At 73.4% G+C, this 57,671-nt stretch carries 47 protein-coding genes and 2 pseudogenes (1 of these 49 running past the window's edge); 27 read left to right on the top strand and 22 right to left on the bottom strand.

Annotation, left to right across the window (positions count from 1 at the left end; genetic code table 11):
• The 4 genes in view from AB0D32_RS25985 to AB0D32_RS25970 are tightly spaced (at most 45 nt apart) and all read left to right on the top strand, a layout consistent with a single transcriptional unit that may run on beyond the window.
• Positions 1–429 carry the 3' portion of an ATP-grasp domain-containing protein gene (locus AB0D32_RS25985; protein ID WP_357095448.1) on the top strand. Its footprint begins 906 nt before the window's first position, so the window shows 429 of its 1,335 coding nt (coding positions 907–1,335); the start codon falls outside the window, past its left edge; the stop codon is at positions 427–429.
• On the top strand, positions 318–1,445 hold the full coding sequence (locus tag AB0D32_RS25980) for a radical SAM protein (RefSeq protein ID WP_357095445.1): 1,128 nt from the start codon (positions 318–320) through the stop codon (positions 1,443–1,445). The genes AB0D32_RS25985 and AB0D32_RS25980 overlap by 112 nt, the downstream gene beginning before the upstream one ends.
• Before the next feature lie 45 nt (positions 1,446–1,490).
• On the top strand, positions 1,491–2,516 hold the full coding sequence (locus AB0D32_RS25975) for an LLM class flavin-dependent oxidoreductase (protein ID WP_357095441.1): 1,026 nt from the start codon (positions 1,491–1,493) through the stop codon (positions 2,514–2,516).
• Positions 2,513–3,589: a GDSL-type esterase/lipase family protein gene (locus AB0D32_RS25970; protein ID WP_357095438.1), complete on the top strand. Its 1,077-nt coding sequence runs from the start codon at positions 2,513–2,515 to the stop codon at positions 3,587–3,589. The genes AB0D32_RS25975 and AB0D32_RS25970 overlap by 4 nt, the downstream gene beginning before the upstream one ends.
• Positions 3,590–3,731: 142 nt before the next feature.
• Here the strand turns inward: AB0D32_RS25970 and AB0D32_RS25965 are convergent.
• The 3 genes and pseudogenes from AB0D32_RS25965 to tyrS form a co-directional block, all read right to left on the bottom strand.
• Positions 3,732–4,778, bottom strand: a pseudogene (locus AB0D32_RS25965) (MFS transporter); the annotation flags it as partial.
• Complete coding sequence (locus AB0D32_RS25960; RefSeq protein ID WP_357095435.1) at positions 4,775–6,019, bottom strand: ATP-grasp domain-containing protein; 1,245 nt, start codon at positions 6,017–6,019, stop codon at positions 4,775–4,777. The gene AB0D32_RS25960 and the pseudogene AB0D32_RS25965, both read right to left, overlap by 4 nt.
• A gap of 194 nt (positions 6,020–6,213) precedes the next feature.
• Positions 6,214–7,377 carry a tyrosine--tRNA ligase gene (tyrS, locus tag AB0D32_RS25955; RefSeq protein ID WP_357095433.1) on the bottom strand — a complete coding sequence of 388 codons (1,164 nt, stop codon included), beginning with the start codon at positions 7,375–7,377 and terminating at the stop codon, positions 6,214–6,216.
• Positions 7,378–7,643: 266 nt separating this feature from the next.
• On the opposite strand from tyrS, the gene AB0D32_RS25950 reads away from it, so the two are divergent.
• The 4 genes from AB0D32_RS25950 to AB0D32_RS25935 all read left to right on the top strand — a co-directional run bounded on the left by AB0D32_RS25950 (position 7,644) and on the right by AB0D32_RS25935 (position 15,315).
• Complete coding sequence (locus AB0D32_RS25950; RefSeq protein ID WP_357095430.1) at positions 7,644–8,237, top strand: hypothetical protein; 594 nt, start codon at positions 7,644–7,646, stop codon at positions 8,235–8,237.
• Between the two features lie 314 nt (positions 8,238–8,551).
• Positions 8,552–11,674: a hypothetical protein gene (locus AB0D32_RS25945; RefSeq protein WP_357095427.1), complete on the top strand. Its 3,123-nt coding sequence runs from the start codon at positions 8,552–8,554 to the stop codon at positions 11,672–11,674.
• Positions 11,675–11,840: 166 nt separating this feature from the next.
• A complete protein-coding gene (locus AB0D32_RS25940; protein WP_357095424.1) occupies positions 11,841–14,708 on the top strand; it encodes a BTAD domain-containing putative transcriptional regulator in 2,868 nt (955 codons plus the stop codon).
• Positions 14,709–14,739: 31 nt separating this feature from the next.
• On the top strand, positions 14,740–15,315 hold the full coding sequence (locus AB0D32_RS25935) for a GNAT family protein (RefSeq protein WP_357095421.1): 576 nt from the start codon (positions 14,740–14,742) through the stop codon (positions 15,313–15,315).
• Here the strand turns inward: AB0D32_RS25935 and AB0D32_RS25930 are convergent.
• Both AB0D32_RS25930 and AB0D32_RS25925 read right to left on the bottom strand, forming a co-directional pair.
• On the bottom strand, positions 15,286–15,873 hold the full coding sequence (locus AB0D32_RS25930) for an ATP-dependent endonuclease (protein WP_357095417.1): 588 nt from the start codon (positions 15,871–15,873) through the stop codon (positions 15,286–15,288). The two genes, AB0D32_RS25935 and AB0D32_RS25930, sit on opposite strands and share 30 nt — an antisense overlap.
• A gap of 216 nt (positions 15,874–16,089) precedes the next feature.
• Positions 16,090–17,652 carry a cellulose binding domain-containing protein gene (locus AB0D32_RS25925; RefSeq protein WP_357095413.1) on the bottom strand — a complete coding sequence of 521 codons (1,563 nt, stop codon included), beginning with the start codon at positions 17,650–17,652 and terminating at the stop codon, positions 16,090–16,092.
• A gap of 175 nt (positions 17,653–17,827) precedes the next feature.
• Here AB0D32_RS25925 and AB0D32_RS25920 point away from each other — a divergent pair, with 175 nt between their 5' ends.
• Positions 17,828–18,253: a type II toxin-antitoxin system Phd/YefM family antitoxin gene (locus tag AB0D32_RS25920; protein ID WP_357095409.1), complete on the top strand. Its 426-nt coding sequence runs from the start codon at positions 17,828–17,830 to the stop codon at positions 18,251–18,253.
• Positions 18,254–18,315: 62 nt separating this feature from the next.
• Here the strand turns inward: AB0D32_RS25920 and AB0D32_RS25915 are convergent, their stop codons facing one another.
• The 4 genes from AB0D32_RS25915 to AB0D32_RS25900 are packed head-to-tail and all read right to left on the bottom strand — an operon-like array spanning position 18,316 to position 21,393.
• Positions 18,316–19,398: an ABC transporter ATP-binding protein gene (locus AB0D32_RS25915; protein WP_357095570.1), complete on the bottom strand. Its 1,083-nt coding sequence runs from the start codon at positions 19,396–19,398 to the stop codon at positions 18,316–18,318.
• Positions 19,380–20,195 carry an ABC transporter permease gene (locus AB0D32_RS25910; protein ID WP_357095404.1) on the bottom strand — a complete coding sequence of 272 codons (816 nt, stop codon included), beginning with the start codon at positions 20,193–20,195 and terminating at the stop codon, positions 19,380–19,382. The genes AB0D32_RS25915 and AB0D32_RS25910 overlap by 19 nt, the downstream gene beginning before the upstream one ends.
• Entirely contained in the window at positions 20,192–20,944 is a 753-nt protein-coding gene (modA, locus tag AB0D32_RS25905; protein ID WP_357095567.1) for a molybdate ABC transporter substrate-binding protein, read from the bottom strand. Before modA ends, AB0D32_RS25910 begins: the two co-directional genes overlap by 4 nt.
• Positions 20,945–20,967: 23 nt before the next feature.
• Positions 20,968–21,393 carry a helix-turn-helix domain-containing protein gene (locus tag AB0D32_RS25900; RefSeq protein WP_357095401.1) on the bottom strand — a complete coding sequence of 142 codons (426 nt, stop codon included), beginning with the start codon at positions 21,391–21,393 and terminating at the stop codon, positions 20,968–20,970.
• Positions 21,394–21,592: 199 nt separating this feature from the next.
• Between AB0D32_RS25900 and AB0D32_RS25895 the strand changes: the two genes are divergently transcribed.
• Complete coding sequence (locus AB0D32_RS25895) at positions 21,593–22,720, top strand: transporter substrate-binding domain-containing protein (protein ID WP_357095398.1); 1,128 nt, start codon at positions 21,593–21,595, stop codon at positions 22,718–22,720.
• Positions 22,627–23,742, top strand: coding sequence for a hypothetical protein (locus AB0D32_RS25890; protein ID WP_357095564.1), 1,116 nt, complete (start codon positions 22,627–22,629; stop codon positions 23,740–23,742). The genes AB0D32_RS25895 and AB0D32_RS25890 overlap by 94 nt, the downstream gene beginning before the upstream one ends.
• On the opposite strand, the gene smpB is transcribed toward AB0D32_RS25890, so the two are convergent.
• Both smpB and AB0D32_RS25880 read right to left on the bottom strand, forming a co-directional pair.
• Positions 23,725–24,225: an SsrA-binding protein SmpB gene (gene smpB, locus AB0D32_RS25885; RefSeq protein ID WP_091630509.1), complete on the bottom strand. Its 501-nt coding sequence runs from the start codon at positions 24,223–24,225 to the stop codon at positions 23,725–23,727. The two genes, AB0D32_RS25890 and smpB, sit on opposite strands and share 18 nt — an antisense overlap.
• Positions 24,222–25,166, bottom strand: coding sequence for a LysR substrate-binding domain-containing protein (locus AB0D32_RS25880; RefSeq protein WP_357095392.1), 945 nt, complete (start codon positions 25,164–25,166; stop codon positions 24,222–24,224). The genes smpB and AB0D32_RS25880 overlap by 4 nt, the downstream gene beginning before the upstream one ends.
• Positions 25,167–25,259: 93 nt before the next feature.
• On the opposite strand from AB0D32_RS25880, the gene AB0D32_RS25875 reads away from it, so the two are divergent.
• The 3 genes from AB0D32_RS25875 (at position 25,260) to AB0D32_RS25865 (ending at position 27,126) form a co-directional block, all read left to right on the top strand.
• Positions 25,260–26,081 carry an NAD(P)-dependent oxidoreductase gene (locus tag AB0D32_RS25875; protein WP_357095388.1) on the top strand — a complete coding sequence of 274 codons (822 nt, stop codon included), beginning with the start codon at positions 25,260–25,262 and terminating at the stop codon, positions 26,079–26,081.
• Positions 26,078–26,488 carry a RidA family protein gene (locus AB0D32_RS25870; RefSeq protein WP_357095384.1) on the top strand — a complete coding sequence of 137 codons (411 nt, stop codon included), beginning with the start codon at positions 26,078–26,080 and terminating at the stop codon, positions 26,486–26,488. Before AB0D32_RS25875 ends, AB0D32_RS25870 begins: the two co-directional genes overlap by 4 nt.
• A 98-nt stretch (positions 26,489–26,586) precedes the next feature.
• Complete coding sequence (locus tag AB0D32_RS25865) at positions 26,587–27,126, top strand: RNA 2'-phosphotransferase (RefSeq protein ID WP_357095381.1); 540 nt, start codon at positions 26,587–26,589, stop codon at positions 27,124–27,126.
• 10 nt (positions 27,127–27,136) lie between these two features.
• On the opposite strand, the gene AB0D32_RS25860 is transcribed toward AB0D32_RS25865, so the two are convergent.
• From AB0D32_RS25860 to AB0D32_RS25845, 4 genes are all read right to left on the bottom strand, one after another.
• Entirely contained in the window at positions 27,137–27,649 is a 513-nt protein-coding gene (locus AB0D32_RS25860) for an NUDIX domain-containing protein (RefSeq protein ID WP_357095378.1), read from the bottom strand.
• Between the two features lie 11 nt (positions 27,650–27,660).
• Positions 27,661–28,230 (bottom strand): NADAR family protein, encoded by a 570-nt coding sequence (locus tag AB0D32_RS25855; protein ID WP_357095375.1) that lies wholly within the window; start codon positions 28,228–28,230, stop codon positions 27,661–27,663.
• A gap of 128 nt (positions 28,231–28,358) precedes the next feature.
• A complete protein-coding gene (locus AB0D32_RS25850; RefSeq protein ID WP_357095372.1) occupies positions 28,359–29,000 on the bottom strand; it encodes an SRPBCC family protein in 642 nt (213 codons plus the stop codon).
• The gene (locus AB0D32_RS25845; RefSeq protein ID WP_357095369.1) at positions 28,997–29,377 is read right to left on the bottom strand and encodes a metalloregulator ArsR/SmtB family transcription factor; all 381 of its coding nucleotides are present in this window, start codon (positions 29,375–29,377) and stop codon (positions 28,997–28,999) included. Before AB0D32_RS25845 ends, AB0D32_RS25850 begins: the two co-directional genes overlap by 4 nt.
• Before the next feature lie 186 nt (positions 29,378–29,563).
• On the opposite strand from AB0D32_RS25845, the gene AB0D32_RS25840 reads away from it, so the two are divergent.
• The gene (locus tag AB0D32_RS25840) at positions 29,564–30,796 is read left to right on the top strand and encodes a TIR-like protein FxsC (RefSeq protein WP_357095366.1); all 1,233 of its coding nucleotides are present in this window, start codon (positions 29,564–29,566) and stop codon (positions 30,794–30,796) included.
• A 16-nt stretch (positions 30,797–30,812) separates the two neighbouring features.
• On the top strand, positions 30,813–34,721 hold the full coding sequence (gene fxsT, locus AB0D32_RS25835) for an FxSxx-COOH system tetratricopeptide repeat protein (RefSeq protein ID WP_357095362.1): 3,909 nt from the start codon (positions 30,813–30,815) through the stop codon (positions 34,719–34,721).
• Positions 34,722–34,761: 40 nt separating this feature from the next.
• Here the strand turns inward: fxsT and AB0D32_RS25830 are convergent, their stop codons facing one another.
• From AB0D32_RS25830 to fxsA, 3 genes are all read right to left on the bottom strand, one after another.
• Positions 34,762–36,540, bottom strand: a complete 1,779-nt coding sequence (locus tag AB0D32_RS25830; protein ID WP_357095357.1) for an HEXXH motif-containing putative peptide modification protein — start codon at positions 36,538–36,540, stop codon at positions 34,762–34,764.
• Positions 36,541–36,544: 4 nt separating this feature from the next.
• Positions 36,545–37,831 (bottom strand): FxsB family cyclophane-forming radical SAM/SPASM peptide maturase, encoded by a 1,287-nt coding sequence (locus tag AB0D32_RS25825; RefSeq protein ID WP_357095354.1) that lies wholly within the window; start codon positions 37,829–37,831, stop codon positions 36,545–36,547.
• A 199-nt stretch (positions 37,832–38,030) separates the two neighbouring features.
• Complete coding sequence (gene fxsA, locus AB0D32_RS25820) at positions 38,031–38,222, bottom strand: FxSxx-COOH cyclophane-containing RiPP peptide (protein ID WP_357095351.1); 192 nt, start codon at positions 38,220–38,222, stop codon at positions 38,031–38,033.
• A 453-nt stretch (positions 38,223–38,675) separates the two neighbouring features.
• Here fxsA and AB0D32_RS25815 point away from each other — a divergent pair, with 453 nt between their 5' ends.
• The 10 genes and pseudogenes from AB0D32_RS25815 (at position 38,676) to AB0D32_RS25770 (ending at position 50,064) form a co-directional block, all read left to right on the top strand.
• Positions 38,676–39,182: a hypothetical protein gene (locus AB0D32_RS25815; protein WP_357095347.1), complete on the top strand. Its 507-nt coding sequence runs from the start codon at positions 38,676–38,678 to the stop codon at positions 39,180–39,182.
• Positions 39,182–40,642: a hypothetical protein gene (locus AB0D32_RS25810; protein ID WP_357095344.1), complete on the top strand. Its 1,461-nt coding sequence runs from the start codon at positions 39,182–39,184 to the stop codon at positions 40,640–40,642. The genes AB0D32_RS25815 and AB0D32_RS25810 overlap by 1 nt, the downstream gene beginning before the upstream one ends.
• Positions 40,639–40,872: pseudogene (locus AB0D32_RS25805) on the top strand (VWA containing CoxE family protein); the annotation flags it as partial. The gene AB0D32_RS25810 and the pseudogene AB0D32_RS25805, both read left to right, overlap by 4 nt.
• Entirely contained in the window at positions 40,846–42,150 is a 1,305-nt protein-coding gene (locus AB0D32_RS25800) for a VWA domain-containing protein (protein WP_357095561.1), read from the top strand. The pseudogene AB0D32_RS25805 and the gene AB0D32_RS25800, both read left to right, overlap by 27 nt.
• A gap of 14 nt (positions 42,151–42,164) precedes the next feature.
• Complete coding sequence (locus tag AB0D32_RS25795; protein ID WP_357095341.1) at positions 42,165–43,277, top strand: AAA family ATPase; 1,113 nt, start codon at positions 42,165–42,167, stop codon at positions 43,275–43,277.
• Positions 43,274–46,117: a hypothetical protein gene (locus AB0D32_RS25790; RefSeq protein ID WP_357095337.1), complete on the top strand. Its 2,844-nt coding sequence runs from the start codon at positions 43,274–43,276 to the stop codon at positions 46,115–46,117. Before AB0D32_RS25795 ends, AB0D32_RS25790 begins: the two co-directional genes overlap by 4 nt.
• 264 nt (positions 46,118–46,381) lie before the next feature.
• Positions 46,382–46,732, top strand: coding sequence for a YciI family protein (locus tag AB0D32_RS25785; RefSeq protein ID WP_357095334.1), 351 nt, complete (start codon positions 46,382–46,384; stop codon positions 46,730–46,732).
• 2 nt (positions 46,733–46,734) lie between these two features.
• Positions 46,735–47,946 (top strand): sigma-70 family RNA polymerase sigma factor, encoded by a 1,212-nt coding sequence (locus AB0D32_RS25780; protein ID WP_357095331.1) that lies wholly within the window; start codon positions 46,735–46,737, stop codon positions 47,944–47,946.
• Between the two features lie 225 nt (positions 47,947–48,171).
• The gene (locus AB0D32_RS25775; RefSeq protein ID WP_357095328.1) at positions 48,172–49,296 is read left to right on the top strand and encodes a glutamate--cysteine ligase; all 1,125 of its coding nucleotides are present in this window, start codon (positions 48,172–48,174) and stop codon (positions 49,294–49,296) included.
• Positions 49,297–49,347: 51 nt separating this feature from the next.
• Positions 49,348–50,064: a DUF1028 domain-containing protein gene (locus AB0D32_RS25770; RefSeq protein ID WP_357095325.1), complete on the top strand. Its 717-nt coding sequence runs from the start codon at positions 49,348–49,350 to the stop codon at positions 50,062–50,064.
• A 36-nt stretch (positions 50,065–50,100) separates the two neighbouring features.
• Here AB0D32_RS25770 and AB0D32_RS25765 read toward each other — a convergent pair whose 3' ends face one another.
• Complete coding sequence (locus AB0D32_RS25765; RefSeq protein ID WP_357095322.1) at positions 50,101–51,885, bottom strand: N-acetylglutaminylglutamine amidotransferase; 1,785 nt, start codon at positions 51,883–51,885, stop codon at positions 50,101–50,103.
• A gap of 228 nt (positions 51,886–52,113) precedes the next feature.
• Positions 52,114–52,539 carry a MarR family winged helix-turn-helix transcriptional regulator gene (locus AB0D32_RS25760; protein ID WP_357095319.1) on the bottom strand — a complete coding sequence of 142 codons (426 nt, stop codon included), beginning with the start codon at positions 52,537–52,539 and terminating at the stop codon, positions 52,114–52,116.
• A 78-nt stretch (positions 52,540–52,617) separates the two neighbouring features.
• Here AB0D32_RS25760 and AB0D32_RS25755 point away from each other — a divergent pair, with 78 nt between their 5' ends.
• Entirely contained in the window at positions 52,618–54,411 is a 1,794-nt protein-coding gene (locus tag AB0D32_RS25755; RefSeq protein WP_357095316.1) for an ABC transporter ATP-binding protein, read from the top strand.
• A 216-nt stretch (positions 54,412–54,627) separates the two neighbouring features.
• On the opposite strand, the gene AB0D32_RS25750 is transcribed toward AB0D32_RS25755, so the two are convergent.
• Positions 54,628–57,333: a COR domain-containing protein gene (locus AB0D32_RS25750; protein WP_357095313.1), complete on the bottom strand. Its 2,706-nt coding sequence runs from the start codon at positions 57,331–57,333 to the stop codon at positions 54,628–54,630.
• Between the two features lie 162 nt (positions 57,334–57,495).
• The coding region (locus AB0D32_RS25745) for a helix-turn-helix domain-containing protein (protein WP_357095558.1) at positions 57,496–57,671 on the bottom strand (176 nt) is incomplete at its 5' end.

Genomic DNA, 57,671 nt, shown 5'->3' with positions numbered 1-57,671 from the left:
ATCGTGGCCGAGGTGGCACTCGGCCGGCGGCCCGACCTGACGGCGCGGGGCCTCGGCGCGGCTGCCGTCCGGTTCGTCTATCCGGACCTGCCGGGCGAACTCGAGGCTCTGGTGGTCGACGGGGAACGGTTGCCCCGCGAGGTGGTACGCCTCGACCCGTTGGCCGAGCCCGGGCAATGGTTGTTGCCGTCCGCGCAGGTCGGCGGCCGGGCCGCGTTGGTGGTCTGTGCGGGCGACGGCATCCCCGAGGTGGCGAAGGCGATAGACGAATCCCTGTCCGCGATAACCCTCGTCCTGCGGAAGCCGGGAGGAGAACCATGCCATTTGACACCTATGTCTGGAAGATTGCCAGTAGGTGCAACCTCAACTGCACCTACTGCTACGTCTACAACCTCGGCGACGAGTCCTGGCGACAACAGCCTCGGCTGATGAGCGAGGAGGTCGCCCGGACCGCGGCGGCCCGGATCCGCGACCACGCCGTACGGCACGGACTGGAACGCGTGGACATCAACTTCCACGGCGGCGAGCCGTTCCTCGGTGGCCGCCGACATCTGGAGCTGGTCCACTCCGCCATCACCGAGACCTTCGCCGGTAGCGGAGTCACGGTCAGCTCGGCGGCGCAGACGAACGCGTTGCTGTTCGAGCCGGCGATCGGCGACCTGCTGATCGAGCGCGGCATCGCCCTCTACGTCAGCCTCGACGGGCCGCCCGAGATCAACGACCGGCACCGCCTCGACCTGCGCGGGCAGCCGAGCGGCGCGCGGGTCGCGGAGAAGATCAAGGAGATCTCCGCGCCGCCGTACGACCGGATCTTCGCCGGCATCCTCTGCGTCGTGGACCCGACCTCCGATCCGCGTACGGTGGTGGACTATCTGGCCACCTTCCGTCCGCCGATGGTCGACTTCCTGCTGCCGCTGAACAACCACGACAACCCGCCCGTGCGCGGCATCGACGAGTACGCCGACTGGCTACGTGCCTGCTACGACCACGTGATGTCGCTGGCCGAGCCGATGCGGGTACGCATCTTCGACGACATCATGCTGGCACTGCTCGGGCACGGCGCCGGCGACTCCGACCGCCAGTACCTGGTCATGGAGACCGACGGCACGCTGGAGTTGGACGACACTCTCAAGACGGCCTTCGACGGCGCGTCCCGACTGGGTTACGACATCGCCCGGGACGACCTCGACGTGGTGGCGGCGGACCAGCGGCTGGTGCCGCTACGGGCCGAAATCGCCCAACTCGGTCCCACCTGCCGTGCCTGCGCCCTGGTCAAGATCTGTCGGGGCGGCCACGTCTCGCACCGGTACTCCGCGAGTCGCGGGCTCGACAATCCGAGCGTCTACTGCTCGGCGCTCCAGCGCCTGATCCTGCACATCCGATCCCGCCTGCTCGCCGAGGCGGCCGCCGCCGGCAGCGGGCCGGCCGGTCAGCCGGCCCGGTGACACCTACTCTCCATCACCACCGAACGCGACACTGGGAGGCCAGTTATGAGGCTGGGCATGGGTCTGGCGCTGATGAATCCCGGCAACCGCCCCGATCACGAGGCCTACCGGGACTCCCTGGCCCTGGCGGATCTGGCCGAGCCACTGGGCTTCCACTCGATCTGGACCGTGGAACACCACTTCACCGGGCACTCACCGGTGCCGAACCCGCTGCAGTTGCTGGCGTACGTCGCGGCCCGCACCACCCGGATCGAACTCGGGACGGCGGTCCTCGTCCTGCCCTGGCACGACCCGCTGCGGGTGGCGGAGGAGATCGCCGTCCTGGACGTCCTCTCCGGCGGCCGGACGACCATCGGATTCGGTCGTGGCCGAAGTGAGATCGAGTACGCGGGGTTCGGGGTGAATCCGCAGGAAGGACACGCCCGGCTGGCCGAGGGCATCGACTTCGTACGCCGCGCCCTCACCGAGGACCCGTTGCACTACGCCGGGAAGTTCTACCACTGCGCCGGGCTGTCCGTCCGGCCCCGGCCGCTGCACCAGCCCGAGCGCGGCTTCCACGGCGCCGCGCACAGCGCCGCGTCGGCGACCCTGGTCGGTGCCGCCGGACTCCGTCTGATCTTCTCACCGGAGACCGACGAGGGGTTCACCGACGGGGTGTTGCGGGCGCACCGGGATGCCGCGACGGCCGCCGGGCACCAGCCCGGACCGTCGAGCGCTCACCTCTACGTCTGCGTGGACACGGATCGGCGGCGGGCGTTCGATCGGGCCCGCCGGTACATGACGCCGATGGTCGAGTCACTCGCCCGCCACTACCAGGCCCGCCCCCACCAGATCCTGTCCCCGGCGGACCCGGACCCGGAGGAGACGACCGACGCCGTTTCGCAGTTCATGGCCAAGCACGTGGTCGGCACGCCACAGGAGTGTGTCGACAAGCTCGCCCGCCTGGGTGAGCGGTTCGACATCGGCCAGTTCATCGGCGAGTTCAGCTACGGCGGTATGCCGGTCGACGAGGCCAGGGAGAACGTGACCCTGTTCGCTGCCGAGGTGCTGCCGGCGCTGACGGACGCGTGACCGGCGGCGCGGTGCGGCGGGAGCCGCCGCCGTCGGCCGGCGGCGGGTGGCGCCGGCTGGCTCTGACCGACGACCGGCTGGAGGTTGCCGGCGCGGTCAGCACCCGGCACGGTCCGGGGGGCCTGCAACCGTGGCGGCTCCAGCACCGCGATCTCGACCTCCATCACCCGTCCCTGCTCGGGCCCGGGGCCTGCCCCGCCGGGGTACGGCTGCGGCTGCGCTCCGACACCACCCGGCTCCGGCTCCGGCTCGCCGCCAGCGAGTCGGTGCCCGGCCCGCATCCCCGCGTGGTTCCACTCTGCGACCTGGCGGTCGACGGCGAGCTTCGGACGACCCGCGTCATGCCGCCGAGCGGTGAGATCGAGTTCGGCGGCCTCGACGGGACCACCGCGGTCCTCGAAGTGTGGCTGCCGACCGCCCCGGCCCTGCGGATCATCTTGGTGGAGGTGGACCGGGGGGCGCGGGTCGAGCCACTTCCGCCGGATCGACAGCCGGGCTGGGCCGTCTACGGCAGCAGTCTCACGCACGGGGTCGGGCTGAGTCCGGCCCGGACATGGACGGCGCTGGCGGCCAGAGCCGCCGGGCGGCGGTCGTACTGTCTCGGCTACGACGGCGGCGCTCATCTCGACCCACAGGTGGCCGCCGCGATCGGGGAACTCCCGGTCGAGGTGATAACCCTGGAGATCGGCATCAACGTGCATCTGGCCGGCTCGTTCACCGGCCGGACGTTCGCTCCGGCGGTGCACGGCTTCCTCGACCGCATCCGGCTGCGCCAGCCGGCGGCTCTGGTCGTTGTCGTACCCCCGCTCCTGAGCCCGGCCCACGAGGCGACCCAGCCGGAACACGGGCTGTCGCTGGCCGAGATCCGTGCCCAGTTGGCACAGATCGTCGAGCTGCGCCGCCGCCGAGGTGACGCGGCGCTGCACCAGGTGGTTACAACTGACCTGCTGGACGACCCGGAACTGTTTCCGGACGGCCTGCATCTGTCCGCCGCAGGGCACCGGGAACTGGCTCGCCGTTATCTGGAGTGCGAGTCTCGGCTGGTCGACCGGCCGGGCCCGATCCCGGCGTGAGCCGGAACCAGCCGGAGGCCAGACCGGCGAGCAGCAGCAGGGCGGCCAGCCCGAGCCAGCCCGGGACACCAGCGGTCAGCACGATGCCGGTCAGGATGATCGGGCCGACCATCTCCTGGGTGGCCGTACCGAGCGAGAAGAGGGCCAGGTGGGAACTGCGGTGTTCCTCCGGCGCGCCGTCGTAGGCCAACTCCCACTCGCCGGTCGCGTGCCAGATCTCGCCGAGGGTCAGCAGCACGATGCCGGCCACCGCCAGGGCGACCGCCACCGGGGTCGGCACCTTCGTCACCACGGCCAGCAGCACACAGCAGGCGGCCAGTGCGGCTCCGGCGAGCCGTACCGAACGCACTCCCCGGCCGGCGGTCATGTTGGTCAGCGGCACCTGCAGCAGGATGGCCAGCACGGTGTTCAGCACGGTCAGCAGCGGCAGGGTCCACGTCGGCACCGCCGCCGAGGTCGCGAGCCAGACGGGTATGCCGACCGCCAGCAGGGTCATGTGGATGCTGAGGAAACCACAGATCCCTGCCAGTCCCATGTAGCGCACGTTCCGCGCCGCCCGGCGGATGCCGGCGGTGACCGAGGTCGACTTCGGCGCGGTGGCGCCGAAGGCCCCGATCCGAAGCAGCAACAGGGCGGCCACGACGAAGGTGAGGGCGTTGCCGAGGACCGCGGCCACCAGCGCGAACCGGCCCGGATCGATCAGCAGCGCGGCACCGATCCCGCCGCCGAGCGCGAAGCCGAGGTTGCGGACCGTGCGGATCACCGCCATCGCCTGTACGCGCTGCTCGGGGCTGCTGATCCCGGCGACCGCCGCCTGCGTGAGTGGGCCGGACGGGCCCTCCGCGAAGGCTGCGGCGGCCAGCACCAGGGTGAGGGCGAGCCAGCCGTCGACGAAGGCCAGCGTGACGAAACAGCCGGCGCGCCACGTGTAGAGCCCGATCAGGGCACCGCGCACACTCAACCGGTCGCCGAGCGCGCCGAGCGGGACACTGGCGAAGCGGACGATCCCGGCGATGGTGAAGCTGAGCCCGATCTGCTGTGGGCTCAGCTCGAGCACGCGGAGGAAGAGGATGACCGCGGTCGCCATGTAGAGGCCGGTGCCGACGGCGTCCAGGAGCGAGGCTGCGGTGAACAGCCTGACAGCGGGCTGGGTTGGCAGACCGGCACGTAACCGGGTCCGCAGGCTCACGTGCCGTCAACCTGTATCTGGATGCCCCGGGCCACCTCGTCGGCGAGGACGGCGGCCGCCGCGCCGTCGGCGCCACGGGCGATCACATAGCCGCACCGCTTGTTGGAGTCGGTGATGGGAGCGATCACGTCGCCGACGTCGACCGTCATCGCGACGCGGAGCACGCCCGGCTGCTCGCGGGCCTGGTCGACCCCGGTGACGGCGCTGACCCGACCCGGCGAGGCGCCGAGGAAGCGGATCGCCGCGCCCTGCTCCGCCGCGGGAGCCTCCGTCTTGCCGCCGGCGAGCACCTCCAGCAGCCGGGCGACGAGGCTGCCACCGTAGGCGAAGTCCAACAGCTGATCGATGTAGTCACCGGGAAGCCGGCCAGCGCATTCGACCAGATGCGGCACCCCGGCTTCGATGATCCACTCTGAATGCAGCACCCCGGTACGGAACTGTGTCGCGCCGATCAGTTCCTCGACGCTCATCCGGAGCCGGTCGGCGAGTTCGGGCGACAGCGGTGCAGGTGCGACGTGGGCCATCTCCACGGGGAACCGGCCGTCCTGCACGGTCTTGGCGGTGACGTTGAAGAAACCGACCTGCCCCTCGTGGACCAGACACTCGACGCTCACCTCGGAGCCGGTCAGCCACTGTTCGACGAGGATCCGTCCGCCGGCCGCGTACCGGGCCCGGCGCTCCACCTCGTCCGCGCCGGCGGAGATCGCCCAGGCCTGCGCCGAGTCGGCGGACTCCGACAGCCGCTGCACGCCGATGCTCGCCTGCAGGGTGGTGGGCTTCAACACGCACCGGCCACCGTGTCGTTGCCGGAACGCCGACAGGTCCTCCGGGCCGTCCGCCAGGATCCAGTCGGGTTGGGGGATTCCCGCCCCGGCGGCCACCGTCCGCAGCCGGGCCTTGTCCCGCAACACCGTGGCGGCGGCGAGCCCGGCACCGGGCAGGCCCCATGCCTGCGCCAACGCGCTCGCCCCGACGACGCCGTACTCGGTGCTCGGGAGCACCGAGGACACCTGAGCCGGTCGCTCGATCGCCTCGACCAGCCGTTCGGGGGCGCCCTCGGCCTGGGTGGGCGCGGTGACGAACGAGGCCACGCACGGGTGACCCGCCAGGAGCGCGGGAACGTCGCGGATGGCGCTGATCTCCGGTTCCTCGATGACCATTACCGAATTGGCGGGCAACAGTCGGTCGAGATCGGTGAGAAGCTGGCCGCTGAAACCAACCATGACGTGTGTGACGTGCATGATCCACCCCCGTGTGAGATGTTGCGTCCCGCTACGCCGGTGCGCGTCGCAAGCACGCTACCCGAGTCCCGATGGCCCGTCATGCCACCCGTCGTCGACCGAACAGCTCGGGCGGCACCTGATGTGGACGGAGATCCGGAGCCTCCGCGGGCCGTCGGGCCGAATTCCGCCGCCCAACTCGCGGGCCGGGCCGACTATTTGACGGTGATCCGATGAAAGCGGCGCTTGCCCAGTTGGAGGACGAAGGTGCCCGGTTGCAGACTCTGCTGTTCGTCGATCACCGTCGTGCCGTCGATCCGGACCCCGTTGCCCTTGATCGAGCGTCGCGCGTCGTTCTGCGACGTGGCCCAACCCAGTTCGACGAGGATCTTCGGCAGGTACGCCTCCGTGGTGCTCGACTCCGGGATGTCCTCGGGCGCCTGGCGGCGTACGAATCGGCGGTCGAACTCCTCCTCGGCCTGCTGGGCGGCCTCCGGGCCGTGGAACATCTCCACCATCGAGCGGGCCAGGAACCGCTTGAGCTTGACCCCGCCGAGTTCCTCCAGCAGCCGGTTCTTCTCGGCAGCCGGCAGATCGAGGGCCAGCCGTACGTAGTCCGGCATCGCGCTGTCCGGAATCGACATCGCCTTGCCGAAGATCTCCTGGGGCGGTTCGGAGACGCCGATGTAGTTGCCGTAGCTCTGGCTCATCTTGCGCGAACCGTCGGTGCCGACCAGCAGCGGCGCGCACACGCAGGACTGCGGGTCCTGACCGGCGCGTTGTTGCAGGGCCCGGGCCAGGACGAAGTTGAACTGCTGGTCGATCCCGCCCAGCTCGACATCCGCCTCGACCGCGACCGAGTCGTGGCCCTGCAACAGCGGGTAGAGGAATTCGATCAACGAGATCGGGCGGTGCTCCACGAATCGCTTGTGGAAGTCGGCCCGTTCCAGCAGTTGCGCGACGGTGACGCTGGCGGCGAGTTCGAGCACGTCCGGCATCCGCATCGGACCCAACCACTCCGAATTGCGCCGGATCTCCAGCCGCTCAGGGTCGAGGATTCCGAGCAGCGCGTCGGTGCAGGCGGCGACGTAGGTCTCCACCTCGTCGGCGGAGAGCCGGCGCCGGGTGGCCGACTTGCCGGACGGGTCACCCACCTGGGCGGTGAAATCCCCGATCACCAGGACCGCCGTGTGGCCCAACTCCTGGAACCGGCGCAGCCGGCGCAGCGGAACCGACCAGCCCCAGGTGACCGAGACTGCGGTCGGGTCGACGCCGAGCTTCACCCGCAGGGGCACGCCCCGGGCGAGCTTGCTCTCCAATCCACCCTCGGGAAGCTCGGTGAATCCGTCCGCCAGGAGATAGGCGGCCTGTGCCCGCACATCGTCATGGAGTTGTGGAGCTAGAGCCGGGGGTGAATACCGCATCGCGCCCTCCAGGCGGAATCGTCAGCGCCGACGCCATGGACGGTTCCGTGTCCGTGGGCCGTCGACATCCTAAAGGATGGCTTGCGGCTCGGCCCGGGCGTTGCCGGCCCCCGGTGCTGGCCCCGTCCCGGGCGGCAACTTCGCCGTGTGGCCGTGGCTGTTCCCGGTATGTGTCGTGATCTTCCAAACCGCACGATAGAAGAAATTTGCGGTGGTGCGTCGTGGCAGTGTGGCTGGGGAGACGCATTCACGCCCGCCGTGTTGTCGGCATCGCGGCTTTCTGGCCGCCGGCCGTAGTCCTGAACGTCGTTCGCCTGGAGGTACGGATGAGGAAGTCGATAGGTACGTTCGCCCTGCTGTTGAGCATGGCCGGCATGGTGGGTGCCGCGGTACCCGCCGCAGCCTCTCCCAGCAGAGAGCCCGCCGTGCAGCACTGCATCGGCAATCTCGACACGGGCCGGATCACCTGTGCCAGTGACCCCCAGGAGGCCCGGCAACGCAGCGATGTCGGCACCATGGCTCTGACGATCGCCATCTTCTACGACGGCACCGGCTATTCCGGGGCCACGTTCACGTGGACCCAGTCCCGCCAGTGCACCGCCGGCTACGACGCCGAATGGCAGTGGGACGACCTCAGCGAGATCGGCTGGAACAACCGGGTCAGCTCGGTGCACACCTACAACCAGTGCGATGTCAAGTTCTTCGGTGGTACGAACTTCACCGGTGCTTCCTCCGTGTGGATCGACCAGTCGTCGAACCTGGCCGCGATCGGCGACGGCTGGAACAACAGGGCGAGTTCCGTCAAGTTCTCCTAGCCCCAGGTCTTGAGAGTCCTCTTTCCCGGCCCGCCGGCAGCTTTTCCGGACCGACACACAACTCCAGCACTGGTCAAGCGGGACGGCGATCCCGGGCTCCACGCGTTCGCGCGGGGCAGCCTGACCAGTGCTGGAGTTGTTTTTGCGGGAAGGGCACCTGGAACGCGTAGGTGCCCGTCAACCCGGGCGGGTCGCTTCCGGTCAGTTCCCAATGCTTTCCCAACGGCTCACGGCAGGGTCTGGCGATGGCCGTACGACCAGGAGAGATTGGGGATCGAACCGTGCCCAGCCACGCGAGGGCCACCGGTAGCGCGGTGGCAACCAGGGCGGACCCACCGGTCTGCCCAGCATTCAACGGTCGAGGCCGGCGGTGGCGTACCCGCGCCCTGCGGGCGTTGACCGCGCTGGTGGCGGTGGTGGGGATGATGGCGACCAGTGTCGCCGTCGCCCCGCCGGCCGCCGCCGACAGCAGTACGCCTGTCTCGGTCGACGAGGCGAGCCTGCGCAGGGCCCTGTTCACCATGCACATGCGGGCCCGACTCAACGGCTCGGACGGCTTCAAGGACCTGATGCTCAGTGCGGAGATGATCGGCTACCGCCAGTTGCATCCACAGGCCACCCGGCAGCAGCTCCTCGAACACTCCGTCGTGATGCGGAACTGGTACAACAGCAAGCTGACCGCCGACGACCTGGAGCGTCCGGCGTACCAGTTCGTGCTCAAGCTGCTGGAGCTGAGCGCGATGGCACCCGGCGGTGCGCTCGCCTCGCCGATCATGAAGGAGCTGATGGAGTCGACCGTCGGCAGCCAGCTGCGCAACTACGGCTCGATGGTGGACCAGATCACCGCAGCACAGTTCCAGTACTCCTGGTTCCAGCAGGCGTACGTGGTGCAGAACTGGGTCTGGCAGGGTGTGGCGAATCTCGGGGTCGCCGACAACACGTTCCGCGAGGCGTGGAACGCCACCTTCGGAGTGCAGTACAACGTGGACGCCGGGGCCACCGTCGACAGCCTGGCCGCGGACCCGTTCCTGGCGACCTGGCTGAACGTCACCGCGATCCTGGACAACCAGCAGGACAACCAGCTGTGGCTGGCCGACACGATGGCGCAACTCGAGGAACTGCTGGGCGCGATCGACGGCCGCGTCGAGGGCTACAACGCGGCGCTGCTCGCGTTGGTGCAGCGATTCCCGCTGACGAACGACGCCCCGCGGCCCACCGCTCAGGACCATCAGGCCGCGGTGCAGCGAACCGCTACCGCCCAACAGTGGATCAACGGGGCGGCCAGCGCGGTGGATGTGCTCGCCCTGCTCGCCGGCTTCGTCGACCCGCGGGCGGGACGGACGATCGCCGGGGCCGGCCGGGCCGCCACCCAGATCGCCACGGCCATCAACCAGTATCTGCCGACCGTCGCGGGGCTGAGCCTCGGCGCGGCGCTGACCTCGATGAGTACCCTGGCGCTCACCGGCAACGTGCTGGGCGCCATCTCGGCCCTGTTGCCGGTCTTCGCCGGTGGTCCCAGCCCGGATCAGCAGATCCTCGACCAACTGCGCGCCCTGCGACAAGAGGTGGCGAAGCTACAGAACACCATGAACGACCGCTTCGACCGGATCGAGCGGGGGCTGAGCGCGATCTACAGGGACATGCTGGACCAGTTCGGTGTCGTGATCGAGTTGCAGAACGCCACCAACGCCCAGTTGGTCCAGATCAACGAGCGGCTCGCCAAGCTGACCGAGCGGGTCGACATGTGGGGCAGCGCCATCTTCGCCAACCAGAAGACGGCTGCGGTCAGCGACATCAAGCGTCGGATCGACCAGGCCGTCGGGTACCAGGCCCGTACCGGGCAGCCGCTGCCGTACGCCGATGTCAGCGTCAACTACAGCGACACCGCGCAGAACCTGGTGTTCGATGCGACCGACGTGGCCCGGGACAGCAGGTTCATCGCGCCGTTCCGCGCATCCGACCCGGACTACGCGCTGGACACGTACGGCACCTACGGCTCCATTGGCTACCTGCACCACTACGCCAAGGGCAACGGTCTGTTCTCGGGTAGCGAGGCGGTCCACAACCCGGTCGACGCGGAGGCGTGGCTGCTGGCGGCCACCGGGTACCAGATGCTGCTGGCGCAGAACCCGCAGCATGCCGCCCGCACCAGCACTGACCAGTCCGACAAGCTGATCGCAGCCGGGGATCAGATCCAGCAGGCGGCGCGGGACCTGAGCGCGGCGAAGAAGGATCCGTCCGGGCACTACGGTCACCTGAACGACCTGATGCGCAACGCGATCATGCAGTACCGGTTCACCGCACTGGACATGGCGAACCGGACCGCCGCGATCCGGGACGAGATCCGTGGTGCGGGCAGGCACAACCCGTTCGCGGGTCCGAACCAGGCGGTGCCGGCCGGCCAGAAGCCGGACGCCGACCCGGCGACCGTGCCGTCCTGCACGGCGGGCGGGGTGGCGCTGAGCCGCCCGACCCAGGTCCGGTACGCAGACCTGCCGCAGGCGCTCTGGGTGGCCCAGTACGGCCGGGCCGACTCACCCGTCCAGCTCTGTCACGAGTCGGGCTGGACCAACGTGGACGTCTACCGCGCCGGCAGGTGGGAGGTCACCAGGGCCGACCTGCGGTTCACCATGCGGGTGCGGCAGAAGTGGGACGGCGCGTGGCAGGTCGTGCGTGAGTGGACGCGGGTCATCCCGCTCGGCGAGGTCTGCCGGGTCCACGACGACAACGTGCCCGGCACCTGCCGCCCGGAGTCGCAGGACATCGCCAAGTGGGACTCCACCTACAAGGCGACGTTCCAGCAGTCCGCCAGCTACGTGGACAACACGGAGCAGGCCCGCGTGCGGTCGGCCAACTGGCTCCACCAGCAGGCCGCGGACTACTACACCCGGGTCACCCGGGAACTGGCGAACCCCAACCCGACGAAACCGGAGGAAACCCTGTACGAGCTGAACAGGCGGCTCACCACCCAGGCGAGGCTGATGACGGCGTACGTCAAGTTGGGGTTCGGCACGGCCATCACCCAGGACGAGCTGATCAGCAGCAACCTGGTGGGCCTGTTCCGCACGCCGTCCGACCTGGACGGGCTGAACATGGTCACCGGTTCCTACGAGCACGGGCGGTCCAACTACTGCGCCGACCGGGCCTTCCCGTGCCAGTTGAAACCGGAAGGCCAGATCAGGACCTCGCCGCTGACCGGTGAGAGCCGACTCGGCTGCACCTTCCAGACCACCCTCGACCCCATCGCGTACTGCCTGGAGTACCTCACCTACCAGCGCACCGACGTGATGCGGGACCGGCTGGTGTTCTGGTCGCAGAAGCTGGCCAACGACGAATACGAGGAAGGACTGCCGGCGGTCGACCTGGCGATCCAGAGCGTTCGCACCGCACGGGCGGTGGCCACCGGAACGCCGATCAAGCAGCCCCCGGTGGAGTGAGCAGGCAGGTGCCCGGCGACCCTCGCCGGGCACCTGTCGCCTTCCGGACCACGGCTGGCGTGAACTCCCCACCATCTGATGTGATCTTCATCCGATCGCCGCCAGAGCAACGGGGGTGCCGGGTGCCAGAGCCATGGCGCCGGGCCGGGTGGGGAGAACAGTGCAGGTGCAGTTCCGCGTCCTCGGTCCGCTGGCCGTGGAGGTCGACGGCCGGGAGGTCGACCTCGGTGGTCCCCGTCAGCGGGCCGTGCTCGCCGCACTGCTCGCGGCCCGCGGCAGCACCGTCTCCACCGAACGGCTGCTGGAACAGGTGTGGAGCGACACCGAGCCGCCGTCCACGGCCACCCTCTTCGGCTACGTGGCCGGCCTGCGCCGGGCGCTGGAGCCGGGACGCGTGGCCCGCACCCCGGCCCGGCTGCTGGTGCGGCAGGGCCCCGGGTACGCCCTGCGGGTGCCGGCCGAGGCGGTGGACGCGGAACGCTTCACCCGCCTGGTCACCGAGGGCAGCCGGTACCTGGATCGGGGGGAGCCCCAACTGGCCCTGCGCCAGCTCGACGAGGGGCGCATGCTCTGGCGGGGCCCGGCGTACGCCGACTTCCCCGACACCCCGTTCGCCGTGTCGACGGTGGCCCGGCTGGAGTCGCTGCAGGCGACCGCCCGGGAGTTGCGCCTTGCCGCCATGCTCGCCGTCGGCGATCTCGCCACCGCGATCGGCGAACTACAGGCGTTGGTCGTGGAGCACCCCTTGCGCGAACGCGGCTGGGAGTTGCTGGCGGTGGCCCTCTACCGGGCCGGCCGGCAGGGCGACGCGCTGGCCGTGCTGCGGAAGGCCCGGGAACGGCTCGCCGCCGATCTGGGCGCCGACCCCGGGCCGGGCCTGTACCGGATCCAGCAGGCCATCCTGCGACAGGACGAGTCCCTGGTCGCACCCGCGCCCCGCACCCCCGCCGCCCGAGCCCTGCCGTCGACCCGGAACCTGCCCGCCGCGATCTCCTCCTTCGTGGGCCGCGCCGCCGAGCGGACCCAACTGCACGTCCTGCTCGCCGAGCACCGCCTGGTGACGGTGACCGGTCCGGGCGGCGTGGGCAAGACCCGGCTGGCCATGGAGTGCCTGCGCGAGCGTACCGATCCGGACGGACCCTGGGTGGTCGAACTGGCCGGAGTACGCGACGGCGCACTGGTGGCCCGTACCGTCGCCGACGCCCTCGGCCTGCCGCTACCGACGGGGCTGGCCGAGCTGGCCCGGCTGCTCACCGAGCGGCACACACTGGTCGTGCTCGACAACGCCGAGCACCTGGTGGACGGGGTCGTCGAGGTGATCGCGGCCCTGCTCGCCGCCGGGCCCCGGGTACGGGTCCTCGTCACCAGCCGGCAGCCGCTGGGTCTCGCCGGCGAGGCGCTGCTGGAGCTGACGTCGTTGCCGCCGCAGGACGCGGTGGCGCTGCTGGCGGCCCGGATGGCGGTGGTGCTGCCGGGCAGCACGCTGACCGAGACGGATCGGCCCGTCGCCGAGGAACTCTGCCGGGACCTGGACGGTCTCCCGCTCGCCATCGAACTGGCCGCCGCACAGTGCAGGGCGTTGTCCCTGCGGGAGATCGTGGATCAGCTCGACGACCGGTTCGCCCTGCTCGACAGCGGCCGGCCCGGCGTCCATCGGCACGCCACCCTGGAGCAGACCATCGAGTGGAGCCACCACCTGCTCACCCCACACGAGCAGCAGCTCTTCCGCCGGCTCAGCGTCTTCGACGGCGGCTTCGACCTGGTCGCCGCCCAGCAGGTCGGCGCGGATGCCCGGGTCCTTCCGGTGCTGCTCGGCCTGGTGCGCAAGTCGCTCGTGACGGTGGACGCCAGCAGCAGTCCGCGCCGCTACCGGATGCTGAACTCGATCCGCCACTACGCCGCCGGGCTGCTCTCCGACGCGGAACGCACGGCCGCGCGGTCGCGGCACCGGGCCTGGCTGCTGGGGCTGGTGGAAGCCGCCGAGCAGCGGCTCCTCACCGCCGACGGCGCGCACTGGATGCAGCGCCTGCGACGGGAACGAGACAACGTCGCGGCCGGCCTGGAGTCGGCCCTGGACGCGGGGGACGCGCTCGGCGCGGCCCGGATCTGTGCCGCCCTGGCCTGGTTCTGGTTCCGTACCGGGCAGATCACCGACGGCATCCGGTGGGGCAGGGCCGCCGAGGCCGCCCTGCTCGACCGGATCGCCGCCGGGCCGCAGCGGGAGGAGGAACTGCTGCTGGTCCGGGCCCGGCTGCTACTCGCCATCGGTGGGGTCACCTATCTCGTCGGGGACCACACCGCGGCCACGGACGTCTTCGGCACCTCGGCCGACCTCGCCGAGCGGGTCGGTGCCCGGGACGTGCAGGCGACCGCGGTCAGCTACCTGGCCTCGATGATCATGATGGGCGGCGACCCGGCCCGCGCGGTGGCCGTCGCGGACCAGGCGGTCGCCCTGGCCGACGCGGTCGGGCACCCGGGCGCGCGTGCCGAGGCGCTGACCGTACGCGCCCAGATCAGTCGGGCCTGTGGTGACCTGGAGCGGGCGCACCGGGAACTGACCGAGGCGAACCGGCTGGCCCGCGAGTGCGGCCACTGGTGGGCGGTGCTCTCGTCCGGCTGGGCCGTCAGCAAGGTCGACGTCGACCAGGGCCGCCCGGAGCAGGCGTTGGCCACGCTCCGGGCGTTGACGCTGGACACCGATCCGGGCAACGACCGCGCGAGCTGGCTGGCCGTGGTGCACTCGCTGGCCGGGGTGCTGGCCCGTACCGGCCAGGCCGAACTGGGCGCGGTCCTGATCGGTGCCGTGGCGGCGCTCGGTGCCCCGATCGGCTACTTCCCGGAGCGGATGGACCCGATCGACGCGCCGCGCAGTGTCGAGACCGTCCGGGAGGCGCTGGCCGGGCCGGCGTACCGGGCGGCGGTGGCGCGGGGGAGCCAACTGGGCTGGGCGGAACTCGTGGAACTGCTACGCGACCGGCTGGCCGCCGACGAGCCGACGGGCAGCCCGGACCGACGCGCGGTGGGCACCGGGTAGATTGCCGCAGTCGTCGTACCGGAAGGTCACCGTGTTCACCCTCTCCCTGACCGAGGACGCCGAGCTGCGTCCGCTGGAGCCCTGGCGGGCAAAGGAGTTCCTCACCCACCTCGACCGGGCCCGCGTGCACATCGCGCCCTGGGTGTCGCCCTCGTTCGTTGCCGGCGACCTCGACTCCGCCCGGGCCGTGCTCCAGAGCTACGCGGACCGGTGGGCGCGTGACGCCGGTGGCATCTGGGGCATCTGGCGGCGGGGCGATCTGGTCGGCGGGGTCATGTTCGTCTCGTTCGACGCCGCCTCTGGCGTCTGCGAGGCGGGCTGCTGGCTCGAACCCGCCGGTGAGGGCCACGGGCTGGTGACCCGGGCCGCCGGGCGGATCGTCGACTGGGCGGTGCGGGAGCGCGGCATCCACCGGGTCGAGTGGCGCACCAAGGCGGACAACGTCCGCAGCGTCGCCACCGCGAGGCGGCTGGGCATGCGCCTCGACGGGACGCTGCGCGAGGTCCGCCCTGGGCCGGCCGGGCGGATCGACATCGAGGTGTGGTCGGTGCTGGCGCCCGAGTGGCTCGGCGTACGGTCAGACGCAGGCGAGCGCCGCGTCGAGTGAGCGGGGCACCCGGTCCGGCTCCAACGCCGCCACGAGCAGCCGCGCGTACGCGCTCTTGCGGCCGGACCGGGTGCCGAGGAAGCGGCGAAGCTGCGCCTCGACGGCGCGTCCCCGTTGGGCCGGCTGCCGTTGGAAGAGGTCGAACGAGCGCAGCTCGCCCTCGCTGGCGAGCACGTCGCGCACCCCGTCGACGCCGACCGCGCGGATCAGCTCGTCCTCCAGGTCGGCGACGCAGACGTGGAACCCGAGGGCTGCCATGTCGGCCCGGGACAGGCCGGCACCGAGGCCGCAGCGTTCCAGTCCGCGCCGGAAGAAGCCCTCCTCGGCCTCGTCGTAGAGGCCCGCCAGCCGCAGCCCGCGTCCGGATGGGCCGAGCCGGTCGAGGAAGTGGCCGATGTTCGTCGCGCCGCCCATCGCCACCACCCGTACGCCGTCGGCGTCGAGGTCCCGGCCGCGGCGGGCGGCGAGGGTCTCCAGGGCGACCCGGTCGCTCGCCCCCTCGACGAGCACCACCGCCCGCGCGTCGATCCCCGCCGCCAGCTCCCGGATGCTCCCCACGACAGCCTCCCGCCCCGGACGCCGCCCCGCCCGGCCAGGTGGCCGCGCGACCGGCCCGCGCCCGCCCGGGGATCGTGGGCCGGAACCGTCGGTGGCGCAACCGGATTGCGGGCGGCGTGGCCGGGTGGTCGACGTCGAGGAACCCGCCGAAGCGGTCGTCGTCCTGCCCGTCGCGTCGCCGTCCGGGCCGCACCGGCCCGGACGGCGACGCCGGGGTCAGGGCAGCGCCCGCAGGAACGGGCCGTGGTTCAGGCGGAACTCCCAGGCGTAGAACCGGTCCCAGTTGATCGACCAGGTCATCAGCCCCCGGAAGGCCGGGTTGGTGCCGCTGCGCGGGGTGTACGAGCCGCAGCTCTGTCCCTTCACCAGGCAGGTCACCGCGGCCTGTACGCCGGCCGGGGCGAGGTAGCCGTTGCCGGCGCTGGTGGAGGAGGGCGCACCGAAGGCCACCTGGTCCTCGCGCAGCGGCGGGAAGAAGCGGTCGGGGTTGCCGGCGACGGGGAAGCCCGCGAGCACCATGTCGGTCATCGCGATGTGGAAGTCCGCGCTGCCCATGGTGTGGTACTGGTTGTCGAGCCCCATGATGGGCCCGGAGTTGTAGTCCTGCACGTGCAGCACGGTGATGTCGTCACGCAGCGCGTGGATCACCGGCAGGTACGACCCGGCGCGCGGGTCCTGCCCGCCCCACGGGCCCGACCCGTAGAACTGGTAGCCGAGCTGGACGAAGAACGTCTCCGGCGCCATGGTGAGCACGAAGTTCGACCCGTACCGCTGCTTGAGGGTGCGGATCGCGGAGATCAGGTTGACGATCACCGGGGTGGTCGGGTTGCGGAAGTCGGTGTCGCCGGTGTTCAGGTAGAGCGAGTGCCCCTCGAAGTCGATGTCGAGCCCGTTCAGGCCGTACCGGTCGATGACGGCCGACACCGACCGGACGAAGGTGTCCCGGGCGGCGGTCGTGGTGAGCTGGACCTGGCCGTTCTGCCCGCCGATGGAGAGCAGCACCTTCTTGCCCTGAGCCTGCTTGGCGCGGATCGCGGCGATGAACTCGGCCTCGGTCTCGACGCCCGGGCACTCGGCCGCCGGGCAGAGCTGGAACCGGATGTCGCCCGAGGTGACCGTGGTGGGCTCACCGAAGGCGAGGTTGACGATGTCCCAGTCGGCGGGCACGTCGGCCATCCGCAGGTAGCCCGAGCCGTTGGCGAAGCTGGCGTGCAGGTAGCCGATCAACGCGTGCCGGGGCAGCCCGCCCGTCGGCGGCGGGGTGGTGGGCGGTGGAGTGGTCGGTGGCGGGGTGGTCGGTGGCGGGGTGGTCGGCGGTGCCGTGGTGGGTGGGGCGGTGGTCGGTGGCGCGGTGCTCGGCGGGGGGGTGGGCAGGCCGCCGGAGCACGACGCGCCGTTGAGTGAGCAGTCGGTGGGGGAGCCGGAGCCGGTGGCCAGGAAGCCGAACGACACCGAGGCGCCGGGGGCCACGGTGCCGTTCCACGAACGGTTGGTGAAGGTGTGCCGTTGGCCGGCGCTGCTCACCGTGGCGTCCCAGTAGGAGCCGAGCGTGGTGCCCGTCGGCAGGGTGAAGGCGACCTGCCAACCGGTGATGGTGTTCGGGCCGCCGTTGGTGATGGTGTAGCGGCCCTCCCACCCGGTGCCCCAGTCGGCGGCCTTGACGAAGGTGGCGGTCGGGCCGGCGGCGCGGGCCGGCGCGGCGAGGGTCAGTGTGGTGGCGGCGACGGTGGCGAGGGCGGCTACTGAGGACAGCAGCAGGTTTCGGGCAGGGCGACGCATCCGGACCTCCCGGGTACGAGGGCCGTCGGATCGACGGATGCACAATTATTAGGATTGTTAACTGTAGTTGTCCAGATGTACCGGCCGGACTTCCCGGTGCGCCTCGCCCGGCGCAGCCGCCCGCCCCGGACCGTCGGCGTGCGGAAATGTCGTACCCGGCGGCGACCATCCATCCATGGCTGTCCCCGCTCTCACCCCGCACACCGACCAGCCGCGCTCGGTGCCGTTGCGCGAGGCACGCACCCGGCTCACCCAGCTCGTCGCGCTGGCCGAGTTGACCGACACCGTCACCGTCGTCACCCGCGACGGCGATCCCCGTCCGGTGGCCGCGATCGTCCCGGCGGCCGCCGCCCGCAGCGCCGCCCAGGCCCGTGCCGACACCGATCGCCTCGCTGCCGTCACCGCCGGCTGGGCCCGGCGTCTCGACGAGGCACACCGGCGCAGCAGTCACCGGCACGCCGCCGAGCTGCGCGCGGTCACCGCCGCCCTCGCCGAGGCCTGGGCCGAGCTCGACCGCCGGGTCACCCCGGGCAGCGACCCCGGCCTGGCCCGGCTCCGCGCCGCCCACAGCGACCTGCTGGCCGTCGACCCCGCCGCCTGACCCGGCCCGGCGTTCGTGCCCGGGGCCGGGCGCCGGGTGCCGGCTTCAGGCGTCGGGCGGCGTCAGCCGGCGGGGTACGCGTGGGTCTCCGCCGCCTTCACCGCGGCCCAGACCAGCTGGCCGGGAGCCAGCCTCAGCTGGGCGGCGGCGGCCGGCGTGACGTCCGCGGCCACCCCCACCGGCCCGTCGAGCTGCACCCGCAGGTTGTCGCCGTGCCGTTGCACGCCGGCCACCGTGGCCGCCCAGGTGTTGCGCGGGCTGCCCTCGGGCCGGGCCGGGTGCAGGGCCACCGCCGACGGCCGGAAGGCGACGAAGACCTCCCCGTCGAGCCGGTCGGCGACGGTGAGGCTCAGCCCGTCGGCGACCCGCACGCGGTGCCCGTCGGCGTGGCCCCGGTGCAGGTTCAGCCCGACGAGCCGGGCCACGTAGTCGGTGCGGGGCCGCGCCGTGACGCTCGCCGCGTCCCCCTCCTGCACCACCCGGCCCTCCTCGACGACCACGAGCCGGTCGGCCAGCACCAGCGCGTCGAGCGGATCGTGGGTGATCAGCAGGGTGGCTCCCGGGTGCGCGGCGAGGTGCCGGTGCAGCTCAGCCCTGGTGTCCAGCCGGGTGCGCGCGTCGAGCGCGGCGAGCGGCTCGTCCAGCAGCAGCAGCGACGGCTCGACGGCCAGCGCGCGGGCCAGCGCGACCCGCTGCGCCTGCCCGCCGGAGAGCTGCCGGGGCCGGCGGTGGGCGTGCTCGGCCAGGCCGACCCGGCCCAGCCAGGCGTGGGCCGTCTCCCGGGCGGTACGCCGGTCGGCGCCGCGCCGCCGGGGCCCGAACGCCACGTTCTCCCATGCGGTCAGGTGCGGAAAGAGCAGGTAGTCCTGGAAGACCACGCCGACGCCGCGATGCTCGGGCGGCGTCCAGGCACGCCGTCGCGGCCGGTCCAGGTCGACGCCGTCGAGGGTGAGGTGCCCGTCGGTCAGCGGGAGCAGGCCGGCGAGCGCGCGCAGCGCGGTGGTCTTGCCCGCCCCGTTGGGGCCGAGCAGCGCGACCACCTCGCCGGCGGCGACCCGCAGCGGCACGTCGAGGCGGAACCTGTCCCGGTCCACCACCAGGTGCGCGTCGAGCAGGGGCGGCGCGCTCACGGGCTGGTGATCCAGCGGTCGCGCAGGCCGGCGAGGATGGCCACCGAGACGGTGAGCAGGACGAGGCTGAGCACCACGGCGGCCTGCACGTCCGTCTCCAGCGCCAGGTAGACCGCCAGCGGCATGGTCTGCGTCCGTCCCGGATAGTTGCCGGCGAAGGTGATGGTGGCGCCGAACTCGCCGAGTGCCCGCGCCCAGCACAACACCGCGCCGGCCGCCAGGCCGGGGGCCACCAGGGGCAGGGTGACGTGGGTGAACGTCGTCCACCGGCCGGCGCCGAGCGTCGCCGCCGCCTCCTCGTACCGGCTGTCGGCGCCGCGTAGCGCCCCCTCCACCGCGATCACGAGGAACGGCATCGCCACGAACGCCTCCGCGAGGACCACACCGGCGGTGGTGAACGGCAGGGTGATCCCGAAGGTCGCGTCGAGCCAGCCGCCGAGCAGGCCCCGCCGGCCGAAGACCAGCAGCAGCGCCACCCCGCCGACCACGGGCGGCAGCACCAGCGGCACGGTGACGAGGGCGCGTACCAGGCGTCGGCCGGGGAACTCGACGCGGGCCAGCAGCCAGGCCAGCGGCACCCCGAGCAACAGGCAGAGCAGCGTGGCGAGGGTGGCGGTCAGCAGGGACAGCCGCAGCGCGGTGAGCACACCCGGCGCGGTGAGCCGCTGCGGCAGGTCGGTCCACGGCGTACGGGCCAGCAGCCCGACCAGCGGCAGCACGAGGAAGACCAGGCCCAGCAGGGCCGGCAGCAGCAGCGCGACGGGCACCCCGGGGGCCCGCCGACGGGCCCGCCCGACGTGGGTACGCGTCACGGGGCCTGGAACCCCGCCCCGGTGAGCACCGCCCGCCCCCGCTCCGAGCGGACGTACGCGACGAAGGCCCGCGCGCCGTCGGGGTTCGGCGCGTCCCGCAGCACGACGATCGGGTAGTCGTTGACGGCACGGGCGGACTCGGGGAACTCGACGGCCATCACGTCAGCCGTGGCGGCCAGCGCGTCCGTGCGGTAGACGAGGGCCGCGTCGACCTCGCCGAGCCGCACCTTGGACAGCGCGCCCCGGACGTCCTGCTCGAGGGTGACCGGGGTGAGGGCGACCGAGGCGGCGTCGAGCGCCGTCCGCGCCGCCGCGCCACAGGGCACCTGCTCCGCGCAGAGCGCGACCTTCAGCTCCGGACGGGCCAGGTCGGCCAGGCCGGCGACGCCCCGCGGGTTGCCCTTCGGCACGGCGATGACGAGCTGGTTGCGGACGAAGACCGTCGGCTCGCCGTCGGCGTTGCCGGCCCCGGTGACCGTGGCCATGTTCCGGGTTGCCGCCGAGGCGAACACGTCGGCCGGTGCGCCCTGGTTGATCTGGGCGGCCAGCGCGGCGCTGCCGGCGAAGTTGAAGACCACTGTGGTGCCCCGGTTGGCCGTCTCGAAGTCCCGGCCGAGCCGGGTGAACGACTCGGTCAGCGAGGCCGCGGCGAACACGGTCACCGTGCTGCCGGCCCCCGACCCGCCGGTACCGGCCGAACCCCCGCCACCGCACCCGGACAGGCCCGCGAGGGCCACCGCCACCGCCATCACCGTGCGCACCCGGCCCACTCTCACGACCCCTGCCTCGCCCGGGAGCCCACCGCCGGCGTGGCCCGCTCCACCACCACGGTGGTGGACTTGATCACCGCGACGGCCAGCGAACCGACGCGCAGATCCAGCTCGTCGACCGCCTCCCGGCTCATCAGCGAGACGATCCGGAACGGCCCGGCCTGGATGTCGACCTGCGCCATCACGGTGTCCTTGACGACGTTGACCACGATGCCGCGCAGCCGGTTGCGGGCCGAGGAGGCGTCCGACCGGTCGTCGGGGTCGGCGGCCTGACCCCGGGCGAACGCGGCCAGGTCGACTCCGTCGATCACCCGGTGACCGTGCGCGTCGCGGCCGGCGGCGAGCCGCCCGGCGTCGACCCAGCGGCGTACGGTGTCGGCGCTGACCCCGAGCAGCTCGGCGGCCTCTCCGATGCGGAACATCGTCACCGGCCCACCCTAGCGCCCACGCAGATGCGGGGACGAGGGTGGCTCTCCCGTCGCGGCTGCCGCCCTGGGTGGGCTTCGACCCTTGTGTCTGCGGCAAGCCGTGCCGGCGACACGAGCGCACGCCCACATGCTGTCGCGACGTTGCGGGATAGACCACAATGAAGGGCTCGCACGGGGGACGGCGACCGGGAGGGCCGAGTTGGGTCAGGACGACGAGACCAGCAGCAACCCGCCGGCGCCGGGATCGGCGGCTCCGGCCCGCGCGTCGAGGTCCCGGCAGTTGCGCCTGGCGGCCCTGCTGCTCCTGCTGGTGGTGGTCGTGACGGCCACGGTCCGGGTGGTCGTGGCCAGCGGTCCACCCACCTGGGACGAGCTGCGCGAGCGGGCCGGGCTGACCAACCGGGACAAGCTGATCATCGGGGTGAAGGACGACCAGCCGGGCGTGGCGCAGAAGCTGGAGAACGGGGCGTTCGAGGGCTTCGACATCGACATCGCGTACATGATCGCCCAGGACCTGGGCTTCGACGCCCCGGAGGTGACGCTGCTGGCGATCGAGAGCGAGGACCGGGCCCGCCGGCAGGCGCGCGACGCCGACGGCAGGTTCGTCACCGTCGACCTGGTGATCGCCTCCTACAGCATCACCGAGCAGCGCCGGGAGCAGGGCGTGGTCTTCTCCTTCCCCTACCTGGAGACCGAGCAGTCGGTGCTGACGCTCGCGTCCGACCCCCGGCAGGTCGCCAGCCTGCGCGACCTGAACAAGGCGAAGGTCTGCACGCTGGGCACGTCCACCTCGGAACAGCGGCTGCGCGAGGCGGGCGCGAACCCGATCGGCCGCAACCGGATCAGCCAGTGCGTCCAGGCGCTCTACGACGGCGAGGTCGACGCCGTCACGACCGACGCGGCGATTCTGGCCGGCTTCGTGGGCCCGCGCCCGCCGGGCGAGCTGCCGCCGGCGACCAAGCTGCTGCGACGCAAGGAACTGCGGCACTGGGACATCGGTGCGGAGTCGGCGGAGAAGTGGGGCGTGAACACCGGCCCGGTTCCGGAGATGCGGGACCTGGTCAACCTCTCCCTCTACCAGTCCGCGAAGGGCCCCGACGGCGACCGGTGGAAGGCGGCGTTCGACCGGCACCTGGCCTCGGAGCAGCAGTACAGCAACCCGCAACAGGTGGCGATCGGCCGGCAGCCGGAGCCCGAGGAGACGGTGGAGGTACGGCAGTGGCCGTGGGAGAGATGGGCCCTGCCGTCTCCGAGTCGGCCGCGATCGGGCGTACCGACCGCCGTCCGGGCACGAAGCAGGCGCAACAGGCGCAGCAGTGGCTGCTGACGCTGCTGCCCGCGTTCCCGGTCCTGCTGCTGGTGCTGCGGCTCTGGCGGCTCAGTCGGCAGGACATGCCGACGATGCTGCTGCTGGTGCAGTACGTCAGCCCGCTCGGGCTGCTCAGCGCCCTGCTGATAGCGCTGGTGTGGGCGTTCCCGCTCGTCGTGCTGGTGCTGGCCGTCCTCGGTCGGCTACTCGAGGTCAGCGCGCCTGACCGGTTCGACCCGGAACGCTCGCTGCTCGCCTACGGCACCGTGCGTACCCCCGGCTGGGTGCTCGTGTCGGCGATCGTGCTGGCGACGCTCACCTGGCAGCTGCGGTTCCTGCCGCTGCTGGTGATGCTCTCTCTCTGGCTGCTGGCGCTGCGGACCCGGCTGCGTCACCCGGATCGCCCCCGCCGGATCCTCGTCACCGGGCTGGTGCTGCCGGTCGTGGCGGCGGCGGCGTGCTACGCCTGGCTGGCATCCGCCGTGCCGGGCGCGATCCGCGACGGCGAGTTGGCCACGGCCCTGCTGCTGGTGGTGCCGCCGCTGGGGGCCGTGGTGCTCACCGGCCCGGTGCCGCGCCCGGTCGCCCCGGCGCTGACCCGCATCCTCGCCTACGTGGTGGCCGCGGTGGTGCCGCTGGTGATGGGGGTGGTCTTCCTGCGGGTGCCGCTGCTGCCCGCCGTCGCCGTGGAGGTCGGCCCGGAGGCGGGCCCCGTCCGGGAGGTGGTACGCGGCGAGGCGGTCGCCGTGACCGACCGGATGACGATCGTGCTCGACGGGCGGGGTGAGGTGCGCTTCCTGCCCAACGACCTGGTACGCGGGCAGCTCCTCTGCCCCGACCCGGGGCGGATCCCGGTCAGCCGGGTGGACGTGAACGGCTGGCAGGTGGAGGAGACGGCGCTGGACTGGATGATCCCCCGGCAGCCGGTGGGGCGGACGGACCCGCGCTGCCTCGGCCGGCTGCCGTCCCCCGAGCCCACCGACCCGAGCCCACCGGATCCCGCCGTGTCGGCCACGCCGCCGTCACCGGCGGCTCGCTGACGGCCGACCCGACTTGAGGTGGCGGCCCAACTCCCGGGCGATCTCCCGCTCGGCGTCCCGCTCGGCCAGCGCCTGCCGTTTGTCGTACGACTTCCGGCCCTTGGCCAGGGCCAGCTCGACCTTCGCCCAGCCGCCCGAGAAGTACATCGACAGCGGCACCAGGGTCAGCCCGCCCTCGCGGGTCCGCTCCAGGATCCGGGCGATCTCCACCCGGCGCAGCAGCAGCTTGCGGGTGCGCCGGGGCGCGTGGTTGGTCCAGCTGCCGAAGCCGTACTCGGCGATGTGCAGCCCGTACAACATCAGCTCGCCGTCGCGTTCCTGGGCGAACGCGTCGACCAGCGACGCCCGGCCCTCGCGCAACGACTTGACCTCGGTGCCGGCCAGCACGATGCCCGCCTCGTAGGTCTTGAGGATCGTGTAGTCGTGCCGCGCCTTCTTGTTGGAGGCGATCAGCTTGCGCTCGGTCTGCCGGGCCGCGTTCACCCGGTCGAGGATATCGGGCGCCGGCCGGCCACCCGTCGCGCCGGGCTCGCCGCGCCGGCCGCCTCCTCGGCCAGGCCGGCGACCAGCCGGTCGACCGCCGGCGGGCGGTGCCGACCGCCGACGGTGGCCGCGTAGACCCGACGGGCCGGCGCGTCGTCGGCGTGCAGGCGTAGCAGCACCAGGTCGGCCGGGGCGGCCCGGACCGCCAGCGCCGGCACCAGCGCGACCCCGAGGCCGGCGGCCACGCAGCCCAGCTTGCCGGTCCAGTCGGCGGCGACGATGTCCGTGCGGGGCCGGAAGCCGGGCGGCATGGTGGCGCGCATCAGCGGGTCCTCGCCGCCGGCCGATCCGGCGATGAACGGGTCGTCGGCCAACTCGGCCAGGCGCACCGTGCGGCGCCGGGCCAGCCGGTGGTCCCGGGCCACCGCGACGAGCAGGCGCTCGTCGAGCAGGTGGCGCAGGTCGAAGCGCCCGGCGTCCAGCGGCCGGTCTGCGGGCGCGCTCACCACGGCGACGTCGGCGTCGCCGGCGAGCAACCGCTCCAGCAGGTCGGGCGTGCGGCCCTCCACCACCGAAAGGGCCACCCGGGGGTACGCGGCGCGGAACGCGGCCAGCGCGCGGGGCACGAGGGCGGCCATCGCGGTCGGGAACGCCCCCACCCGAAGCCGGCCGCCGCCGAGCCCACGCAGCGCGTCCAGGTCCCGGTGGGCGGTGGTCAGCCGGTCCAGCACCGCCTCGGCGTGCGGCAGCAGGCACCGCCCCGGCTCGGTCAGCGCGACGCCGCGCGGGAGCCGGTCGAAGAGGGCCACGCCCAGGTCGGCCTCCAGCGCCGCGATCTGGCGGGAGACCGCCGACTGGGTGTAGCGCAGCTCGCGGGCGGCGGCGGTGATCGAGCCGTGCCGGGCCACCGTCCGGAACACGTCGAGGGCCAGCGGCTGCATCCCCGGAGCGTACGCCCACCATGCGGGGACCGCATGGCTGCCATCGGAAGGATTCGTTGGTCGCATGGCGGTGCCCGACCTACGGTTTCCCGCATGACAGAGATCGCCGTACTCGGCGCGGGTCGGATGGGGGCGTCGATCGCCCTGCGCCTGCTCGACGCCGGTCACCGGGTGGCGGTGTGGAACCGCACCGCCGCCCGCGCCGCCCCGCTCGGGCAGGCCGGTGCCCGGGTGGCCCGGACCCCGGCCGACGCCGCCCGCCACGCCGAGGTCACCGTCACGATGCTCACCGACGCCGCCGCCGTGCAGGCGGTGCTGTTCGGGCCGGACGGAGCCGTGCCGGCCCTGCCGCCCGACACCTGCCTGGTGGAGATGTCCACCATCGGCCCGACCGCCGTCCGCGACCTCGCGACGCGCCTGCCCGCCACCGTGAGCCTCGTCGACGCCCCGGTCGGCGGGAGCGTGGCCGCCGCCCGCGCCGGCCGGCTGCGGGTGTTCGCCGGCGGCACCGACGTCGCCGTCGCACGGGTCACCCCCGTCCTGGCGGCACTCGGCGACGTACGCCACTGCGGCGGCACCGGCAGCGGGGCCGCGCTGAAGCTCGTGCTCAACACGGCGTTGCTCGTCGCCGTCGCCGGGCTCGCCGACACCCTGGCGGTCGCCCGCGCCGTCGGCGTCGACCCGGCCACCGCCCTCGACGCGCTGGTCGGTGGCCCGCTTGGCGGCGTGCTCGCGCGGGCCGCCACCCCCGGCGCCGACTTCCCGGTCGCGCTCGCCGGCAAGGACCTCGACCTGGTCCGGGACGCGCTCGGCGCCGCCCCGGCCCCGCTGGTCCGGGCGGCCCGGACCGTGCTGGCCGCCGCCGAGGACCCGACCGCCGACATCGCCACCCTCGTACCCCTGGAGACTCCGTGAAGCTCACCCTCGACAACCCGCCGACCGTCGCCGCACCGTTCGGCGACCGGTTCGCCCACGTGGCCCGCCTCGACCTGCCCGGCGGCGGCCTGCTCATGCTCGCCGGTCAGGTGGCCGTCGACGACGACGGCCACCTGACCGGCGCGGGCGACATCGTCGCGCAGTCCGAACGGATCTTCGAGATCATCGAGGGGGTGCTGTCCGGCCACGGCGCAGGCTTGGCGGACGTGCTGCACATCCGGACGTTCATGACCGACCTCGCCGACCTGCCCGGCTATGCCGCCGTCCGGCGTCGGCTCTTCACCGCCACGCCCCCGCCCGCCAGCACGACGGTGGAGGTGAACCGGCTCTTCCTGCCCGGTGCCCTGATCGAGGTGGAGGTGACCGCAGCCGTCGCCACCGCCTGAGCGAAGCCCGTCGGTCGGGCACCCGCACTTCTCCCGATGCCGGGCCGGGCCGCCGAATCCGGTGGCGCCGGCCGCACCGTGCGCGGGAGACTCTGCCGATGGATCACCGGTCGATGGTGCGGCTGAGCAAGCGGATGTCCCTGGCGTTGCGGCACCAGCCGGCCCGGTTCGGCCTCGTACCCGACCGGGCCGGCTGGGTGCCGGTCGACGACCTGCTCACCGCGCTGCGGATCGACCGCGCCGACCTGGACGCCGTGGTGGTGGGCAACGACAAGCAGCGCTTCGCCGTGGAGCGCGGTGCCGAGGGCGCCGAGCGGATCCGGGCCAGCCAGGGACACACGATCCCGGTCGAACTGGGGCTCACGCCAAGCCCGCCGCCGGCCCGGCTCTACCACGGCACCAGCCGCGTCGCGCTCGCCTCGATCCGGGCCACCGGCCTGCACCGGGCCGGCCGGCACCACGTACACCTGTCGCCGGACGTGGCGACCGCCCGGCGGGTGGGTGCCCGACGGGAGGACGAGCTGGTGGTGTTGATTGTGGACGCGGCGGGGATGGCCCGCGACGGGCACGCCTTCTACCGCAGCGCCAACGGCGTCTGGCTCACCGACGCGGTGCCCGCCCGCTACCTGGCGGACTGAGCCCGACCGCTCAGCCCGCGCGTCGGGCGAGGAAGTCGGCGAGCACCCGGGTGTGGGTGGAGAAGGCCAGTTCGGTCGCCTCGGTGAGCACCAGCCACTCGGTGGCCTCCGCGGTCGGCGCCGACGGCGGCAGCGCCTCGGCCCGCCGCTCGGGCAGCTCGCCGAAGACCATCATCGTGCCGCCGGCCGGGGCGCCGTGCACCGCGAGGAGCCGGGCGTCGGCGGCGTCGGCACGCAGGCCGGTCTCCTCCCACAGCTCCCGGACCAGCGCTTCCTGCCACTCCTCGCCGTACTCGATGAAGCCGCCCGGCAGCGCGAGCTGGCCGCGGGCCGGCTCGATGTCGCGGCGGACGACGACCACGCCGAGGCCCCGGGCCGTGCGGACCGGCAGCACCGCCACCGCGACGGGCAGCGGGTTGCGCCAGACCGTCTCGCCGCAGATCGCGCAGACCCGCGGCCACCCGGCAACCGCCGGGTAGGCGGCGCCGCAGAAGGAACAGTGGGAGTGTGCCGCGGCGGTCATGCCGCAGCACGTTACCCGGCCCGCCGGGGGCCGTCGCGAAGGGCGTCGCGGGCCGCCATCAGGGCGAAACCGAGCAGGTTCGGACCCCGCCAGCGCGCCGGATCGTGCACGTGCGGGTCGTCGGCGGCCAGGCCGATGCCCCAGACACGGTCGACCGGGCTGGCTTCCACGAGCACCCGTTCGCCGGTGCCCAGCAGAAACGCCCGCAGGTCGTCGTGCTGGCCGAACTTGGCGACGCTGCCCGCCACCACGACGTCGTGACGCCGGGCCTCCCAGGTCGCCTGGTCGAAGCCGCGCACCTGTCGGCCCAGCGACTTCGCGCGGTGCGGATGCCCGGCCGCCAGGATCCGCTCCGCGATGTCGGTGTCGCCGAACAGCATCGCCTTCTGCCACATCATCCAGTGCTCGGCGGTGGCGTACGTCCGCTCGCCGTCGCTGAACGGGGCCGGCCACCACTGGCTCAGGCAGCCGGGCCCGACGCTGCCGTCGCGCTGCGGCCGGTGACCCCAGAAGAACAGGTAGCGGATCTTCCTGCCGGTGCGGGTGGCGGCGACGAGGTCGTCGACGGATCGGGGGGACATGCGGCGAGTCTGCCCGAGGGGACCGACGGAACGCCCCGCATTTCCGCGTCGGCCCGCCCCGGTGCCGGCAGCACCGGCCGGTACGCCGGCGCCGGCACCGCGTCCGGCGCCGGCGCCTCCGGGCGCGGTCAGGCCGTCGGCGTGCCGGTGTAGAAGGCGGTGGTGCGTTCCGCGGCGGCCCGGGCCTCCCCGGCGTCGGTGCCGTCGGCGACGCTCGCCTCGCCCCACCGCTCGCTGCTCGCCGTCACGAACCGCCGGCCCTCCTCGGAGACCATCCAGGCCTCGCTCTCCTCCGGCGTGACCCCGCTGCCGTCGGCGGCGAGATGCGAGGCCAGCCCGAGCAGTCCCAGGTCCCAGCCGACCCCGAGCGCGCCCGGGCCGTACTGGTCCCAGCGCTCCTGGCCGACGTGCGCGACGTGGTCCAGCTCGAACCGGGTCCGGCCGTCCTCGACCGGCGTCAGCCGCACCTCGATCCAGCTCACCTCGCCGCCGAACTCCCAGGTGGCGGCGAAGCCCTTCGGCGGGTCGCAGCGCTCGACCGTGCCGCCGGCGTTGCCCTCCAGTTGGTAGCGGCCGTGCAGCCGCAGATCGCCCGAGACCGGCATGAACCAGCGGGGGATGCGTTCGGCGTTGGTGCAGGCGTCCCAGACGTCCTCCAGCGGCGCGTCGTACGTCTGGCTGATGGTCAGGACCCGGGCCTCGCCGGCCTCCAGCACCCGCCGGCCGAGCTGGCGGCGTACGGCGTTGATCTGTTCGGTCACGTCGGTCATCGGTCTCTCCTGTGGTCGGTCGGGTCGTCCGTCGCGGCGGGCTGCTCACGCAGTCGCCGTTCGCGCCTGCCTCGGGCCAGTTCGGTCGCGAGGGCGTGCAGGGGCGGCGTCCAGAACCGGCGGAAGTGGTCGAGCCAGCGGTCGACCTCCCGCAGCGGCCCGGGATCGACGGCGTAGAGACGCCGGGTTCCCTCCGCCCGGACGGTGGCGAAGCCGTTGTCCCGCAGCACCCTCAGGTGCTGGGAGACGGCCGGCTGGGAGATGCCGAACTCCCGCCGGATCACGTCGCAGAGCCCGCCGGCGGTCATCTCGCCGTCGGTGAGCAGTTCGAGGATGCGGCGCCGCACCGGGTCACCGAGTACGTCGAAGGCATGCACCGGACCTTTATATCAGGCCGGGCTTATTTAAGGGGGTGGTGATGCGACGCGGTGTGGCCCCGATACGCGAGAACCGTCGGGGATACGACTCTTCGCGGGGTCGGTGCGAAGATCGCACGACGCTACCCTGGCATCGACGGACCTATAATTTCCGTACTGTCGTGGAACCCGTGAGCGGAGGCGGGCGTGCCACTTTTCTTCCTGAGCTACGCCCACGAGGACAACCGCAACGGTCAGGTGCAGGAGTTCTTCGGCGACCTCAGCGAGGCGGTGGCCCGGCTGGCCGGCGTGGGGTGGGACGAGGCGGGATTCATCGACGGGCAGATGCCGCTCGGCGCGACCTGGTCGCACGAGCTGGCCGACGCGCTCGCCACGACCTCCTGCCTGGTGGCGCTGACCTCCCCCCGGTACGTGGTGAGCGACTACTGTGGACGCGAGTTCCGGGTCTTCGCCGACCGGGTGGACGCGCACGAGCGGGAGTTCCGCCGCCGCCCCCCTGCCGTCCTGCCGATTCGCTGGATCCCCTGCGACCGCATGCCCGAGGTGCTGACCGGCTTCCAGCACAAGAACTTCCCGGCCGGCGTGGTGTACGCCCAGGACGGGCTGCTCACCCTGAAGCAGCGCCGCCGGCACCACGACGACTACCAGGACTTCGTCGACGCGCTGGCCAAGCACATCGTGCAGACCGACCGCGACCACCGCCTGGCCCGCCCCGCCCGGCGCCCGGTGCTCGCCGAGGTCACCAGCGCCTTCGAGGCGCCGCGACGGCGGCCGGCGGCCGGATCGGCCCCCGCCCGGGTGCCCCGCGCCACCAGCGCCCGGCACGTCTGGTTCGTCCTGGTAGCCGGCAGCTCGGCGGAGCTGGCCGACACCCGGCCCGGGGCGGAGGACCGCTACGGCGTGCTGGCCCGGGACTGGCGGCCGTACCGCCCCGAGCTGGAGGCGCCGATCGGCAGCTACGCCGGGGCCATCGCCACCACCAAGAGCTACGGCTGGACGGTGGAGGACGCCGCGGACCTCACCGAGGTGCGGGAGTGGGCCCGGGCGCACAACCAGATCGTCGTGCTCGTGGTGGACGTCTGGTCGGCCGGCCTGCCGCGCTACGAGCTGACCCTGGTCGGCTACGACCGCGACCCCGACACCACCGCCCCGGTGCTGGTGCCCTGGACCGCCGCCGACAACGCGGCAGCCGACGGCAACCAGCGGATGTGGGAGACCCTGGCGCGCGTCCTCTCGCACCACGTGGTGCGCAACGACCCCGCGATGTGGCGACCGGAGATCGCCACCGCGGGTCGCTTCCACGCCGAGCTGGAGGACGCGCTGGTCGTGGCCCAGAGTCGCATCTACCGTACGGGCACGGTCTACCAGGAGCCGCCGTCGGACGGCTCGGTGCACCGCCCGATCCTCGAAGGTCCCTGATGGAGGCGGGCAGCCGATGGTGGTGAACGACGCGGCACGCGGGCAGATCGTCACGTTCTACTCGTACAAGGGCGGCACGGGGCGCACGATGGCGCTGGCCAACGTCGCCTGGATCCTGGCCAGCCAGGGGCTCCAGGTGCTCGTGGTGGACTGGGACCTGGAATCACCCGGCCTGCACCGCTACTTCCACCCGTTCCTGCGCGACTCCGAACTGCGGGCCACCCCCGGGGTCATCGAGATGATCTGGGATTACTCGATGGCCACGATGCAGCGCAACCCCGCGGACGACCCCCAGGAGCTGCTCGCCGGGCACGCCAAGATCCAGCGGCGGGCGGTCTCGCTGAACTGGGAGTTCCCGCACGGCGGCGTGATCGACTTCGTGGCGGCGGGCCAGCAGGACTCGGCGTACTCGCGGCTGGTGAGCACCTTCGACTGGTCGAACTTCTACGAACGCCAGGGCGGGGCGGCCTTCTTCGACGCCGTCCGTGCCCAGATGCGGGCCGAGTACGACATCGTGCTGATCGACAGCCGCACGGGCCTGAGCGACGTCGCCGGCATCTGCACCGTGCAACTGCCCGACACCGTCGTCAACTGCTTCACCATGTCCACGCAGAGCATCCGGGGCGCGGCGGCCGTGGCCCGGTCGATCCGCGCCCAGCGCGTGGACGACCCGCCGCTGCTGGTGCCGGTGCCGACCCGGGTGGAGGACGCCGAGCTGCGCAAGCTGGAGACCGGCCGGGACCTGGTCCGGGCGGAGTTCGCGTCGTTCCTCGACCACCTCTCCGACGCCGCGCGGGCCCGCTACTGGAACACCATCGAGGTGCCGTACCGCGCGTTCTACGCCTACGAGGAGATCCTCGCCGCGTTCGGCGACCGCCCGGAGCAGTCCGGCACGCTGCTGGCGGCGTACGAGCAGCTCACGTCGGTGGTGACCGGAGGCCGGGTCACCCGGCTGGAGCCGATGCCGGAGGAGGACCGGCGCCGGTCGCTGACCGCGTTCGAGCGGTCCCGGCTCACCGCCGAGCAGACCGTGCTGGTCGCCTACGCCTCGATGGACCGCCTCTGGGCGGAGTGGATCAGCGACCAGCTCGAGGAGGCCGGCCTGCGGGTGGACCGGCGCGCGGTCGACGTGCCGGTCCGCGCGGGTGGCCGGGCCGAGTTCGACCGGGCGCTCGCCGCCGCCAGCCGGGTGCTGGTGGTGCTGACCCGGCACTTCGCGGCCACCCCGCTGGCCGGGGAGGCGTGGAAGGTCGCCGCCAGCCGGGACCAGATCGCCGGCACCGGCGTCCTGGTGCCGCTGCGGGTCGACGAGTCCCGGCTCGCCCTGCCCTACACCGACCGCACCCCGGTCGACCTCGCCGACGCCGACGCCGGCACCGCCCGGACCCTGCTGCTCGAGGAGGTCGGCGCGCCCGCGCACGCGGTGACCGGTCGGGCGGTCGGCCGGTTCCCCGGATCGTTTCCCGGGGTGTGGAACGTGCGCCAGCACGGCACCACCTTCGTCGGCCGGGCGGCGCAGCTGGAGGCGCTGCGCGACCGGCTGACCGCCTCGCCCGCCTCCGGCGTGCAGGTGATCCACGGTCTGGGCGGGGTCGGCAAGACCCAGCTCGCCGCCGAGTACGCGCTGCGCTTCGCCCGCGACTACGACGTGGTCTGGTGGGTCCCCGCCGACAGCGAGGAGCGGATCCGGGGCGGGCTGGCCGACCTCGCCGAGGCGATGGGGCTCGCGGCCGGCGGCGGCGAGGCGGTACGGCGGGTGCTCGACGCGCTGCGCCGGGGCGGCCCGGGCCGACGCTGGCTGATCATCATGGACAACGCCGACGAGCCGTCCCGGGCGACCCGGGCGCTGATCCCGCAGGGCCAGGGACACGTCCTGCTCACCACCCGCGACCAGAGCTGGAGCGAGTACGCCACCGCCACCGAGCTGACCGTCTTCGACCGGATGGAGAGCGTCCAGCTGCTGCGCGAGCGCGTCCGCGGCCTCAGCGAGGACGAGGCGACCCAGGTCGCGGAGAAGCTCGGCGACCTCCCGCTGGCGGTCGAGCAGGGCGCGGCCTACCTGCGGGCCACGGCGCTGCCGGTGGCGCAGTACCTCGCGTCGCTGGACACCCCCGGCCTGCTGCGCATCCTGGAGGGCCGGCAGTCGGCCGGCTACTCCAAGGCGCTCGCCGCGACCTGGCTGGTGACCCTGCGCCAGCTGCGGCAGGAGAAGCCGGCCGCCGCCCGCCTGCTGGAGCTGTGCTCGTACTACGCCCCCGAGCCGATCCCCGTCACGATGCTCACCGGCGAGCGGTTCGCCGTCTTCATGGCCCCCTTCGACCCCACCCTCACCGACCCGATCCTGCAAGGGCTGGTCACCGCCGAGCTGGGCCGCTACGGCCTCGCCCAGGTCGACGCGGAGAACAACACCGTCCGCATCCACCGGCTCGTGCAGCTGGTCATCAAGGACCAGCTCGACGACCCGGCCGAGACCCGTCGCCAGGCCCAGCTGCTGCTCGCCGCCGCCAGCCCCCGCGACCCGGACAAGCCGGCCAACTGGCCGCGCTACGCCGAGCTGTGGCCGCACGTACGGCCCTCGGCGCTGCACGAGTCGACGGCCGAAGAGGCCCGGCAGCTCGTCGCCGACACGGTGCGCTACCTCTACCGGCGCGGGGACTACGAGACCGCGCGTTCGCTGGCCGAGGACGCCCTGCAACGCTGGCGCGACACCGACGACGACGACCCGACCACGCTGCGGATGCGGTTCCACCTGGCCAACGTCCTGCGGGCGCAGAGCCTCTTCGACCGGGCCTTCGAGATCGACCAGGACGTCTACGACCGGCAGCGCCGGATCTTCGGCGAGCAGCACCTCTACACCCTGATGACGGCCCGCAGCCTCGGCGCCGACCTGCGCGCCCAGGGCCGCTACCACGACGCCGAGCAGCGCGACCGGCGCACCCTGGAGCTGAGCATCCGCGGCTTCGGCGAGGACAGCGGCCGTACCCTCACCGCCGAGAACAACCTCGCCGTCTCGCTGCGCCTGGTCGGACACTTCCGCGAGGCGGCCCAGCTCGACCAGCACATCTACGAGCGGCGCCGGGAACGCTTCGGCGAGGAGGACCCGTCCACCCTCGCCTCGGCCAGCAACTACGGCCGGGGGCTGCGCGACACCGGGGAACTGTGGCGCTCGCACAGCGTCCTGCAACGTACCTCCGTCACCCAGCAGAAGGTCATCGGCCCCGACCACCCGGAGACCCTGCGTACGGCCAAGGAGCTGGCGCTGACCCTGCGCCAGCTCGGCCGCTTCGCCGACGCCCACCGGGTGCTGGAACGGACGGTGGTGCGTTACCAGCGCACCCTCGGCGGCGACCACGCCGACACCCTCTCCTGCGAGATGGCGCTGGCCACCACCTGGTCGGCGGTGGGCGACAACCCGACCGCGCTGCGGATGGCGCGGCGGCTGCGCGACGGCTACACCGACGTGCTCGGCGCCGACCACGCGATCACCCTGGCCTGTCTCAACAACCTCGGCGTGTTCCTGCGCAAGGCCGGTGAGCACCCGCAGTCCCGGGACCTCGCCCAGCGGGTCCGCGACCAGCTCCTGGCCAGTCTCGGCGAGCGGCACCCGCACACCCTGCTCGCCACGCTCAACCTCGCCAACGACCTGTTCGCCCTCGGCGAGCGCGACGCCGCCCTGCTGCTGGACACCACCGCGTACGTCGAGCTGACCCGGGCGTTCGGCGCCGACCACCCGGACACCGTCTCGGCGTCGGTCAACCTGGCGGTCAGCAGGATGGCCACCGAGAGCGAGGCAGACGCCGGCCGCGCCCTCTACGACGACGCGTTCGGTCAGTTGGTGCAGCTGTTCGGCGGCGACAACCCGCGGGTGCTCCAGGCCCGCCAGCGGGACCGGTTCAACGGCTACATCGAGCCCGCCCTGCTCTGACCCGGCCCGCCCCGCGCCGTCCGGTCGCCGGGTGGCGCGGCTAGGCGGGACCGCCGGCCAGCCAGGTCGCGACCGCCACCGGGTCGACCCCCGGCAACCGGTGGCACAGCGCCCGGACCAGGTCCGGGCGGGTGGTCAGCATCCGGGCGGCGGCCGTACGCCCCAGCCGCGCGGTGGCCAGCGCGACCCCGACCAGCGCGTCGGTGTCCCCGGGATCCCCGGCGAGCCGGCGACGGTACGCGGCCAGAGCAGCTTCCGCGTCACCCGCGGCGTACGCGCGGTCGGCCTCGTCCGGGCGGGGCGTCGCGTCTCCCGCCCGCGGCGAGGCCGGGTCGACGCCGGAACGCGATCCCGTCCGGTCCGCCCCCAGCAGCCGGTGCCGCACCGCCGCCTCCGGCCCGGTGTCGCCGGTCAGCGCCGGCCGGGCCGGACCGGGCACGACGGTGGGCGGCCCGACCGGCGGCGGGCTCCGCCGACCCCGCCGCCACGCGTGCGCCGCCTCGTCCACGTCGTCGTCCGACGGGGTCAGGTTGGCCAGCGCCCAGCGCACCGCCCCGCCGTCGGCGACGTCCCGCGCCGCCGCTCCGACCCGCCCGTCGCCGTCGGCCCCCCAGCCGCGCAGCGTGCCGGCCATGCCCGCCACGAACGCCCGCCCGTCGTCGGTCAGCTCGGCGCTGCCGGCCAGCTGCGCCACCGCCCGCGCGGTCTGCTCCCGCCAGTACGCGTACTCGAACGCGCTGCGCACCCCCTCGTGCCGCCGGCAGCGCCACACCTCGGCCACCCCCAGGTGGGCGTACGCGCCCTGGAGCAGCGCGCCGACCGGGCGCGGGTCCCACCGCCAGGGTGCCCGGTAGCTGGCCGGCCCGCCCGGCGCGTGCAGCGGCAGCAGGTCCAGCAGCGCGCCCAGCTTGGTGTGCTGCAACTCGTGCACCAGCAGCAGCGCGAGGGTCTCCGGGTCGGCCGGCACGGAGACCGCGATCGCGCCCAGCGCCGCCCGGCTGGTCGCGCTGACCGGGTGCCCGGACGGCGGCGGCGTCAGCGGCACCAGCGAACGCAGCAGCACGCCCAGCCCCCGGCTGTGCGCGGGCAGTCGCTCGGTCAGCCACTGCCACGCCTGCCCGCTCAGCCGGTCGAGCCGGGCCGCCGCCGCGTCGTCCAGCCGGCCCGTCGGCGGCCGGTGGTACCGGTGCCGGTACGGATCCTGGTCGTCGACGAGCACCTCGGCCGGGGGCGCGTCGCGGATCGGGGTGAGCCGGCGGGACGGCAGCCACGGGCGGCCCGGGAGGCGGTCCCCGCCGGGCCCGTCGGCCGGGGCGTGCACGGCGCCGGCCGGACCGTGCACCGACAGCCCCGGCGGGGCGACGCCGTCGGCCGCCGACCGGCCGTCGTACCGCCCGCCGACGCCGCGGACCACCGCGGGGCCGGTGCCGAGCCCGACCGCGCCGCCCAGCGTGGGCAGCAACAGCACGCCCCCGGGGCAGGGCACGGCGAGCGTGAAGGGCAGACCCGCGCGGACGGCGGCGGCGACCGCCAGCCCGGCCAGGTAACCCGCGTCGGGGTGGCCGCGAAGCGCGGTCGTGGCCCAGCCGGTGACCGGCGGATGGGCCAGGACGTGGGCGACCGCCGCCGGGTCCGCTTGCTCGGCGCGGGTCAGCAGGGCGAGGGACTCCCGCACCGGCGGCCCGTCCCCGCCGGCGCGCGCGGCGGCGACGGTCAGCAGCCGCCGCCGTCCGAGCTGCCCGGCGCGCAGCACCGTCAGCGTCGCGTCGTCGCCGTGCCCCGCGGCCAGGCCGGCGAGCTGGGCGGGGGAGAGCACCACCGGCTCACCGCCGGTCCGGGGCGGCCCACCGCGCCGGCACGGGCCCATCCGGCTCGGCCGGTGCGGCTTTCGCCGTGAGCGCGGGGCCGTTCGGGGCGACCCGTGCGGCTTCCCCGGCCGGCGCGGGCCCACCGGCGCCGGCAGTGGGGGCGGAGGCGCCCGCCGGGGTGGCCAGGGCGCGGCGGAGGTCGTCGACGTCTGCGGCCACCGTCCGCTGCACGTGCCGGATCAGCCGGAAGAGGTCGGGGCAGTAGACCGACGGGTGCGCGAATCCGGCGCCGGCGCGGAAGCGGTGCGCGTAGAGGCCACCGCCGCAGGCGCTGAGCACCGGGCAGGCCCGGCACTCGGCGGCCAGGGCCGCCGGACCGGTGGGGCGGCCGGCCAGCGACGGATGCCGCAGCGCCTCGTCGAAGGAGTGCCGGAAGACGTCGAGGCCGGTACGCATCGACGCGTCGTCGGTCGTCTTCAGGGTGTCGGTGCCCTCGATGGTGCCGTCGGTCTCGATCGTCATGATGTCCGGCTCGGCGAAGCCCAGCGCCCGGGTGCCGCTGCGACCGCCGAGCACCAGCGCGATCAGCGACTCGAACAACCGGATGCCGGTCCGCCGGGGGGTGGTCGGGTACCAGCGGTCGAAGACGGCCACCAACCAGTCGCCGTACGGGGTCTCGGAGCCGCCCGGCCTGAGTCCCGGCGGGGGAGTGGTCCAGTTGCCGTGCGGCAGCAGCAGGTCCAGTCGGGGCGGGGCGAACGCGAGCAGCGAGTCGTAGACGCGCAGCGGGTCGTTGGCCAGGTCGATCGTGCAGAGCAGCCCCGCCCAGCGTGGCCGGTGCTCGTCTCGGGCGAGCAGTCGCAGCGCGGCGGCCACGTCGCCGAAGCTGCCCCGCCCGTCGGCATAGCGGCGGTGCCGGTCGTTGGCGGCCCGGTCACCGTCGAGGCTCACCCCGACGTCGATGTCGTGCCGGTGGCACAGCGCCAGGAACTCCTCGTCCAGCAGCACGCCGTTGGTCTGCACGCCGATGTCGAGCGCCGCGCCCGGCGGCAGCGCCGCGCGCAGGGTGCGGATGGTCCGGTCGAGCACCGCCGGACCGGCCAGCAGCGGCTCGCCGCCGTGCAGCACGACGCGTACCCGGTCGTGCCCGTGCCGCGCCAGGTGCTCGCCGAGGCGCCGCGCGACCTGGGCCACGGTGCCGGGGGCGATCACCCGGGGCCGCTCCCGCCACCGCTGGTCCGCGTGCCGGTAGACGTAACAGTGGTCGCACGCCAGGTTGCACCGGCTGTGCACCTTGAGCACGAGTTGCCGTACCAGGGGTGGCGGCGTCGCGCCGCTTCCAACGGCTGGCGTCGCACCGACTCCCGGGGTGCGCCCGCGGTGCTCCGCGGCCGGTTCCGAGGGGTCGTGGCGGGTCGGCGGGCCGGCATGTCCAGGGTGCGGCGGGCCGGTGTGGCCAGGGTTCGGCGGGGCGGCCGACGTCGGGGCGCCGGCGGACACGTCAGAAGCTCGACTCGAACGCCGACACGTCGAGGTGCCGGCCCGGCTCGTCGCCGGCAACGAGCGTGCCGAGCACGTGGGCCAGCACGCCGTCACCGGCACCGGCGAGCAGGTCGGCCAGCGGGATGTCCCCCAGCCGTACCAGGGCGGGGCCCGCCTCCACGGGCGGCTGCGGCAGCTCGGTCTCAGCCATGGTGGACCATCCGGCGACCGTGGATCCTGCCGCGCGTCATCGCTGCGCTCACCCCGCCTTTTCTACACCATCGGGAGCCGGCCGCGACGGCCCGACACCGGAGCCCCGTGCTGCGGGCGGCGGCGCCGGGACAACCCCGGCCGACCGGTCGGCGGCCCGGATCCCCGGCGTCGGCGACACCCCGCCCGGCGTCGCGTGACGGCAGGCCGCGGGCCCGGACGGGGTCGGCGCCGCCCAGGATCGCGATGACCGGTGCCATCCCGCCTCCCGTCCGCGTCGGTGACCGAAGCATAGGGGCGCGGCGGCGTCCCGAGCGACCGCCGTCCGCAAACCCGACTCACGGTCGTGTCGTACCCGTACTCCATGATCCTTGTCGTCACAGCGACGCCGGCCTGGTTCCGGCGTCCGCATCGTCATGGGTGCGCCGGCAACGGCGGACGGGAGGTCGGGACAGTGGCTGACGCGGAACGGACCGCGTGGCGAAGGCGCAGCACGGTGCGGGTGGTGCCGCCCGCGCGGCCCCGCAAGCTGGCCAAGGTGCCCTTCGTGGAGTTGGCCGACGGGCGGTTGCAGGGGGTGGTGTCCAGCGGGTCGGACGTCGAGCGGGTCTACGTGTCGTCGATCGCCTCCGGCACCCACGCCTACCACTGCAGCACCAACAACAACCGCCCCTGCGGCGGGCTGCGCGGCGCCCCCTGCAAGCACCTGCACGCCCTGGCCGAGGAGGCCCTGTTGCAGTACGGCGCCGACCGGGTCGCCCGCTACCTGCGGGTCGACGTCGGCGCCGGGGCGGACACCGCCGGGAAGTTGCTCGCCGCCCTGGACGCGCGGCACGAGCCGACCCCCGCCGCCGTCGTGTTCAGCCGCTTCCTGCGCCACCTGTCCTACCTGGAACTGCCCGGCAGCACGGCTCCCCTGCCCGAGCTGCACTGGTTCCCGGCCACCGGGGCGGGCCGCTGATGCTCGGCACACAGCTCGCCGTCCTGCGCGACGGCACCCCGACCGGCCTGACCGACGCCCTCGACCTGGTCGCCGGCCTCGACGACGCCCTGGTCCGTGGCCTCGCCCGGGTGGGTGAGGAGGACGCGGCGGCGCTGGCCGCCCTGGCCGGCGCGCTGGCCACCACCCCGCTCGGCGACCGGGTGGCCGAGGCGGCCGGCAAGGTGACCGCCGGCTCGGTGGTCGAGGAACACCTCGTCGCCCTCGCCGGAGCCCGGTGCGCCCTGCTCGGCGCCGCCCACGACGCGCTGCTCGGGCAGCTCGACACCGCGCTGGGCCGGGCCCGCGCCACCTCGACCCCGCCTGCGACCACTGTCGCGTCCTCCGGCACCGGCGAGCCGCCGGGCGACGGGTCCGCGGCCCGCGCCGCCGCCCGCGCCTGGCTGCACGAGGTGGCGGTCACCGGGTGGGGCGGCGTCGACCACGAGCTGGTGGCCGCGGCGTCCTCGCCGATCGAGGCCGCCCTCGCCGAGCCCGGCCTGCGCCGGCTGGCGGTGCTGCTCGACGGGCTCGCCGCCGAGCTGCGGGCGTGTGTGCCGGTCGCCACGATGACGCAGCCGCCGGTCCGGCGCTGGGCCGACCTCTGGGCCCGGGGTGTGCTGCTGGCCCGGGCCGCGCCGGCCGCCGTCGCGCCGGCCGCCGTCGCGCCGGCCGCCGTCGCGCCGGCCGCCGTCGAGGAGGTCTCCGGGCGACTGCTCGTGCTGGGCGTCGACGTGCACGAGCACGACACCGCCGTGCAGGCACAGCTGCACGCGATCCTCGAGCCGGCCGACGGTGGCCCGCCCCGGCTGGTCCGCTGCGCGGTGGGCGCGGTCAAGGTGGAGACGATCGTCGGGCCGGCGCTGTGGCGTCTGCTCGACGACCACCCCGTGCTGCTGGCCGCGCTCGCCGAGCGGCGCTGCCTGACGGTCACCGGTCTGCCCCTGCACGGCGCGGACCTGCTCTGGCACGACGACCGGGTACGACTCGGCGAGCCGGTCGATCCGTTCGCCACCGCCCGGGTCCTGTTGCCGACGGCGGTCGCGGCGGCGTCGGCGCCACTGGATCGGCACCCCGTCGGGATCGCCGAGCCCGTGCTCATGGAGGGCTACACCGTGCGCGACGACGACGGCGCGACGACCTTCGTGCTCGACGGCCAGCCGATCGCCGTCGCGGTCGACCGGCTGCCCTCCTGCGGCCCGCTCACCCCCGACCTGGTCGCCGCCTCGTCCGCGTGCCTCGGCCTGATGCGGTGGGACGACGGCCGGTGGCTGCTGCAACCCCTGGCGGTGCGGGCCACCGTCAAACGCCGGTCGGCCGACGCGCACACCGGCGACTGGGCGGCTGGGGTCACCGACCCGAAGGTCGCCAAGGCCGAGGCCAGGGCGGGCGACGCCGTGGCGGTGCTGCGCGAGCGCGCGGGACGGTTGCTGCGCCGATGACCGACTCGCCGACGCCCACGGACCTCGCCGACGCCAACCGGCGCCAGGTGCTCTACTGGCGGCTGCTGGCCCGGCTCTTCGACCCCGACGAGCAGCCCACCCTGGAAGCGGCCAGCATGGCGGTCGTCGACGACCTCGGCCTGCCTGCCGCCCTGCTGGATCCAGCGGTGTCGGTGGACACCGTCGTCCAGCGCTTCCCGGCCATCGCCGACGAGCTGCGTGGCCTGCTCCGACCGACGCCCGACGGCGCGGGCCTGCCGGCCACCGACGCGCACCCCTCGCCCGCCGGCCCGACCGTCGGGCCAGGACCGGGGTCGGCAGCCGTGCCGGGGCCCGGTCCCGCCGCCGCGCCGGTGGACACCGGCGGCTCCGCCGCCGCGGGCGTCCCGGGATCCGAACCCGTCGCCGGGCCCGGTGGTGACGGAGCGCCGGCCGCGCCGGGCGCCGCCGAGGTACGCCGGGCGGCCCTGGTGTCGAAGCTGCTGCTCAACGTGTTCGCCACCGGCCACGGGGCGGTCGACGCCGGCCAGTTGGCCCGATGGCAGTCCGACGCCGGCTGGTTCGAGCAGGCGCTCGGGATGGAACCCGGCGGGCTGCGCCGGCAGGGGGGCGGCGACGGCCTGGGCGCGGTGCTGGCCGGCCTGGAGGGCGACCTGGTCCGCCGGATGCACCTGCGGGAGGTGCTGGCCGATCCGGTGCTGGCCAGCCGGCTGACGCCGAGCATGTCGCTCATCGAGCAGTTGCTGCGGGACAAGGCGAACCTCTCCGGGGTGGCCCTGGCCAACGCCAAGGCGCTCATCCGCCGGTTCGTCGACGAGGTCGCCGAGGTGCTGCGTACGCAGGTCGCGCAGACCAGCGTCGGCGTCGTCGACCGGTCCGTGCCGCCGAAGCGGGTGTTCCGCAACCTCGACCTCGACCGCACCATCTGGCAGAACCTGACCAACTGGAGCCCCGAGGACGAGCGCCTCTACGTCGACCGGCTCTACTACCGGCAGACCGCCCGCCGGGTCACGCCCGCCCGGCTGATCGTGGTGGTGGACCAGTCGGGCTCCATGGTCGACTCGATGGTCAACTGCACCATCCTCGCGTCGATCTTCGCCGGCCTGCCCAAGGTGGACGTGCACCTGATCGCGTATGACACGCGGGCACTTGACCTCACGCCGTGGGTGCACGACCCGTTCGAGGTGCTGCTGCGTACCAAGCTGGGCGGCGGCAACGACGGCCCGGTCGCGATGGCGCTGGCCCGTCCCAAGATCGTCGAGCCGAAGAACACGGTCATGGTGTGGATCTCGGACTTCTACGAGTTCGACCGCTCCCAGCCGTTGTTCGACGGCATCGAGGCGGTGCACCGTTCCGGGGTGCGGTTCATCCCGGTCGGCTCGGTCAACAGCTCCGGCCAGCAGAGCGTCAACCCCTGGTTCCGGCAACGCCTCAAGGACCTGGGCACGCCCGTCATCTCCGGCCACATCCGCAAACTCGTCTTCGAGCTCAAGAGCTTCCTCACCTAGGAGAACAACCCCTCATGTCCGAGATGCTGCGTGCCCCCGCCGAGGTCAAGTACGCCGACGAACTCGACTACCTGGAGTCGGTCGACACCGATCCGAAGCCGTTCTCGTGGCGGCTGAGCCCGCGGATGGTCCGGCTGTTCATCCTCGGCTCGGAACGGGCCGACGGGCTCGACCGGGAGATCCCGCAGAAGTGGTTCGGTGACCGCACGTTCGTCGAACGCAGCATCGTGACCCTGGCGTCGGACCGGGGCCTGCTGCTGATCGGCGACCCGGGCACCGGCAAGAGCTGGCTGGCCGAGCTGCTGTCCGCCGCCGTGTGCCGCAACTCGACCCTGGTGGTCCAGGGCACCGCCGGCACCACCGAGGACCACATCAAGTACTCGTGGAACGTCTCCATGGTCATCGCCCGGGGCCAGTCCCGGGAGTCCATGATCCCGTCGCCGATCATGACGGCGATGGAACAGGGCACCGTCGGCCGCTTCGAGGAGCTGACCCGCTCCACCAGCGACGTGCAGGACGCGCTGATCTCGATCCTGTCGGAGAAGTACGTCAGCATTCCGGAGCTGGACCACGACAACATCGTCTTCGCCAAGCCCGGCTTCTCGATCATCGCCACCGCGAACAGCCGGGACCGGGGCGTGAACGACCTGTCCTCCGCGCTCAAGCGACGGTTCAACTTCGTCCGGATCCCCGTGGTGACCAACAAGCGTAGCGAGGCGGAGATCGTCCGCTTCCGCACCGAGGAGCTGCTGCGCCGGCACCAGATCACGCTGGACGTGCCGCCCACCCTGCTGGACATCCTGTTGCAGAGCTTCGCCGACCTGCGCGCCGCCGCCTCCTCGGCGACCAGCGACGACGAGAAGCTGGAGTCGGCGCTGTCCACCGCCGAGCAGATCGGCGTCCTGGAGGACGCCATCCTGCACAGCCAGTTCTTCGGCGACCGCACCCTGCGCGCCGCGACGCTGGCCGGGTCGCTGGTGGGCTCGCTGGCCCGGCGCAGCCCGGAGGACCTGGCGATCCTCAACAAGTACCTGCACGGGGTCGTGGAGCCGCGGGCCAAGCAGGACGGCGGCCCCTGGGAGGGCTTCCTCGACGGTGGCCGCCAGGCGATCGCCTCCCTGTCGTGACCGCTCCCACCACGGTCGGGCCGTTCGGCGCGCTGCGCGAGCAGCTCACCGCCGCCGCCACCGCCTTCGCCGGCAGCGCGGACACCGTCGCGGAGATCCTCGCCGGCATGGTCGACGATGTCGACCGCGCCCTCGGCGAGGAACTGGAGATCTTCCCGGTCTGCCACCACTCTCCGGCGTCCGCGCTGGCCATGGTCCGCAGGCTGCGCGCCAAGCAGCCGAAGGTGATCTACCTGGAGCTCTGCGAGGACCTCCGGCCGCTGTTGGGCGAACTGCGCAACTGCCGCCTCCCGGTGGCCGTGCAGGCGTTCGCCTCGCAGCTGGACGGCTTCCCGGCCGACTGGGGGCCGCTCAGCGTGGTCGCGCCGATCACCGAGGCCAGCGCCGAATACCAGGCCATCGCGTACGCGCTGGAGACTCCGGGCGTCGAGCTGGTGCTGGTGGACCGCTCGACCGACCACGTCTTCCAGTGGTCGCCGCGTCGCCCGGACGGCGCCGACGAGGCCGACAAGGCCCCGGCCGGCGGGGACGTCGAGGCCGCCGCGCCGGCAGGGGAAGAGGCGGCCCTGCACGGCGACGCGGTCGGGGTCGAGATCGGCGACCTGCGGCCCCGCTTCGCGGAGCTGGAGGCGTACCTGCTGCACCACGGCAAGGTCCGGCACTGGTCGGAGTGGTGGGACCAGTACGTCGAGCAGCCCCTCGCCGACGCCGACCACGACACCTACCGGCAGGTGATGGTGCTGATCGGCAGCCTGTTCCGGCGGCTGCGCCCGGCCGGGTCGGACCGGCAGGACCGCGACGAGGACCGCGAGCGCTACATGTGGACCCGGATCCGGGAGCACCTCGCCAGCTCGGGTGCCGACCCGTCGAAGTGCCTGCACGTCTGCGGCGCGTTCCACGCCGCGAGCCGGGTGGAGCAGTTCGGGCTGGCCGCCGACGCCCCGTTCGAGATCAGCCCGCGCACCGGCACCCGGTGGCACTACGGGCTCATCCCGTCCAGCCACTCCGCCATCGAGACGCAGTTCGGTCTCGCACCCGGCTCGGTGTCGATCGCCGCCGCGACCTGGACCAAGGCGGTCGCCCGCACCGGGCTGACCCCGTTCCGCCTGGAGGGGCAGCGCGGCGGACGCACCCGCACCGGTGGCCGCCGCCGTGCGACCCCGGCCCCCGCGCCCGCCGCCCCGGTCGCGGACCGGCTCTCCGGCTACCTGGCGCGACCGCCGGCGACGCAGGGCCTGGACGAGGCGGAGCTGCGGGGCTGGTGCGTGGACATCGTCCGACTGGCCCGGCGTAACGGCTACCTGGCCAGCACCGCCGACGCGATCGCCGTCTTCGAGACCTCGATCCTTCTCGCCGGCCTGCGTAACCGGGAACGCCCCACCCCGTACGACTTCGCCGACGCGGCGGTCACCTGCATCGAGAAGGACGTCGTCCCGGGCCGCCGGGACGTCCGCCGGCTCTGTGAGATCCTGTTCGGCGGCGACCGGGTCGGCCAGGTGGGGTACGAGGCCCTTCCGCCGCTGGCCCGCGACGTGCACGACCGGCTCGGCCCGCTCGGGCTGGATCTGGAGAAGCGCACGATCCAGCGGGCGCTGGTGGACCTGCACGCCAACCCGGAGCTGGTGCCCTGTTCGGATCTGCTGTGGCGGCTGCGGCACCTGCTGCCCCGCGACGCGGTCCGGCCCATCATGGGGGAGCGCCGGTTGGGGCACCGCTCGATCCAGGAGAGCTGGGACCTGGCGCTCGGCCGCAACCAGCGGGCGCTGATCGAGCTGGGCTACGAAGGGGTCACCGTCGAGCAGGTGCTGGAGCAGCGCCTGCGCCGTGCGGTGCGGGGCCCGGGGGCGACGGCCTCGGTCGCGTTGGCGGCCGTCGAGGACGCCATCCGGCTGCTCGACAGCCCGCGTCTGGTCGACGAGCTCGGTGCCCGGGCGGTGGAACTGCTCGCCGCCGAACGCACCGTCGACGACGCTCCCGAGGTGCTGCGGCGGATCCGGCGGCTGCTGGCCCACCACCGTGCCACCGGGCCGCTGCCGTCCTGGTGCGAGGCGTTCGTGACCACCGGTTACGCGCACTACTGCACCCTGCTGCCCACCGCGTTCCTCGACGAGGACAGCGGCGTCCGTCAGGTCGGCGCCATGCTGGGCTTCCTGTTCGGCATGGAGAGCCTGGCGCTCTCCCTGGGCTGCGACCGGTCCCAGCTCGAACTCGCCGTCGCCCAGTCCCACCCGCAGACGCCGGCCAAGACGGCGCTGCTCTGGGCCGCCCGGCACCAGCTGGGCCTGCTGCCCCTGGCCGAGCTGCGCGAGCGGTGTGCCGCGCTGCTCGCCAACCCGCTGGTGGTGCCCGCCTTCCCGCAGTATCTGAGCGGCTTCGTGCAGGCCCTCGAGCCGGTTCCGGGGCTCGCCCCGTTCGTCGTGGAGGTGATGTCGTCCGCGTTCGCCCGGCTGCCCGATCCGGTCCTGCTGCCCTGGCTGCCCACACTGATCACCACCCTGCGTGAGCACGGCCCGGAACTGGTGCCGCTGCTGGTGCGGGAGGCGGGGCGTACGTTCCCCGGCTCGTTGCCCGCGCTGGACGCCTGGGTGCCGCCGTGGTCGGCGTCGGCGTCCCCGCCGGTGCCGGTGGCCCCCGCTGTCGCGTCCGGGCCGGTGACCTCCCTGCTGGCTGCCAACCCGGAGAGCGTGGACGCCGTCGCCGCGCTGCTCGGCTGCGATGGCGGCTGGCGCCGGGAGGGTGCCGCGGCGGACACCGTTCCCGCCGGGCTGGCCGCCCTGCTGGCCGCGCATCCGCAGACCGTCGACGCCGTGGCCGACCTCCTGGCGGCGACCCCGCGTTGACCGGCGGCCGTTGCCTCGCCGCACCGGCGGTCGCAGCGGTCTGCCGGCGCGGCGAGCGCCTTGCCGGCGGTGGGCGGCTCCCCGTGCGGATCCGGACGTACGCGTGGGGGACCGGGCCGTCGACGGAGCGACGGCCGGCGAACCGCTCCCGACCGCCCGCCACGCCGCCGTCGGATTCCCGGCGGTTGTCGATCCGGGCTCGCCTCGTTCGTGTGGAGGATGAGAGGCCGGCTGCCGCGCCGGCCGCCGACGCGAGGAGTGACGATGAAGCAGTATCTGCTCAGCATCCACCAGCCCGCCGGAGAGGGGCTGCCGGACCCGGAGTTCCTGGCCGGGGTGATGCGCGAACTGGGCGCCATCCGGGAGGAGCTGGAGGCAGCCGGGTGCTGGGTGTTCGGCCAGGGGCTGCACGCGCCGGACACGGCGACCGTGCTGCGGCCGGCCGACGGCGACGTGCTGGTCACCGACGGACCGTTCGTCGAGGGCAAGGAACACCTCGGCGGCATCACCATCCTTCGGGCGCCCGACCTCGACGCCGCGCTTGCGTGGGGCCGCCGGTACGCGCTGGCCACCACCCTCCCGATCGAGGTGCGCCCCTTCCAGGGCGAGAGCTGACCGTGCCCGACGTGGAGGCGGTGTTCCGCGCGGAGTACGGCCGCGCGGTCGCCGTCCTGGTCCGCTTCCTCGGCGACATCGACCTCGCCGAGGAGGCGGTGCAGGAGGCGTTCGTGGTGGCGGTGGCGCGGTGGCCGGAGACCGGGCCGCCCCCCAGCCCGGCCGGCTGGATCATCACCACCGCCCGGAACCGGGCCATCGACCGGCTGCGCCGGGAGGCGTCCCGGGCGGACCGGCACGCCCAGGCCGCCCTGCTGCACGTCCACGACGTCCCGGCCGAGGAGGGGCCTGTGCACGACGACCGGCTCCGGCTGATCTTCACCTGCTGCCATCCGGCGCTCGGCCGGGCTGCCCGGGTCGCGCTGACCCTGCGGCTGCTCGGCGGGCTGGGAACCGCGGAGATCGCCCGGGCGTTCCTGGTGCCCGAGGCGACCATGGCCCAGCGGATCGTCCGGGCCAAGGCCAAGATCCGTGACGCCGGAATCCCGTACCGGGTGCCCCGCGACGCCGACCTGCCGGACCGGCTCTCCGCCGTGCTGGCCGTTCTCTATCTGATCTTCACCGAGGGGCACACCGCCAGCTCGGGCGAACGGCTGATCCGCGACGAACTGTGCGTCGAGGCGATCCGGCTGGGCCGGCTGCTGGCGGAGCTGATGCCGGACGAGCCGGAGGCGCTGGGGCTGCTGGCGCTGATGCTGCTCACCGAGGCACGCCGCCCGGCCCGCACCACGGGCGACGGCGCGCTGATGCCGCTGCCCGAGCAGGACCGCCGCCGGTGGGACGCCGGGCTCGTCGCCGAGGGGCAGGCCCTGGTCCGCCGTTGCCTGCGCCGTGGCCGGCCCGGGCCGTACCAGATCCAGGCCGCGATCGCCGCCGTGCACAGCGACACACCCGACGCCGCCGGCACCGACTGGGCGCAGATCCTCACGTTGTACGACCAGCTCACCGCGTACGCCCCGGGGCCGGTGGTGGCGCTGAACCGGGCCGTCGCGCTCGCCGAGGTGGCCGGGCCGGCGGCGGCGCTGGCCGCCGTCGAGCGGCTCGACCTGGCCGGCTACCACGTGTTCCACGCCGTCCGGGCGGACCTGCTGCGGCGGCTGGGCCGGGCGCGGGAGGCGGCGCAGGCGTACCGGACGGCCGCCGAGCGGACGCAGAACGCGGCCGAACGCGCCTTCCTGGTCAGGCGGGCGGCCGTGGCGCTGACGGGCGGATGACGCACGGGCGGGCCGCGCCTGCACCGGCGACCCGCGAGGCTCCTGGGCCCACCGGGGTCGCCACCGGCACAGACCCCGCCGGCCCACCAGCCCGCCGCCCCGCCAGCCCGCCGGCCGAAACGGCGCCCCTGCCCTGCGTGTTTGCCCGCTCGGTGGGCCGGGAACCCGGGTCACCCGGCAGCGCGGCGCCCGGCGCGCCGCCCGACGAACGGACGCCGAGCGCCCATGACGTACCGTCCGGCAGTTGCCACCGGCACCACCCTGACGCTTGGGGTGGAGGAGGAGTATCTCCTGCTCGACCCGCGTACGGGGGAGAGCCTGCCGGTCGCCGACCGGGTGCTCACCGCACTGTCCGGCAGCGCGCGGGACCAGAGCCGGCAGGAGTTCCGGCACAGCATGGTGGAGATGGTCACGCCGGTCACCGCCGACCTGGCCGACCTGCGGGCGCACCTGGTGGCGCTGCGCCACTCCGCCGCCGACGCGGCCGAGGCCGCCGGGGCCCGGCTCGTCGCGGTCGGCGCCACGCCCGTGCACGAGCCGCACCGGACGGTGCCGGACGAACCCCGCTACCACGCCATGTCCCGGCGGTTCGGGCCGGTGGCGCACGATCCGGCCGTCTGCGCCTGCCACGTGCACGTCGGGATGCCCGACCGCGAACTGGCCGTGCAGGTCTGCAACCACCTGCGCCCCTGGCTGCCGGTGGTGCAGGCGATCACCGCCAACTCGCCGCTGTACGACGGCCGCGACACCGGCCACGCCAGTTGGCGCTCCATGCAGCTGGCACGCTGGCCCAGCATCGGGCCGACCCCGCACTTCGAGTCGGCCGCCGACTACGACGCGACGGTGGCGGACCTGATCAACACCGGGATCATGCTCGACGCGGCGATGGTCTACTGGTATGCGCGCCCGTCGGCCGCGTACCCCACGGTCGAGATCCGGGTGGGCGACGTCTGCCCGGCCGTGGACGACGCCGTGCTGGTCGCCGGGCTGGCCCGGGGGCTCGTCGCGACGCTGGCCGACGACGTCCGCGCGGGGGTCCCCGCCCGGCGGATCCGGGACTGCCTCGTCTCCGCCGCGCACTGGCGCGCAGCCCACGACGGGCTGGAGGGCGACCTGATCGACCTGCGCTCCGGTTGCGCCCGCCCCGCCTGGGACCTCGTCGACGACCTCGTCGACACGGTGGCGCCGGCGCTGACCCGCCACGGTGACCTCGACTACGTACGCGACCAGCTGGCCCGGCTGCGCCGGGACGGCAACGGGGCCGCCCGCCAGCGTCGCGTCATGGCGCGTACCGACAACGACGTGCGCGCCGTCCTGGATCACCTGGCAACCGAGACCCGCGCCGGTTGAGCCGCCCCGCCCCGCGGGTGTGCCGGGCACGCGACCGGGTAGCCGCCGAGCGTGACCTTCTCGATCGCCGCACGATGCCCGCGTACCGGCCAGCTCGGGGTGGGGGCCCTGACGGCCAGGCCCGCGGTCGGCAAGCTCGTCGCCCACGTCCGTTCCGGCGTCGGCGCGGTCGCGACCCAGGCCACCCCGAACCCGTTCCTGGCCTACGACGGCCTGCCTCTGCTCGGCGAGGGCCGCTCGCCGCAGGACGTCCTCACCGGCCTGCTGGCCCGGGACCCGGGCCGGGAGGTGCGGCAGGTCGGCATGGTCGACCGCCGGGGGCACTCGCACGCCTTCACCGGTTCCCGCACGAGGGACTGGACGGGACACCACACCGGCCCCGGCTACACGGTGCAGGGCAACCGCCTGGTGGGCCCGCAGACCCTCGCGGAGATCGTCCGGGTGTTCGAGGACAGCCGGGAACTCGACCTGGCGGAGCGGCTCATGCTGGCCATCGAGGCCGGCGAGGAGGCGGGCGGCGACCGGCAGGGCGCCCGGTCGGCGACCGTGACGGTGAGCGGCGACGAGCCGTACCCCCTGTGGGACGTACGGGTCGACGACGCCGAGGATCCGGCGCGGGAGCTGCGCCGGCTGCTCGGGGTCTTCCGGGAGGAGGTGCTGCCGGCCATCCGACGGATGCCCACCCGCGACGACCCCATGGGCGAGGCGGCCCGGCAGGCGCTCGGGGTGACCCCGCCGGCTGCCGCACCCACGAAGCACCCGTGGTAGGGCCCGGCAGGTGCCGCCGTTCGCGCGCCGGGGGCCTCAGCGGATGTCGTGGGACTGGAGCCAGAGTTCCAGCAGGCCGAGCTGCCACAGCTTGTTGCTGCCCGCGGCGGCCTGCGCCCGGTCAGGTTCGGCGAGCAGTTCGTCGACGTACTCGCGGCGGAACAGGCCGCGCTCGCGGGCGGCGGGCGCGGCGAGGGCCTCGGCGACGAGTTGCCGCACCGGCCCGTCGACGTTGCGCAGCGCCGGCACCGGAAAGTAGCCCTTCGGCCGGTCGACCACCTCGGCCGGCAGCACCTGGCGGGCGATCTCCTTGAGCACGCCCTTGCCGCCGTCGGCCACCTTGTGCTCGGGCGGGCAGGCCGCCGCCAGGGCGACCAGGTCCTGGTCCAGGAACGGGGTGCGCACCTCCAGCCCCCACGCCATGCTCATGCTGTCCACCCGCTTGACCGGGTCGTCGGGGAGCATCAGGTGGGTGTCCAGGCGCAGCACCGCGTCCAGCGCCGTCTCCGCTCCCGGCGCGGCCAGGTCCGCCGCGAGCAGTTCGCGACTGACGTCGCGGTCGCAGGCGTACGCCGGGTCGACCACCCGGTTCAGTTCGGCGTGGTCCCGGTCGAAGAACGCGTCGGCGAAGGCGCTCGCCGCGTCGGCCCGGGGCACCCGCGCCAGGGGCTGGTGGTAGCCGTAGCCGGCGAAGACCTCGTCGGCGCCCTGGCCGGACTGGGCCACCTTGACGTGCCGGGCCACCTGCTCGGACAGCAGGTGGAAGGCGACGACGTCGTGACTGCCCATCGGCTCGGTCATGGCGTGGATGGTCCGGCGTACCGCCGGGACCAGGTCGTCGTCGGCGAGCCGGATGCGGTGGTGGTCGGTGCCGAAGGCACGCGCGACCAGGTCGGAGTAGTGGAACTCGTCGCCGCTCTCGCCGCCCCGGCTGTCGAAACCGATGCTGAAGGTCTGGAGGTGCTGTTGCCCGGCCTCGGCCAGCAGCGCCACGATCATGCTGGAGTCGAGGCCGCCGGAGAGCAGCACGCCGACGGGGACGTCGGCGACGAGCCGTCGTCGTACGGCCGTGCGCAGCGCCTCCCCGGCGGCGGCCCGCCAGTCCCCGGCGTCCATTGTGGCGTGGGCGGGGTCCCGGGCGTAGTCGGGCCGCCAGTAGACGTGTTCGCGGCTGTGCCCGTCGGCCTCGACGACGCGCAGGGTGGCCGGGGGCAGTTTGCGCACCCCGCGCAGGACGGTCCGTGGCGCCGGCACGATGGAGTGCCAGGACAGGTAGTGGTGCAGCGCCACCGGGTCGATCGTGGTGTCCACGTCGCCGGCGCGCAGCAGCGCGGGCAGGGTGGAGGCGAACCGCAGCCGGCCGGGTGACTCCGCGAGGTAGAGCGGCTTGATGCCGAGCCGGTCGCGGGCCAGCACCAGCCGGCGCCGCCGCCGGTCCACCAGCCCGACGGCGAACATGCCGACCAGGTGCTCGACGAAGCGCTCGCCCCACTGCGCGTACGCCACCAGGACGACCTCGGTGTCGCTGGAGGAGTGGAAGGTGTGCCCGGCCGCCCGCAGCTCGTCGCGCAACTGGGGGTAGTTGTAGACGCAGCCGTTGAAGACCAGGGCCAGCCCGAGGTCCTCGCGGACCATCGGCTGGGAGCCGGCCTCGGTGAGGTCGATGATGGTGAGCCGGCGGTGCCCGAGGGCCACCCAGCCGTCGTCGAAGAGGCCCTCGCCGTCGGGGCCGCGGGACCGCATCGCCCCGGTCATCCGGGTCACCGCGCCGGCGTCGGGCGTCGACCCGTCGAACCTCGCCTCGCCGCTGATGCCGCACATCGTCAGCGGCCACCCGACTTCCGGGGCACCGGACCCACCGTCACCACTCCTGTCGGCGTCGCAGGTGTGCCGGACCGCGCGTTCGCGGGGGCCCGGTCCCGTCGGCAGGACGGGCGGCTGGGCTACCCGGCACGGGTGGCGGCAAACCCCGGCGCCGCCCCGGTCGTGAAGGAAGGGTCCCTTCCTTACACCGAGGGTGGGCGGGGGGCAGGGGTGGCGGGCGGCCGGTCAGTCGCGCAGCGTACGCAGGATTCGGACGAGCTGGTCCCGGTCGGCGGGTGCGAGGCCGCCGAAGAAGTCCTCGGCGGCGGCCCGGCGGGCGGCGTGGATGGCGGCGCCGGTGCGCGTGCCCTCCTCGGTCGGCGTGACCAGGGTGGCGCGCCGGTCCGCCGGGTCGGGCCGGCGTCGCACGAGCCCGCGCGCCTCGAGGTCGTCCACGACCTCGGTGGCCGAGCGCGGGGCGATGCGCAGGTGCTCGGCGAGGGCGCTGAGCCGCAGCGCGCCGTGCCGGATCAGCACGCCGAGCGCGCGGGACTGGCCGGGCGTGACGTCCCACGGCGCGAGCGCCTCCCGGGTGCGGTGGCGCAGCCGCCGGGTCACCGCCCGGAACGCCTCGGCGAGGCTGTCGTCGGCGTCGTCGGTGTCTGCGGTCACGGGAATACGGTAGCAGCAGAAGCTGTTGCTCCCTCATGTTGAGGCAACCTCAGTATCGTCTACGGGAGGAAGTACCCCTTGGAACCCACCCCCTCCGGCCGCGACCGCGGCCCCCGCAAGGTCAGCGCCGCCGAGAAGGCGCAGGCTCGCCAGGTGTCGCTGCGGCGCATCGGCCGGCTGTTCGCCCGGCACCGGGGCGCGCTCGCCACGGTCACCGCGATCATCGTGGTCTCCTCGGTGCTCGCCATGGCCTCACCCTTCCTGCTCCGCGCCGTGATCGACCGGGCCCTGCCGGATCGCGACCTGCCGCTGCTGGCCTGGCTGGTGGCCGGCATGATCGTCGTCGCCGCCGTGACCTCCGTGCTCGGCGTGGTGCAGACCTGGATCTCCACCCGGGTCGGGCAGCAGGTCATGCACCGGTTGCGCACCGACGTCTTCACCCACCTGCAACGCCAGTCCCTGGCGTTCTTCACCCGCACCCGCACCGGCGAGGTGCAGTCCCGGATCACCAACGACATCGGCGGCATGCAGAGCGTCGTCACCTCGACCGCCACCTCGATCGCGGCCAACCTGACCACCGTGGTGGCCACCGCGGCGGCGATGCTTGCGCTCTCCTGGCGGCTCTCCCTGGTCTCCCTCGTCGTGCTGCCGCCGGCCGTCTGGCTGACCCGCCGCGTCGCCCACCTGCGCCGCGAGATCACCGCCCGGCGTCAGCGCGAACTCGCCGACCTCAACGTCACCGTCGAGGAGGGCCTGTCGGTCAGCGGCGTACACCTGGCCAAGACCCTCGGCACCGGCCCCGCCCTGGCCGCGCGCTTCGCCGCCTCGTCGACCCGCCTGGTCGACCTGGAGTTGCGCTCGGAGCTTGCCGGCCGCTGGCGGATGGCCACGATGAGTGTCGTCTTCGCCGCCATCCCGGCGGTCATCTACCTCAGCGCCGGCCTGCCCGGCGCCGCCGGCACCCTCAGCATCGGCACCCTGGTCGCCTTCACCGCGTTGCAGGGCGGGCTGTTCCGCCCGCTGATGGGCCTGCTCAACGTGGGCGTCTCGGTCACCGCCTCGCTGGCGCTGTTCGCCCGGATCTTCGAGTACCTGGACCTTCCGGTCGAGGTGGACGACCCCGCCGAGCCGGTCGACGTCGACCCCCGCCGGGTCCGGGGCGAGCTGCGCCTCACCGACGTGACCTTCCGCTACCCGGGCAGCGACACCGCCGCCGTCGCCGGGATCACCCTCGACGTGCCTGCCGGCACCGGCCTGGCCCTGGTCGGCGAGACCGGGTCCGGCAAGAGCACCCTGGCCGCGCTCGTCAGCCGGCTGCACGACCCGACGAGTGGCCGGATCACCATCGACGGCGTCGACCTGCGCGACCTGCGCCTGGCCGACCTGGCCGCGATCGTCGGCGTGGTCAGCCAGGAGACGTACCTGCTGCACACCACCGTGCGGGAGAACCTGCGCTATGCCCGCCCGGACGCCACCGACGCCGAGATCGAGGCCGCCGCCCGCGCCGCCCAGATCCACGACCTGATCGCCGGGCTGCCCGACGGGTACGACACCGTCGTCGGCTCGCGGGGACACCGCTTCTCCGGCGGTGAGAAGCAGCGCCTCGCGATCGCCCGTACGCTGCTGCGCGACCCGCGCATCCTGATCCTCGACGAGGCCACGAGCGCGCTGGACACCGAGACCGAACGCGCCGTGCAGCGGGCTTTCGACGAGGTGGCCAGGGGCCGTACCACCATCACCATCGCGCACCGGCTCTCCACCGTGCGCGACGCGGACCGGATCGCCGTGCTCGACCACGGGCGGATCGTCGAGTCCGGCAGCCACGACAGCCTGCTGGAGCGCGCCGGCCGTTACGCCACCCTGGCCGCCTGACGACCGGAGCTGCCGTCGACGGTGTCCTCGGACACCCGACCCCGGGCCGCCGGACCGACCGCCGGACGACGACAATCAGGTGGTGCAGCGTCGGGGGTGGGAGATGGGCCCCGCTCGTCGCCGCGGCGGGTCCATCGCCGGCCGGCACGGGGACACCGTGGAGTCGCAGTCGTGGCGCTGGCGGGCGCGTGCACCGGCGGCTGGATCAGCCGGCTGTCAGGGGAGCACGGGCAGCCCCGGGTCGTGCAGGTGCCGGTGCCTCGGGCACACCCACAGGAACTCTCCGGCTGGCGTGAACACCCGGCTCAGCCCGCCGAAGGTCTGTGCGGGGTCGAGCTGTGAGAGCAGCACCCTGAAGGCCCGCAGCGCGGATCCCTCCGCCGGCGACAAAGTGTGCCGGGCGTCTGTTCCCACCGGCGCGGCGTCATCGACGACCGCGGTCGGCAGGGTGTCGATCAGCGCCTTCATGAGATTGAGTTCGCGCTGGACGCCGCTCAGGTCGGGGGCGACGAAGGCAGCCATCGAGGTCGCCACCGGATGGACGAGGCGCAGAGTCTTGAACATGAGGTTCAGGTAGGGCGCGGAGGCGCGCAACCACTGGCGAGGCTGGTCCAGTTGGTAGCTCGCACCGTCCCAGGTGTGCCACTGACCGGGATGCTCACACCACAGGGTGATCCGGATGGGACGACGGGTGAACCAGAACCACCGCCAACCGGCCGGCGGAAGCGCCGTGACGGTGAACAGGCGGGGGCAGTCGGTGACCTCGGTGCCGACGGCCTTGACCAGTTGGCGGAGGCGATGCGCGGAGTCGGCGGCGAATGAGGCCGCGTCTGCCAGGTGGTCGCCGATCTGGCCGACATCCCGGGTCAGCGTGCCCAGCCGTCGTTCCAGACGGTTCAACTCGTCGCCCAACAGCGTCGGTGGGACGAACCCGGTCAACAGGCCGGTGACGTCGTGATCGTGTTGACAGGTCAGACACGGCAGGCTGAGCCGCTGCATCGGGTCGTGCTCCGGCCTCCCCGCGCCGACGGCGGTGGCCCCTCGGACCGGCACCGGGGCGACCGAGCGTTCCCGGAACTTGATCAGCCCGTCGAGGGGGAACCGGCCGGCACACCCGACTCCGTCGGCGTCGCCGGTGGGGCAGGGTACGAACAGTCTGAAGGCGAGCCCCGGCCACCGGGTCGTCAGCAGTCGTTCCAGGCTGTCCCGTAGCACGTTGAAGAACAGGTCGGGCGACGGCGCGCGTACCTCCACGGTCAGTGTCTGGTCGGTGTGCAGCTCCACCAGGGCTTCCGACCGGTAGGCATTGATCGGATGCCGGAGGAAGACGCCGCGTCGCCAGTGGCGTCCCGTCGACGCGTCGTGGTGCCGCACGGTGAGCCAGGCGACCAGACCCGGCGGAGCGTTCTCGTCGAGCTCGCAGGTCAGCCGGAGCACGCGGAGGCCGGTCGTGACCGGAGTGGATGCGTCCCAGGGCAGGGCGGGCCGCTCGAACGGCACGAGTTGGGCGATCAGGCTGCGCTCGCCGTCATCGAGCCGGTAGGAGACGTCGAACTTCTCCATCAGCCGCAGGAAGAACGGATGGTGCGCCCGGTCGTAGGAGAGGCCGTCGTCGCGGCGGCGCCAGATCCGCCGCAGCTCCCGGTGGTCGAGGATGCCGTTGCCACGGCGGACCTCCTGGTCCTCCAGCACATGGCTGATCGCCTTCGTGAGCCACTCGGGGTTGAGGATGACGATGTCCCGCAGGCCGTCGTCGTCGCCGTAGTAGATGACCTGTCCCAGGTCGTGGAGCAGTTCCGCGAGGTGGTGGACCTCCTCGTCACGGACGCGGTGCTGACGACATAGGGCGGCGAAGTCGTCGAACGGGATCTGTGGTTCGGCGGCGGCCCTGGCCAGGATCGCGTCCCGGGCATCGGCCCACCGCTTGCTGGTGAGCTGCCCCATCTGGGGCAGTCGGGCCGCTTCCGCGGCGATGGCCTGTCGGAGCGCCGGTATGCCGTTGGCCGTCTCGCTGTCGACCGTGTACTGCCCGGCCAACATCGCGGGGAAGGCATCCCGTAGCCGGGGATAGTCCAGCTCCGGTCGCCGCTCGTCGCCGTGGGTGGCGACGACCATGACGCTGGCGTCCGCGCCGACCCTGAGCCGGATCCGGCGCAACCACCCTTCCACCTCGCCCTGCTCCTGACCCTCCCGGGGGTGCCAGACCAGCAGGTACACCGCTCGCCGGCTAAAGAAGAACTGGTGGGTGACCCGATAGATCTCCTGGCCGCCGAAGTCCCAGGTGCGCAGGGTCAGCACCTCGTCCTTCCCCGGGTGGGGCAGTCGTAGTTCGCGGATCTCGATTCCGTGGGTGGTGGGACGTCCCTTGACGAACTGCTCGTCGTTGAGCGCCCCCACGAGCGACGTCTTGCCGACGTTGCCCTCTCCGACCAGCAGGATCTTGGCCTCGAACTGGGGGACGCCGTCCTCCAGGCTCTGCAGGTAGGCCCCGAGCGCCCGGGTGCCCCGGCCGAGGGTCTGCGCGAGGGCCTCGTCCAGAGGATTGCCGTCCAGCCGGACGGTCAGTTGGCCGTTGGCCAACAGCGGCGCGAGCGACGTCGGCAACATGGTGAGCTGGTTGTCCCGCAGATCGAGCAGTTGCAACCCGGGCAGTTCACCTATCTGCGGCGGCAGCGTGGTGAGCAGGTTGCCGCCCAGGTCGAGTTCCCGCAGCAGCTTCAGCTCGCCGATCTCCGCCGGCAGGCCGGTCAGGCTGTTGCCCGCCAGGTCCAGCTTCCGCAGCCGGTGCAGCTTCCCGACCTCGGCCGGAAGGTCGGTGATGTGGTTGTGGTAGAGGATCAGCGTTTCGAGATCGGTCCTCGCGAGCAGATCAGGGGGAAGCGTGGAGAGCCCGGTGCGGCTGAGGTTCGCTACGGTGTCCAATGGTCGCCCATCCTCGCGGCTCAGGATCTCCCACCACTATGGACGATGTGTCAACGAGCGTGCCGTCCGTAGCGCGGGGCGCCGCTCGTCGCGGCCCCGGTCATGGACGACGCCCGCGGAAGTGGACGGACGTGTCGCAAAACAGTCGCAATATCTGTCTCATTATTGTTCTGTGATGGCCGGGTCCAGGTGGCGGTAGACGGTGGCCCGCGAGACGCCCAGCGCGGCGGCGATCTCGTCCGCCGAGTGGCCGCCCTCGGCGTGCATCCGCCGGGCCGTCTCGATCTGCTCCGGACCCATCGCCCGCGGCCGGCCGGGCCGGCGCCGGCCCCGCGCCG

The sequence above is a fragment of the Micromonospora sp. NPDC048170 genome (assembly GCF_040652795.1).
Lineage (GTDB): Bacteria > Actinomycetota > Actinomycetes > Mycobacteriales > Micromonosporaceae > Micromonospora.
Note: the sequence above shows the minus strand (reverse complement) of the source record. Positions and strands in the feature narration are given on the sequence as shown.

Excerpts from the sequence above, each read along its gene's own strand:
- AB0D32_RS25765 (WP_357095322.1), bottom strand. The coding sequence starts at position 51,885 with ATGTGCGGCATCAGCGGCGAGGCGAGGTTCGACGGGTCGACGCCCGAC.
- AB0D32_RS25855 (WP_357095375.1), bottom strand. The coding sequence starts at position 28,230 with ATGTCCCCCCGATCCGTCGACGACCTCGTCGCCGCCACCCGCACCGGC.
- AB0D32_RS25865 (WP_357095381.1), top strand. The coding sequence starts at position 26,587 with ATGGATCACCGGTCGATGGTGCGGCTGAGCAAGCGGATGTCCCTGGCG.
- fxsA (WP_357095351.1), bottom strand. The coding sequence starts at position 38,222 with ATGGCTGAGACCGAGCTGCCGCAGCCGCCCGTGGAGGCGGGCCCCGCC.
- fxsT (WP_357095362.1), top strand. The coding sequence starts at position 30,813 with ATGGTGGTGAACGACGCGGCACGCGGGCAGATCGTCACGTTCTACTCG.
- AB0D32_RS25925 (WP_357095413.1), bottom strand. The coding sequence starts at position 17,652 with ATGCGTCGCCCTGCCCGAAACCTGCTGCTGTCCTCAGTAGCCGCCCTC.
- AB0D32_RS25860 (WP_357095378.1), bottom strand. The coding sequence starts at position 27,649 with ATGACCGCCGCGGCACACTCCCACTGTTCCTTCTGCGGCGCCGCCTAC.
- AB0D32_RS25810 (WP_357095344.1), top strand. The coding sequence starts at position 39,182 with ATGCTCGGCACACAGCTCGCCGTCCTGCGCGACGGCACCCCGACCGGC.
- AB0D32_RS25960 (WP_357095435.1), bottom strand. The coding sequence starts at position 6,019 with ATGCACGTCACACACGTCATGGTTGGTTTCAGCGGCCAGCTTCTCACC.
- AB0D32_RS25920 (WP_357095409.1), top strand. The coding sequence starts at position 17,828 with ATGGCTGTCCCCGCTCTCACCCCGCACACCGACCAGCCGCGCTCGGTG.
- AB0D32_RS25980 (WP_357095445.1), top strand. The coding sequence starts at position 318 with ATGCCATTTGACACCTATGTCTGGAAGATTGCCAGTAGGTGCAACCTC.
- modA (WP_357095567.1), bottom strand. The coding sequence starts at position 20,944 with ATGGCGGTGGCGGTGGCCCTCGCGGGCCTGTCCGGGTGCGGTGGCGGG.
- AB0D32_RS25850 (WP_357095372.1), bottom strand. The coding sequence starts at position 29,000 with ATGACCGACGTGACCGAACAGATCAACGCCGTACGCCGCCAGCTCGGC.
- AB0D32_RS25875 (WP_357095388.1), top strand. The coding sequence starts at position 25,260 with ATGACAGAGATCGCCGTACTCGGCGCGGGTCGGATGGGGGCGTCGATC.
- AB0D32_RS25975 (WP_357095441.1), top strand. The coding sequence starts at position 1,491 with ATGAGGCTGGGCATGGGTCTGGCGCTGATGAATCCCGGCAACCGCCCC.
- AB0D32_RS25795 (WP_357095341.1), top strand. The coding sequence starts at position 42,165 with ATGTCCGAGATGCTGCGTGCCCCCGCCGAGGTCAAGTACGCCGACGAA.
- AB0D32_RS25775 (WP_357095328.1), top strand. The coding sequence starts at position 48,172 with ATGACGTACCGTCCGGCAGTTGCCACCGGCACCACCCTGACGCTTGGG.
- AB0D32_RS25880 (WP_357095392.1), bottom strand. The coding sequence starts at position 25,166 with ATGCAGCCGCTGGCCCTCGACGTGTTCCGGACGGTGGCCCGGCACGGC.
- AB0D32_RS25890 (WP_357095564.1), top strand. The coding sequence starts at position 22,627 with ATGGGCCCTGCCGTCTCCGAGTCGGCCGCGATCGGGCGTACCGACCGC.
- AB0D32_RS25785 (WP_357095334.1), top strand. The coding sequence starts at position 46,382 with ATGAAGCAGTATCTGCTCAGCATCCACCAGCCCGCCGGAGAGGGGCTG.